The organism is Puniceicoccaceae bacterium (assembly GCA_040224245.1).
Taxonomy (GTDB): Bacteria; Verrucomicrobiota; Verrucomicrobiia; order Opitutales; family JAFGAQ01; genus JAKSBQ01.
This window is the reverse complement of the sequence record JBEGIR010000068.1, coordinates 1-57671: the sequence shown is the minus strand read 5'-3', so window position 1 is coordinate 57671 and position 57671 is coordinate 1. Positions and strand designations below refer to the sequence as shown.

Genomic DNA, 57671 nt, shown 5'->3' with positions numbered 1-57671 from the left:
TCCAGCGTAAGCTTGTCCGAATCGAGTTTTGAATAATCGAGCAGGTCATTCAGGATCGTGAGCAGGGAGCGCGCACTGCTCTGAACGATCTCGAGCTTTCGGCGCTGATCGGGACTCAGCTCGTCCTCGAGCAGCAACTCTGTGATTCCCAGAATTCCGTTCATGGGATTGCGAACTTCGTGACTCACAGATGCAAGGAAAAGGCTTTTGCTGTGGTTGGCCTGTTCAGCCTTGTCCATGGCACTGCGCAGTTCAGCAGTTCGCTGTTCGACCTGCTCACTCAACTGGCGTTGGCGCATTTGGGAGCGTGCCACACGAATGCGAATGATTCCGTAGATCAATGCGAATGCGGAGAGCACTGCCATGACCTGAAATAAAGGAAGCTGGTAGAATCGGGGTTTGAGTACAAATGAGATGGAATCGCTCTGCTCACTCCAGGCTCCTCCCTGAATGCCAGCGTTCACGACAAAGCGATAGGTTCCTGGGGGTAGGTTGGTGTAGGCGATTTCCCGACGCCCCTGAATCTCCTGAAATTCCGGATCGTAGCCTTCCAGCTTAACGCGATAGCGCACATTGTCGCTTGCGTCAAAGCGCATGCCCACGAATCTGAACGTAAAGCGCTGGGTACCGGGAGCCACTTGAACGGGTGAGGAATCATACAGGTCAAAAGTTGCGGACTCCGTTGAAAAAGATTCGATGATTGCGGTAGGTGCAGGAGTGGGGGCTTCGTCGGTGTTGGGATTTACTGAAACCACACCCTCTGTTGCGGGAAACCACAGCTCTCCCTTCGAATCGGTGTAGCCATGAGCAACCCCTGTGACTCCACCTGCGGTGATGCCGTCCATGCGATCAAAATGAAGTGAGGAGGGGATTGCGGCTTCTGCCTTGGCACGGGCACGCAGTGCTTCTTTCTCAAAGCGATAGATCCCGGAATTGCAGGCGATCCAGAAGTGACTGTGCTTGTCTTCAAGGATATAAAAGATGGCATCCTGGGGCATTCCATCCTGCAGGGTGAGCCGATAGAGTTGATCCTGCTCAATGTAGGAAATTCCCGCTTCTGAAGTGGTAATCCACAATGATCCCTGCTCATCCTCGTGCACATAGAACACCACATTGGAATTCAGTCCATCAGCCTTGCTGAGGTGTTGCACTGTATCCGAATGCAAAATGAACAGCCCATTTCCATCGGTTGCCACAGCGATGCGACCACCGCTGAGTTCATGCAGGGAAAGGATGGGGAACCCTTGGAGTTCCGGCACGCTATGGATTTTCCCCTTGTCCAACACCTGTAAGCCGCTGTTTCCGGCAATCCACACCCGCCCGTCACTGGCTTCGATCACGCAGCGGTTGGTACGTGACTGTAATCCCTGTTCAATGCCGTAAGCGATGGTTTCTCCGTCCGGGTTCAGCTTGAACACACCATTGGTGTGAGTACCGATCCACAGTCCTCCATCCGAAGCAGGTTTCATGGAACGAATCATGACATCGTCGAGCATCGGAAAGGACTTCGACGGGTGAAGGTATCCATTGTGCAGTTCATAGATCCCGAGATTTGTGCCGATGAGCAGCTTTCCCTGAAATTCGATGAGGGCGCGTCCGATGATGGAGACCTCAAGCGGATCCACGTGGGTGTAAGCGGAGAATCGCGTATTTCCGAGTCGATAGAGTCCATGCAGGTAGGTTCCGACCCAGATTCCCCCCTCCCGGTCATGGTGCAGGGAATACACCATCTTTCCGCGCATGGCGAAGTGGGAGAATGTTCCGTTTCGCAAGACCGAAACTCCACCACGCACCCCCATCCACAGGTTGCCGTCGGAGTCAAAGTTCAGATCTCCGACATGGTTGTGCAACAACCCGTCTTCGGTTTGGTAATGCCGAATCTTCCCCTCATGATAGTGATAGAGTCCTGCTTCAAAGGTTCCAAACCACAGGCCCCTGTCCTTTTGGTAGAGAAATCCCTGAACGCGCAGGTCGGATGGAAGGCGTGAATCCAACGGGGATGCCTGTGTTCCATCCCACCTGAAAATACCCTGTTGGGTGGCAAACAGGACATGATTGTTTTCATCGATTTCAATCGCATCAATACTGGTAGTTTGACGGGAAGGCAGTTGCACATCACAGCGCCTCCATGCCTCATCTTCATGCACATAGAGACCCTCCCGTGTGGCAGCATAAATCCGCCCATGAGCGTCCTGCTCAATATCGTTGACAGTGACATTGCCCATGAAGGAGCGTGGCCTGATGTGCTGAAGATCGGGATCGAGAAATCCCTGGATTCCCTTGCCGAGTGTGCCCAGCCAAAGTGTGCCATCTTTTCCCTCAAGCAGGCAGGTGATGTTATTGCCGTGCAGGGTCGGGGTATTGGCCCGGTTGAACACCCGGAATTCCACGCCATTGAAGCGGGTGAGTCCATCGTAGGTTCCCATCCACAGGTAGCCCTGCTGGGTCTGCAGAATCTCCAGAATCGAGGATGCCGCAATACCATCTTCTCGGTTGTAGTGCCGTACGCCGTATTGTGCGAGATCCTTTGCCCCTGCGCTGGCACAAGCTCCCGCCCACAGCAGCATGCACACCCAGGCCGTGCGACACGGAATACTGCCCATGTGGGACAGGTAGGGTAGGCTCGAAATATGGAGCGACATGGCGGGGGCGGTAAAAGTATGAGTGCGCGATAACGAGGGGTTCGAATCGGGAAATCCTTGCCTCTTCACGGGCAAACAAAAAAGATTGTGGCACACGTTATGATGGATTCAGTCTGATGACCAACTCAAAAATCCCCACCTTGGCTCCGAGATTTCACCACCATTCGGCATCGGGATTGTCCGTGCGACGATCCTTCGTTCAGGTTTGTCTGCGATTCGTTTTGCTTTTCACGCTGGGTGGATTGGCCAGTCCGATCCAGGGTGAAGAGATGGAATCGTGGGTTGCATCGGAGGACGAACCCATTGACCTGACGCTGTTTATTGACGGTATTGAACACTGGGCAATCTTCAGTCCGGTTCGGGATTACGAGCGCATCCCCCCTTCCGACATTCAGGGTATTGCCCAGCAGTTGCTCAAGTTTCAGAATCCAGATGGAGGCTGGCCCAAAAATATTGATTGGTTGGGAAAACTGGAACCGGAATTCCTGAAAGTGCAAATGCCAGATCATCGATGGGAGAGTTCCTTCGACAACCGCAATACCTATTCCCAGATTCGCTTTCTGGCGCGCGCGAACGAACTGAGTCCGGAGCCGCTCTACTGTGAAGCAGTGCTTCGGGGACTTCACTTTATCCTGGAGTCCCAGCATGAAAGTGGTGGGTGGCGCGGGTCGGATGTGGATGCCATTACCTTCAACGATGAGGTCATGACAGGCATCATGCATCTGTTGAACGACATCGTGCAGGGCGATTCGAGTTTTGCATTTCTTGAGACGGAACTGCGCGACCGCCTTGAGTCAGCACTGCAACGTGCCATCGAGGTGACTCTCAAGTGCCAGGTCAGGCAGGGCGAACGGTTGACTGCATGGGGACAGCAACACGATCATGAGACATTGCAGCCCGTGGCCGCCCGCAGTTATGAGCTTGCAGCGCTCGCAGCGTGGGAGAGTGCGAAGGTCGTGGAATTTCTGATGACACTACCTGAACCATCCCAGGAAGTCAGGCAGTCCGTCATCGCTGCTGTTCAGTGGTTCCGCAAGTCTGCGATTTTGGGTCATGCCTACCTTTCGATTCCGGCACCGCCCCGTCCCTATCACCAGACGACCGTGGATTTTGACCGCATCTTTTTCGAAAATGAAACCGCCCCTCCGGTGTGGGCGCGGTTTTATTCCCTTGCCGACGGCAAACCCTTTCTGACCCGCAGGGATGGAACCGTAGTGAATGCACTGCATGAACTCAGCTATGAGCGCAGAATCGGTTACGACTGGTATGGCTACTGGCCGAATGATGCGCTCAAGCGATATCCGAAATGGTTGCAAGAGTCATTGGGAGCACAAAGTTCTTCAACATTTCCGGGAGGATAAGGGATCAAGGACAAGGTTTACGACTTGGAATTGCGAAGCGTGACCATGGCACTGGACAGGTGCTTGCGAAGTTCTTCGAGCTGAACGGGTTTGGCGACAAAACCGGACATGCCAGCCTCAATGCATTGGGAGCGGCGCTCGTGAGAGACGCCTGCGCTCATCGCAAGAATCAATGGCGGGAAGCTGGATTTTGATTCGCTGAGGATTTCACGAGTGGCTTGGATGCCATCCATTTCCGGCATCTGCACGTCCATGAGAATGATGGGATAGTCACGACGACGAACTGAGCGAATGGCTTCGACACCATTGCCAGCGATATCGACTTCAAAACCGAGTCGTTTGAGCAGTAAGGTTGCGACCTTTTGGTTGATTTGATTGTCCTCGACCAAAAGCACTCGAACAGAGTCTGACCCTTCGATGCGATCTGATGAGTGATGCCTTTCAGGAGAGCTTTCTGCACCCTGGCGCTTTCCAAGGGTTTTCAGGGCGTCGAGCAACTGATAGCGTCGCAGGGGTTTGTGCAGGATGAGGGCATGTTCGGACTTATGCATGTCTTCGATTTGCGCATCAGAAGCACGCTGAGTGAGCAGGATGCGGGTCACTTGTTTGCGCGATGAAAGTTGAGAATTAAGCAGGCGCAGGAGTTCGGGTGATACGGGGGGGTGATCCAGGTCAAAAATGCAGACCCAGGGAGAGTCGGGGTTCTCGGGAATCTTTGCCAGAATGGCATCCGGATCGGCAATCAACTCACAGGAAATACCAGCTGCGTTGAGCATTTCAAGCAGCATACCATTGAGAGTCGCGTGACGACCATGGATCACCACATCTGTTCTGATTTGGGTTGCATGATAGGGGCTGGTTTCAGGAAGCGCAGCGTCAGCTTCGGGAAGTGGTAGTTCAAAGTGAAAGCAGCTGCCTTCGCCTACGGCACTTTCGACCCAGATGTTGCCGCCCATCTGTTCGGTGAGCATGCGGCAGATGCTCAGCCCCAAACCAGTTCCACCGAAGCGACGCGAGGTGGATTCATCACCCTGGCTGAAGGGGTTAAAGAGTTTGGCTGCGATATTCTGGGGAATGCCGATGCCCGTATCTCTTACCGAGAATTCGATGAAGGAAGAATGGGGTCGCTCGCTGACCAGGATTTCGATCCGTCCCTCTGAGGTGAATTTCACTGCGTTGCTTACCAGATTGAGCAGAATCTGACGGATTTTGGTGGGATCGCCCACACGCATCGAAGAAAAAGATGCAGGTATGGACTGTGTCACTTCCACAGTTTTTTCATCGAGCAGAGGGGCCACCAGGTCGAGCACATCATCCACAATTTGCCGCAGATCAAACACGACGGGATCGAAGGTCATTTTCCCTGCTTCAATTTTGGAGAAATCGAGGATGTCGTTGATGATGGTCAACAGGGTTTCGCTCGAAACCCGCAAGGTGCTCAAGTAGTTTTGCTGTTCCCTGTCGAGCGGTGTATCTGCCAGCATCGAGCACATGCCCATCACTCCATTCATCGGGGTTCGAATTTCATGGGACATGTTGGCGAGAAATTGTCCTTTGGCCTCCGATGCGGCTTCGGCCTGTTTGATGGCTTCCTGCAGGTTGTGGTTGGCCACTTCAATCTCACGGGTTCGTTCTTCAACCAGGCGTTCCAGCTCCCGATTGTGGCGTTTGAAGCGACCCGTGTATCGCGAAATACCTGCAGTAAGCAATGCGGTGCCGAACAGCGCATAGCAGAGATAGGCCCACCAGGTTCGGTAGAGAGGCGGCAGGATGGTGAAGGCAAATTGGGTGCGTTTGCCCACCACTTCGTTTCCATAAATCACTCGGATGTGCAGGCGGTAGTCACCCTCATGCAGGCTGGTCAGGCTGATGCTGGGGTTGTAGGACGGTTGCGACCAGGAGTCAGAATAACCTTCGAGCCGGTACTGATATTGTGGATTGCGAAGCAGCGAATACGTGCCGGGGAAAAATTTGAACTCCAGACTGTTGGCAGCATAGGGCACGACCATTTCCTCGGGCAATCCATCTTCGAGCGCGTTGTAGAGGTAGCGGTTGTTGCGGGAATCGAGAATGCCGGTGAGTATGGGTTTGGGCGTCTGGAGTGGAACTCCCGGATCACGTGTGTCGATGCGGTAGAGCACATTTTTCCCCCGAATCCAGATCTCATCCCCGTGCAGCTCGCAAATCGGGTAGTTCAGTCCCAGCATGCGAAGGGATGCCGTATCGTAGCTGGCACTGCCGTCAGGTTCGACGATGATCTTAAAAATGCCCTGACTGTGACTTGCCCATAGGATGCCGTTATCACTTTCGCGAACGCGCAGGACGGGATGAGGGCTTTGCGAAAAGATTGCGTCGAGATCGGGGCGTTCGACAAATGCCTGAAGCTGCTCATCGTAGTAGCGGAATTGCAGACCCTTTCCGGTCATGACCGTCGTATTGCCAAGGTGACCGACGTTGATCCATGCAGGAGATTCGGCATCCCAGTCGTCGAAGAAGATGGTTTGAATGGCGTCGTCGACGATGCGAACCTGTGCCACCCGGTTGAGTCCCAATTCGATCCAGACCGAGTTGGGAGCGTAGCTGTGCACGACCGAAGGAAAGCCGATTCCATCGACGCGTTCGACAAACTCCTCCCATGCCTGACCGTTCCATCGGATAGCAGCCATGCGTGTTTCACCGATGATCAGGCATTGGGTACCATCGGAGTTGAGCGGGCAGATTCGATTCACGTTAAATCCCGTTAGCACAGTTTGGATCTGCTTGTCTTCTGAGCGAAAAAACACGCCATCTCCGTTTCCCAGAAGCAAACCATGCTCCGTTGAATGTGCGACCCAGACTCCGCGTTCGATGTTGAGTTCCATGGGTTCAAACCGGGTCAACTGACCTTTACCCACATCCACAGGACGATACAGGTTTCCTGAGGATACGACCAGGGTCTGTCCGCGATGTTTGATCACGGATGGCCAGAGAAGGACGAGATCGGCACGGTGGTCAAAGAGACTGACTGGATAGTCGTAAACCAGTTTGGAAACGCCCGCACCGGATGAAATCCAGACGATGCCGGGTTCATTGCTCACCATATCCTCAATATTTCGGAAGGTCGCTTCGCTGAAGTGCGCGCGAATCTGGTAGGATGGGTCGAGTAAGAAAAGTCCTCTGCTGCTGAGCGCGATGGCGATGTGCTGCTCATCGAGTTTCAGCATGGCGGATACGCCAAGGTGGAGCATGGAGTCGATTCCACTTTCCTTTACTTTGATATTGATTCCGTCAAAGTGGACCAGCTGGTAGGCATTTGTGACTGCCAGGATGGTGTCGTCGTCCAGATAGGCAAATTCTTCGAAGATTGTTTCTTCGGTGGGTTCGGGGAAAAGCGGTATCAGCTTCATTTGATCCCGGTCGAGATGCGCAATGCCAATGCGGTAGGAGGACAGGTAAATTTCGTCGTTCAGACAGAAGATGAGCAAGGTTTCTGGAACCTGAAAATAGTGGTTTTGTCCGGACTTGAGGTCGTGGTAGATCATACCGCTTCCCCCTGCATACGCGATGCCATCCGAGGTCGTTTCGATGAAGGAAAAGTTGGTGTTGGAGGTCCAGGCCGGAGCACCCGTATCGCGCAGACTTTGCGTGGTGATCAGTCCGTCCGTTCCAAAGCGAAAGCTGCCCCAATTGCCCGCAGCACCGTAATAATAGCGTCCGTCAGGTGTACTGATCGCATTGGCGAAATTCTGTTCGATCGATTCCGAATCGATCAAGCTGGTCCAGTTCTGGTTGTCAAAGGAGAGAAACGTGCCTTCCTGCACGGTCCAGATGCGGCCCAGGGGATCGCTGTTGAGCAGCAATCCGTGGTAGGCATTGCCCATTTCTTCGAAGGTATAGTTGCGCATGAACGGAAGCCCCTGCTCACGGGCGTTGCAGGCAATCTCTGATAAGCAGACGAGCATTGGAAAAATGACTCGCAGTGGCAGACGGCAGTTCATGGGTGAAGTGTTGATTCTGGTATTTCGACAATGCTGGAGGTGGTGCAGTTGGCGAGAGTGTCGCACTGTGCATTACCTCCGAGAGTGGCGCCTTGTCGCATGAGTGGCATGGACTGGATCGTCGAAACCAGAACAGGGTAAATGATGGGGTGAGTGTTTTACTTTTTCGGGATGGAGTCTAATTGCAAAATGTTGGGTGCAGTTGCATCTTGTCAACGTGGATTTCGGGAAGCGGAGAGCATTTCGAGGGCATGCATCAATTCGGAGCGAAGGGTGGAGAATCGGATAGGCTTGGGAATGAACCCGTGCATTCCGGCTGCCATGCATTTCTGTTTTTCTTCTTCCATCACTCCCGCCGTGATGGCCAGAATGATAGGGGCTTCTTCGGGTTTGCAGTTCGAGAGGATCCGGCGACTGGCTTCGTATCCATCAATTTCGGGCATTTGAATGTCCATGAGGATCAGGTCGTGTTGGTCGCGCTCAAAGCGTTCGATGGCTTCGATTCCATTGGAGGCGATATCGCAGTTGAGCTGCAACCGCTTCAGTAGCAGGCAGGCGACTTTCTGGTTAACCACATTGTCCTCGACGAGCAGAATCTTGAGGGACTTAGCCAGCTCGGGATCGATGCCATCGGCTTCAGAATCCATCGATGATGTGGGAGCATTTTGTCGTGAATGATCGCTGGGATGGGGGGCGGGCAGTTCACTGATTGGAAGGGGGAGGTTTACCCGGAATTCACTCCCCTGTCCGACTTGGCTCTGCACCGTGAGTGTTCCTCCCATTTGGTCGGTCAACATTTTCGAAATGCTAAGTCCCAACCCGGTTCCTCCAAAACGCTTGGAAGTGGATTGGTCGCCTTGAGAAAACGGTTTGAACAATTTTTGAAGGGTATCAGCGGACATGCCAATCCCGGAATCCTGAACACTGAAGACAAGGCTTCCGGGAGTTTCTGCAGAATGGGTGACCTCCACCCGGACGTATCCGCTCGGGGTGAATTTGATCGCATTGCTGATCAGATTGAGCAGTACCTGTCGGATGCGTATGGCGTCACCAGTTCGATGGTCGCACACTTCGTTCTGAACCGATACCGTGAGTTCTATCGGGCGGTTCTGCAGGGACGGGATGACGAGATCTACGACGTCATTCATCAGGGACCGGAGGCTGAAGGGTTCAGATTCCAGCTGGATTTCACCCGCTTCGACCTTTGAGAAATCCAGAATATCATTAATGATCGCCAAAAGGGCCTCATTCGAGATTCGCATGACCCGCAGCAAATCCTCCTGCTCAGAGTCGAGTTTCGTAAACTCCAATAACTTGCACATGCCCAGCGATCCGTTCAGCGGGGTGCGAATCTCGTGGGACATGTTTGCAAGGAACTGGGATTTGGCTTGCGAAGCCTGTTCAGCGCGAAGCATGGCCTGGCGCAGATCATTGTTTGCGCGATGGAGTTCGCGGGTCTTTCGATTCACCAGTTTTTGGAAATACTGAGCCCGACGCTGTAGACTGCGATTGAACCAGTGCACTGTCAGCGCAATAAAGACGAAGAGCGTAGCAGCATAAAGGGCGTAGGCCAAACCCGTGCGGTAAAAGGGAGGGAGAACCGTGAACTCGGTGGTAAAGACATCGCTGATGATGAATTCATCCTGAAGCAGGCGAACTTCCAGCTTGTAGTGTCCGGGTTGCAGAAAGGGGAGAGTGAGGCTGGAATCGTGGCCCGGTTTGGACCAGGCGGATTCGTGGCTGCTGAGACGATATTGGAATTGGGGGCTGCGCAGGGTATGGTAAGTTCCTGGGAAAAAATGAAAGGTGAGGCTGTTGGAGCGATAGGGAATGTGACGGATTTTTGAGAAATCATCACCCATGGAGTGGGCGATTAACTGGTTGTTTCGTGCATCAAAGACTCGAATAAGGTGGGGAAATGGGGGTTGTCTCGGGAGTCTTGGAAGCTGCGTGTCGATGCGGTAAGCGACCTTCTCTCCAGCGATCCAGACCGTATCCCCAATGACATTAAAAATGGGATGATTGATGCGCAACAGGCGCAGGGACTCCGTGTCATACTCCACTTGGTCGCCTTCAAGTTTCAAACGGTAGACTCCGTTCGCATACCCGATCCAGACAGTGCCATCTGCTGTTTGCACAACCCGTTGTGCCGGTAGTGGTGAGGCTCGCAGTGTGGCTTCATATTCAGAGTGCTCGAGAAAGGATCTGCTCTGTTCATCGTAGAAATGAAGGGTGCCACCCCCGTTCGACAGTACGGTCTGGCTTCCGATATTGCCGATCCCGATCCATTGGGGGTTTGCATCATCCCACAAGTCTATGATGTCGCTGTGAATGCGCTCCCCTTCGATTCGAATGTGGGCAACTCGATTCAGCCCCAATTCCACCCAGATCGAATCTGGAAATGTGCGATGCACGACGGAGGGATAACCTACAGAAGGAACGCGTTCAGAGAGTTCCTCCCACTGTTCCCCCGTCCAGCGAATCAAGGTCATTTGCTTTTCACCGAGAATCAGGAAGGTCGTCGATTCTGCATCGGTCGGTACGATGCGACTCACCTGCATCGAAGAGAGCACGGGAGTAATGTTTTCATCCGTGCTGCAAAAATAGAGGCCACTCCAGTTGCCGAACAACAAGCCGTGTGGTGTGCTATTCAAGGTCCAGATTCCGTAGGGTTGATCCAGGTTCCACTGCTCGTATCGCGTGAGGGATCCGGGGCTGTCGTTGAGGGGACGGTAGAGTTTTCCGTTTGAAGCAAACAAGGTTTCATTCTGGTGACGAATGATTTGTGGCCAGGATAGGGTAAGTCCTGCGCGGTGATCAAAGACCGACACGGGGTAGTTGTAGATCAAACGCACGATGCCTTCGCCTGAGGATATCCAGAGCACTCCGGGTTCATTCACCTCCATGTCCGATATGTTTCGAAAGGGTTCACCCTCCAGGTGCTTGAGGATATGGCCCTTCTCATTGAGAATGTACAGACCTGCCGACGGATGAGCGAAGGAGAGTTGATGTTCATCCAGTCGCAGCAGGACCGCTTCTGTTGCATTCTCCGGCATCGGAATCTCACTGTGCCAGTTTTCGAACTGTTCACCATCGAAGCGAAGCAGAGTCCCCTGACGGGTAATCGCAATGACAGAACCCAATGCAAGCTTCGTGCTGCTGGTGATGACCGGTGAATGCGAGGTTGAGGAATTCAAGACCTGCAGCAGTTGCATGGACTCCAGTTCCAGGCGTTCAGTTCCCCGGGTATCTGACGACACGTAAAGGGTGTCGTTGAGGGTGAAAATATGCTGGGTTCGGGGGATCTCGAAGTAATGGTTTTGACCGCTTTCGTGATCGTAGAAGATCAATCCGCGCTGTCCTTGAAAAGCGATACCCTCGGGAATGATGGCGATATGATCGATGCGGTTGTTCAACGTCCAGGAAGGAGCGCGCTCACAACGCAGGCTATCCGTGGTTAATGTTCCGTCTTCCTGCATGCGAAGTCGTCCCCAATTTCCAGCAGCTCCATAATAGAAGGTAGCGTCGGGTGCAGCGTGAATGAGGCTGAGGTTGCGCTGGGTTTCGGACGGGGAGAGCATGTCGATCCAGCTCTGATTGTCAAAAGCGAGCAGGGTTCCCTGCTGACTGACCCAGAGCATGCCGTTCGCATCACTGCAAAGCTGAGCTCCGGGGGACAGGTTCCCAATTTCTTCAAACGAATAACTTCGGAAGAACGGTTGACCCGCTTCAGTGCAGGATGCGTCGTTCACCCACAGCATTCCGCTCAGCAAGCTGAGTACAATGCCTGGGGTGTAGCGAATAGACATGCAGAAGCGGGCGATTTGGAGTCCACATCAACGGGAAGCTTGATGATCGGTCAAAAACCCGATTTCTGAAGTCATCCACTGCGGTTTCTGAATTCCGACAGGTGCTGTTCGCCAAGTTTGGATTGATCGTCCATCGGGATCAGTGCTGGGTTTTCAGCGGTGGCAGTTCACTGGACTCAAAGTAATTCCGCTTTTCCGTTGCTTCATCCATGAAACTGTCCTGTGCACTGAAGGTGCGCTGTTCCTCGGGGATGGGAAAGGTGGTGTAGGCGCCATTGGAGCGAAGCAACTTGGAGTTTGCATTGTCCTTCAGATACACCTCAAGGATGTGCTTGATACGGTCCCGGATTTTGGGGTTTTCGATCTGAACGACGGTTTCAATGCGACGGTAGAAATTGCGTGGCATCCAGTCCGCACTGCCCATGAGCAAGATGGGGTCCTGGTCTCCATTTTCAAAGTAGAAGATACGGTGATGTTCGAGGAAACGCCCCAGAATGCTGCGCACTCGGATATTTTCACTCAACCCCTTCAGTCCGGGTACGATGCCGCAGATGCCACGAATGATCAGCTCGATCTTCACTCCTGCCTGAGAAGCGGCGTAGAGATTTCCGATCACCTCCCGGTCGATCAGGCTGTTGGCCTTGACGACAATGCGTGCAGGAAGACCTGCTTCGGCGTTGGCAGCTTCTTGCTGGATGTACTTGCAGAGCATGGGCTGCAGGTTGAACGGAGCGACCAGGAGCTTTCGGAACTCCGGTGCACGCGAAAAGCCCGTTAGCGTGTTGAACAGTGTAGCGACATCGGTCGTGATCGCGGGGTTGGCCGTCATGTAGGAAAGGTCAGTGTAGAGCCGTGCTGTTTTGGGATTGTAGTTGCCAGTGCCCAAATGCACATAGCGGCGCATGCCATCAAGGTCTCTCCGGACAACCAGGCAGCATTTGCAGTGGGTCTTCAGACCCACGAGTCCGTAGACCACATGCACACCCGCCTCTTCGAGGCGCTTTGCCCACTGGATGTTGTTTTCCTCGTCGAAACGAGCTTTGATTTCGATGAGGGCGGTTACCTGTTTGCCGTTCATCGATGCTTTCATCAGCGCGTCGATGATGGGAGAATCCCCACTGGTGCGGTAGAGTGTTTGCTTGATGGCAAACACCTTGGGGTCTTTGGAAGCCATGTGAAGGAAATCGACAAAAGGCTGAAAACTGTCGAAAGGGTGGTGCAGCAGGTAGTCTTCCTTGCGCAGGGTATCAAACGAGATAGCCGCACTCGTGAGGGATGGAGGTGTGTAGGGCGTGAAGCTTTTGAACTTCAGCTCCTTAGCGTCCACCATGTCACAGATCGCGGTGATGCGCATCAGGTTGATGGGACCTTCCACCAGGTAAACACTCTCCGCGCTGAGGTCGTGGGTGCGCAGCAGTTTTTTGAGTTGATGTTTGGGGACGGTTCGCTCGATTTCCAGGCGCACTGCATGGCCGCGTTTGAGTTTGTGCAACTCTTCTTCGATGGTGTTGAGCAGGTTGTCGACCTCTTCTTCGTCAATGTAGAGGTCCGAGTTGCGCGTGATCCGGAAGGCCTGGGTTGACAGTACCTTGAGTCCGGGAAAGAGCTTGCTCGCGTAGTTTTTCACAAACGAGCTGATCAGCAGGTAGGAAATGCCCGGTTCGGAGGTTTCGCCGATCTGCACAATGCGTGGAAGGATGCGCGGAACCGGGACAATCGCCATGTGTGGATTGCTCTCTTCTTCCGGATTTTCGAGTTCCACCAGGATATTGAGGGACTTGTTCAGCAGTTGGGGAAAAGGGTGGGCCGGATCGATTGCCAGTGGGGTGAGCACCGGGAAAATTTCAGTTTCAAAGTATTCGCGAGCCCAGGTTTCCTCACGGTCGCTGAGCTGGCTGAACAGTTTGATGTAGATGTGCTCACGCGCGAGTTCGGGGACGAGCACATCATGCCAGCATTTGTACTGGTCCTTGACGAGCTGCAGGGTTACCTCGCGGATGCGCTTGAGCTGCTCAGCGGGACTCAGTCCATCGGGACCGGGTTCGATGTTCGAGCCAGACTCCACCTGCTGCATGAGACCTGCAACCCGGATTTCAAAAAATTCATCGAGATTGGAACTGACAAATCCGAGGTAGCGAACCCGTTCCAGCAGAGGGTACTTGGGATTGAGTGCCTGCTCAAGAACGCGACGATTGAAGGATAGCCAACTCAGCTCGCGGTTGAAGAAGGGGATGCGGCTCGAGGGTTTGTGCACGCCTGTGTAGGAGACAGTGCGGATGCCTTGCTGGTGATCGGTCTTTACAGGTTTCATGAATCGGAAAAACCTCAAGCCTAGACCTGAATTTACTGTTTTGCCAGCCAATCCGGTCGCTTTGCCTGTTTCAATTTTGGGACAATGGACTCCTGTTTGTTTCCGAAGGTTGGATTGGAACATCCAAATTTCTTTCTAAACCGCTCCCGGGAATCGCCGATCTCTTGTAATGCAATTCTTGTTTTCCGGATGCTCCGGATTCTTAAACTCATCACAATCATGAATATCGCAAAACGCCTTGCGGCGATCACCTTTACACTGGTGTTGCTGCCCTCGTCGGCACTGCACGCTGTGGATGCCTGGTGGATTACATTGAATGCTCCCAACTATACCCTGAGTGAGCATGTGAAAACCCGAAGCCATGCGGAGTTTCGATTCCCGGAAGCCGAGTTTTTGGGGTATTATCGCTTCAGCCAGAAGTTCAACACACGTCTTGGTAAAAAATGGACGCTGGGCACCCATCCGACCATCGAGGGGAGCCGCTCCCGCTCACAATCTGATTACAATGAAACGTATCGAATTGACCTGGAGTTGAATCCGAACCCCATCCAGTTCGGGGAGGGCGGACCCACGCTGGCACTGCGCAACCGTTGGGAAGTGCAGTGGAAGGAAGGGCGCGGCAGCGAGGTGTTTAATCGTGTGCGCCAATATACCACCCTGACCTGGCCCGTGAATCATGACCTCATCAAATTCTATCGTATCGGAAACGAAGTGTTTTATGACGCCGACCGCTCTGTGATTTCCATGAACCGCCTCTATCCGGTCATGCTCGGATTACCGATCTCCGATGCATTTTCCTGCTCGGTGTATTACATGTATCAGCGCAGCCGTGTGGGCACAAGCCACAGCTGGCGCACCACCCACGTGATTGGAACCAGCCTGAGTTTCTGATCTTTCCCTGATCAACCCCCTTCTGACTATGAATGCTTTAAAGAATCTGAAAATCCGCGACAAACTCATTGTATGCTTTAGTATCAATGTGGGTTTCATGGTGATCCTCGGGATCATCAGCTATGTGAGCGTCAACCGTATTCAAAACAATCTCGACGACATTTTTGCGGTTCGACTGCCAGCAGTGACCTTTCTACTCGAAGCCGACCGCGATCTTCACCAGTCCCTTATCGCGGAACGAACACTGTTGTTTACAGATCCAGAATCTACCGAGGTGGGTGAGCTTGTGACTGCCTTCGAGGAGAACAAACAACAAAGCCGTGATCGGTATGAAAGTTATGCGAATTTGATTACCAACGATAATGAGCGCGTGCTCGTTCCCCAGTTTCGCAAGGCCTACTCAGAGTGGGAGCAATCCGCAGAACAGGTAGTGAAACTGGCCTCCAGTCCGAAGAGCGAAGCGCGGGACGAAGCCATCGTAGCTTCGGTTGGAGCGGTGAATGAAAAGTTTGATCACATGCGCGGATATATTGATCGCGCTACCCAATTGAACCTCAGTGATGCGGAAGGTGCCTTCGAGAGTGCCCTGTTAACGTTTAAGGTAACGATCGCCATGTTGATCATCGCGATTGCGATCAGCATCGCCGTGTCGGTCTTTCTCGCATGGTTTGTGGCCCGCCTGATCACAAAACCACTGTCTGCTGCCGTTAAGGGACTCAAAGATGTGGCGCAGGGAGAAGGGGATCTGACCAAGCGTCTGGAAAGTGGTGGCAAGGATGAAGTGGGAGAGCTGACCCATTGGTTCAATGCTTTCATTGCCAACCTGCAGGCGATCATTCAGAAGGTGGCGGAAAACACACAAGCGACTTCGCAGGCATCGGATCATTTGCTTGAGCTTGCGAAGTCAACGACAGGCAATGCTTCGGATCTCGCATTGCGCTCTACGTCAGTCTCAGCATCGTCGGAGGAGCTGAGTTCAAGCATTGCGACCATCGCCAGTGCGATTGAGCAGTATTCCACCAACATCAATGTGGTGGCCACCGCTGCAGAAGAAATGAATTCGAGTGTGCTCGAAATTTCGCGCAACACCTCAAAGGCCAATGAGATGACATCCGAATCCGTCACCGAAGCCAACATCACGACGGAAAAGATGAAACTCCTGGAGCAGGCGGCCAATGAGATCACCAAGGTCACCGAAGTCATCAATGCCATTTCGGCGCAAACCAACTTGCTCGCACTCAATGCGACCATCGAAGCGGCCAGTGCCGGTGAAGCGGGGAAGGGATTTGCTGTGGTTGCCAACGAGATCAAGGAATTGGCACGACAGACTTCGGACGCGACCAACGAGATTCAGAATCAGATCGACAGCATCCAGAGTTCGAGTCAGAGCACGCTGAGCCAGATCAACAAGATCACCGAGATCATTCGCGATGTGGATTCGGTGGTGACCACGATCGCTGCAGCTGTCGAGGAACAATCGGTCACTACGCAGGAGATCAGTGGCAACATCACCCAGGCGTCGGATGGCATCGGTGAAGTTGCTCGCAATGTCAGTGCGGGTGCGGAGTCCAGCAATGCGATTTCCGACGAGATTCAGGAAGTGGACAAACTGGTGGGCAGTGTGAACCAGATGAGTCGGGATCTCAACACCAGTGCGACTCAGTTGCAGTCCTCTTCGCGCGAACTTCTCACACTGGTCGGACGGTTCAAGATTGCCTGAGAGGGCACGGAAACAACGGTCTTTGAGGTCATTTGCAAAAAACCCGCTCAAGTCAATCGAGCGGGTTTTTCCTTTGGTGGGAATCGCTATCTCCACGGTGTGTGAGTGGAATCTCTGATACTTGGTGACTGCATGCATGGGGCGCGGAGCTATGCTCATACAGGCTCTGGTTTTGTTCACTGAACAGAAGGTCTTCGCTAGCCGGAGACCTCAGTTACCTCACAAGATGCGGCATCGCGGTGAACGCGAGCCCTACGGAAACGTGATTGATGATCAGTGCTTTTAACAAGAATGGGTATCAATTGCGATCCGTATCAAAATGTGCCCGATGCGATGCGAAGTGCCGGATCGACACTTCGCTGATAGAGGTAGAGCTGGCACCAGATCCTTTTGCCGTCCTGGGTGTGTACTTCCCTCACGACTCGCCGGTATTCGCTGTTTTCGGGGTGGTATAAGTCAAAGCCCTCAAACTCGTCGAGAGCGCATAACAGGCTGTGGGCATCGAGCATGTCATAGATTTCTCCTGTCACCCACGCCTTTGCATCATTTGCATCCACAAGCGCGGGATACCAGTCTATGCGGTAGAGGTGACCGCGCGTGATCCCGGTTCCGAGGAAACGGGCATGGCGTACGAGATGCTGATGTTGGGCATGACAATGGTTTCGCTTCAGGGTGCCATAGACAAAGAGTCGGGTGCAATCGGAGAGAGCCGGTGCGTTCATCACAGAAGATTTGTGCTAGACGAGTCCCTTAAGCACTCCGGGCAATTGACCGAGCGTGTAGCGCAGCGACCCTGCGGTGGAGAGGTGGTCCTGGGATTGGGCATCGATCAGCAAATGAAATTCTGGACAGACATCCCAGGAAGGTGCATCGGGCATGGGGATGCGGAATTTTGAGCGATTTGGGAAAGGAACAGATGCGTCTTCTTCCGGGCCAGATGCACTGGAGTCGCTGCGTTGTTGCTGCAATTCTCCGATCATGCGTTTGGCAAGGTAGAGGGCAGCTGCAGACTTGGCGTGCTCTTCAGCAAGCTCGGGTTCGTTCTGGAAGCGAACAGGCATGCGAATGGCTTCCGGAATGTTGTTGGACTCGAGATAAAATCCGCCAATCTGACTCTGTGTCCATCCGATGTGTTCGATGAGCAGGGCTTCCATCCCCGACTCGGAGTCGGGGTTTGCTGCGAAGACCTCATGCATTTGATTAGGAAAGGCAGCCACAGCCACCAGGTAGCCAACACCATAGATGAGGCCAGAGATGTAGTCGGAGTCGCCCTGGCTTCGCACATCGGAGTAGCTCAACAACTCCCGGGTCATGATCGCGCACCCGATGCTCTGTTGCCAGAATTGCGTCCAGTCGACATTGGAGGAGTGTTCCGCAAAGCGCTGCATGTCTTCGAGCACCGGAGTCGCCAGGGCCATTTCCCGAATTTGTTTGGTTCCCAGGTAGAAAACCGCATCTTCGACGCTACTGACTTTTTCCCTCAATCCGTAAAAAACGGAATTGACCATCTGCAGCAGTCGAGAGGTCAGGGAAGGGTCGCGCCGGATGATTTCAGCGATCTGGCCCGTATAGTCCTGATCCGCATTGGCAAGGTCCTGAAAGGTGGAATTGATGCGACGAAGTGACCCGAGCCGCGGGCAGGAGCGGATGCGGTCCTGAATGAGATTTTCGTCGAGTGGCATGAGTTGCGAGTATGGCAATTCATCTGCGGGAAAAGTGCAAGTCAACATGCAGTCACAAACAGGGCAAACTGTGAACGCGTGCAGCAGTCACATTACCCTGATCAGTCAGACGAACTGAGGTAAGTGTGGTTCGCGGACGCCTGAAGATTGAGAATATTGAGTTTGTCGCGTTCGATCCGGTGTTGGGCCTGTTCTTTCTGGTGCATGAGATTGACCAAATCCACCTCAAGATTGCGAATGACGGTGTCATAGTGCTCCGATTTGGCGACCTGCATGGAACCGTGGGGGGTTGCCATCACGCGTCCACTCGATTGACGCGCGCCCAGTGCTACACCAATCGCCAGGCAAATGCCCGAGAGCAGGAGGTAACTGATCGACATGGTATCAAGGATTAGAGTATTGACGTAAAGCAGTACAATACCAGTGAGTTGCAGCATCATCGCTCCAAACAGACTGCTGCGTTTGCTCTGGACAGAGATTTGCACAGGAGCAGGCATGTGCAGCTGTTGCTGGGACCTGCGCAAGCGCTGGAGTTCGGTTTCAATCTTACCTACGGATTGTGACAGGCTGCGGTTGCGTTCCTCGAACTCGTGCAAATCCTTTTCTGCCACGTCGAGCTGTTGGTGGAGCTGTCGCTGACGTTCCTCCCACAAGGTGCGTACCCGATGGCGAAACTTGTCTCGATCCGGGTTTTTCCTGAGTTGATTGTAGATTGAAATTGCAGTGCGAATGTTGGACGCCAGGCGGTAGGATTCGAGTTCCTGACGAAAAAAAACAGGTTTGTTTTCGATCAGTTTCAGCATGGAACGATAGGTTTCTTCGCTGAAGAGCTGTTTGAGGAGGTCGAAGTCAAAATAATGGAGTTCTCCCAGCTGTGAGAGCAGGTTGCGGTGTTCGCTGTTGGGAATAACGTGGCGCACTCCTGCTAAGCGCTGAACAATCTCATTGATTTCACTGTACAGTCGAGGGTCCGTTCGTTGCACGTAGGCAAGGATGGCTCGTCGGAAATCAGGTCTCAGGATGTAGTCATTGCCTTCGCGGTCGAAGTATCCGGGATAGTTGTTTCGAATCCAGTTGATGCATTCGGTCACCTCACGCCCTTCGGTGATCATGGAGATGGATTCTTCATTGCAATGACGCATGATGGCAGCCCATTGGATCCAGCGACGCTGGAAGTTGTTGAACTGGTACATCAGGTTTTTTCCACGATTGAAACTTTCCTCAAAATTCTGCGATTGCAGATTCTGGTCCTGCAGGGTTGCCATGATCTGGCCCGGGTTGCCGGCGCTCTGGTTGTAAATTTTGGAGATGAGATTGGCATCGAGATCGTGGGATTCGAGCAGACGGAAGGTTTCGTCCCGCGTGAGGTTGGCGAGTTCGATTTGTTCGGCTTCGGTGATGGATGTGCTCCAGAAATGGGAGAGATCGGGAATGTGCTGCAAGGTGACATCGCCAGTTGTCAGCACCGAAATGTGGATGTCGGATTGCAGGGAATTGCAAATTCTGTCGATAAAACTGCAGAAGCCCGTGCGAAGCTGCAGTGGGAGTGCAGCGATGTTGTCGACCGCAAAAAATAGGTAGAGATCCCTCGGGTTGATCACACTTTCCTGCAACATGCGATGCAGGGTATCGGTGAAGCGATTGGACCAGTGGGTGTCGAGGCTGTCAGCACCGGATGCAGATACGCTGTTTGAGTCGGCCTTCAACTGAACCAACCAGGGGACGAGGTCCCCCACATTGCTTTGGCCGGAAGCAAAGAGTTGTTCGTAGAATTCGGCATCGTCGACACTATTGAGTGCTTCGAAGCTCGAATGAAAACTGATGACCGCTTGCGATTCCTCAGGCAGCAAACTGATGAACTTTTTGAGCAGTGCCGTCTTTCCACAACCTTCTGGACCCCAGATGTGAGCGAGTCGTGGACGGCGTACGGCAAGCCCTGGCTTGAGGGTAACACGCTCAAGCCGTTCCAGCTCCTTGGCTCTGCCAATGAAAAACTGTTCGGGCATCAGGACTTGATTATCGCCTGAAATCGCATGTCCTTGACCCGTAATTCACGGATTTACGAGGATTTTCAAGCTTTGGGAAGGCAGGGTAACCGGAAATGCAGTAGTGTGCACAGCACGGTAAAGATGGCTCAAGGTCGGCAAAAAAACCGTGCAATTTCACTCAGCACAGGCTTTCGTCGCTGCTTCCAGGTGTCTGCGTGCAGTACGGCCTCCTCCAGTTCCCGAGAATTGGTCCCCATGACGGAAAAACCAAAATGGGCATGCAGCTCGCGTGCAGCAGTGTTGTCGGTTCGGGTTTCGGCAACGATGTGGTGATACTGCCAGTGTGTCAGCGCGTATTCAGCCACCCAGAACTCCAGCAGAATTCCCATGGCACTTCCGAGGCGGCAGGGATCCAGATAGTAGCCGTAGTAGCAGCTGTGCGGGTTGGAGCTTTTGCGATAGAAGTCGACGACTCCAAAGGCTTGTTGCTGAAAGAATAGCAGGTAGTAGTCGGGGTCGTCGCCCTGTCGCAGTCTTTCCAGAAAAGCAGAGTGTTCGTGTTCGGAAATCGGTTCCTGATTCACCATCCACTTGCGTACCTGCGGGTGGTTTCGCCAATGCAGCACCTTTTCGGATTCCTCCGCGTTCAGATCGACGAAGCGCTTCCAGTTGAGTCCGCTGGGCATGCGAGCGGGAGCACGCAATGGGGGGGGAGGTGTGTTCATGGACAGGGAATGTTTCAGATCCAGTTTTGCCGCTCCTGATCGATGCGGTTCTCCCGGATGGACTGACGCACAGATCGCATCAACTCCATCATGAAACAAACATTGTGCATGGTCAGCAACTGCATTCCAAGCATCTCACCTGTTCGGATAAGATAGTGGATGTAGGAGCGGGAAAAGCTGTTGGATGCCTTGCAGGGCAGGCGCTCATCAAGGGGTGCATCGTCGTTTTTGAAGCAGGCATTGCGAAGGTTGAGATTGCTCTTTCCCCCGTGTTCGCAAGGTCGCACGAGCGCGCCTCCGTGGCGTGCAATGCGGGTAGGATGCACACAGTCGAACGTGTCGATGCCGTGATGGATTCCGTTCCAAATGTCTTCCACCCCTCCGATGCCGAGCAGGTGGGTGGGGCGATCCTTGCGCAGGTATCGGGCCGCGTGGTGCACGACCTCATACATTTCCTCTCGGGTCCCACCAAGGCAACCTCCGATGGCCTGACCGAAAAACGGCTGACTGTTCACATACTCCGCACTGACGCGGCGAAGGTCTTCGTAAACGCCGCCCTGCACAATGCCATACAGTCCCTGCCGTCCGTCAGAACGGCGGAGGTATTCCTCGAGACTCCGGGTCTCCCAGCGGTGGCTCAACTCCATGGAGTTGGCGGTGTAGTCCCGGCTTACATTGTAGGGACTGCACTCATCGAGTACGACAATCAGGTCGGCTCCGATCTGGAGTTGTGTCTGGATCGATAGTTCCGGTGTGAGGTAGTGGGATGTGCCATCGACGTAGGAGATGAAGTGGGCACCTTCTTCAGTGATTTTGACCAGTTTTTTTTCGGACTGGTGTACACGCTTTCCTTTAATCTCATCGGCCACCCATCCGTTGCCCAGGCTGAAGATTTGAAATCCGCCAGAATCGGTCAACATCGGCCCTGTCCAGTCACTGATGCGATGGATGCCTCCCTGACGCTCCAGAAATGCTCCGCCCGGATTGAGAAACAGGTGATAGGTGTTGGCGAGAATGATTTGGGCACCGCATTCCCGCATCTGATCCATGGTGAGGCCCTTGATTGCTCCCTTGGTGGCGCAAAAAATGAAGTTGGGGGTTTCAATGGCACCGTGGGGTGTGGAGAGTATGCCCGTGCGGGCGTGTTTCCCTCCGCTTTGATGTGTGATGTTGAAATGAAGATCCGGGTGAAGGTCCATGGTTGTTGAAAAATCAGGTGACAGCGCCTGTGGGGCGTGCCGTAGTACGTGGCAGACAGTGGCCGGCGAGGTAGAGAATCGGTGTGTCGAGCAATGCCACCGCTACGCGAAGCACGTAAGTGCCAAGGATGTAGGTGTGCACGACCACGCCCCATTGCATCGGCTCGGGAGCGAAGACGAGCCACGCGAGTATGCTGAAAATGGTGTTATCGATGAGTGCAGAGATCCAGGTTGAAACGTTATTGCGCAGCCAGCGATAGCGACTCTGGGTGAGGGTCCGGATGCGTTGGTAGATCCAGATGTCGAGAATCTGACTGCAGAGGTAGGCGATAAATCCCGCCAACAGGATGGACGGAATGGGAAGGAAAACTGCACTGAGATGCTCATGATTCTCAAGCCCCCATGCCCATGGGGAATCCCGCATGGATGGGTCCAGTGGGCGAAATCCGATGGCAAGCAGCATGAAGGCAGTCAGCAGCACCATTCCGGCAAAGCCCAAATACACAGCGCGACGTGCATCCTTTGGACTGAAATATTCGGAGAGGATGTCGGTACAGAGAAAGGTCGTGGAAAAGAGAACTGTGCCCAGGGCCACCGGAGATTCCCAGATGGAAAACTGAACGGTCTTCAGAACCTGCAGGTTTGCAGCAATCAGGGTAATGGCCATGTAGATTGTCACGCCCCAGACTCCAAAACAGCGCAGCATCACAAGCAGGGAGGCATACGCAAAGAGCAGCAAAATCACCCAGACGGTTTCGGGCGCTTGGGATTGCAGTGTGTCGATTAGAAACTGCATGGATCCCGTAGTTGCGGTCATGAATTGCCGGTATTACGATGTGCGCCGCCTGGCAAGGCTGCCCTAGTGGCGTCACTTCAGATGTAATACCGGATGTAGGCCTTTTCCCGGAGACGATTGACCCACTTGCTTTGCGCCTCACGTGAGATCGAGGTCATGATGCGGTTTTCAATCAACTCGCGCACCTCTTCCAGGGGTTGGATGCCCTCGGGACGAATTTCTTCGACATAAAGAATGAAGACGTGATTGCCCATGACGATGGGTTCGCGTGAGTATTCGTTGGCCTTGAGGTTGAAGGCGACATCGCCAAGTTCCTTGCGGATGTCCGAGCGCTGAACCCAGCCCCAGTCTCCGCCCTTGTCGGCCATGGTATCTTCACTGTGTTCCGTTGCCATGTCGATGAAACGGGCACCCTGGTCGAGTTCGTAAATGATGTTTTTTGCCTTTTCCAGCGTCAGATTCATCAGATCCTGGCTCTTTGCCCGCAGTACGATCTGGCGCAGGTGCACCTGTTCCTCCTGAAAGAACTGGATTTTGTTTTCCACGTAATACTGTTCGATTTTTTCCGGACTGATCTTCGACATGGAACGACGCATCTGCGAGCGCATGACGCTCACAATGATGTTCTCCTGAAGGTCGCGGCGGAATTCGCGAATGGTCATGTTTTGCGAGCGCAGGTACTCCAGGAAGCGGGAACGGTCGTTGTCAAAATCTCGGATCAATGTGTCGTCAAATTCGTTCTCCACATAGGACTGCGGGATCTTGAACTTCTCCTGCTGCTCATACTCGCGAACAATCAGAATGCGGTCGATGAGGTTTTGCAGGATTTCCTTCGCCAGATTGTTCAGGTTTTCCGTCATTTCAGATCGTGTGCGCGACTCACGAATGACCTGGGGAATCAGGGGCGCCATTTCCCGACGAATCTCGGAAAAGGTGATGATGCGACCTTCCACATTGGCTGCGATGCCATTGGCCATTGGATCTTCCCAGGGCGTAATGTTTTCCTGAGCTGTCAGCAAGCTGCTGCCAGCGAGTGCTCCGAAGGTAATGATGAATGTGATCCAGTGACGTAGCATGTTGGTTATGAAAAATCGGTTACAACTTCGACAAAAAGCTGAGGCAGTCGTTCAATAGTAGGAGCGGCTTCTTTTTCGTCAAGCGGGGAAAGTGGGTTCCGGTTTTGTGATATTCGGGGGTTCGGGTGTGCGCGATGCGCAACATCAGTCTTCCCTTATTGCACTCGACTGAGGCAATGTTTTTCTGCTCGGCAAGGCAACGAATTGCCGAGATGCGGATGAGTGCTTCGGTTTCGTCCGGAATTTTGCCAAAACGGTCGATCATGGCGGCGCGAATCTGTTTCACTTCATCCAGAGAGGCAGCCGAAGCCAGTTTGCGATAGGTTTCGATGCGAAGCTTGGTTTCGTGAATATACGGAGCTGGAATATAGGCATAGATGGGTTCGACCCAGGATTCTGACTCGGAATCTTTCAGGATGGCGTAGTTGGAACGCACCTCCTTTGTCGCCACGGCCTGGGTCGGTGAGGGTTCGCCATAGCGGGCAAAGTCCAGGTTTACCGTTGCACGTACCAGCGCAGCTCCACTGCCATCGCGGAATCGGGCAATGCTCTGCTTGAGCAGGCGACAGTACAGTTCGAATCCGACCCCTGCGATGTGACCACTCTGCGCTGCGCCCAGAATGTTGCCTGCACCGCGCAGTTCGAGGTCGCGCATGGCGATGCGGTAGCCAGCGCCCAGTTCGTTGTACTGCTGGATCGCTGACAACCGTTTGCGCGCGACACTTGCGACAGGTTTGCGGCCGTGCAGCAGCAGGTAGGCATAGGCCTGTCGGTTGAAACGACCCACTCGTCCGCGGATCTGATAGATCTGCGCCAGACCAAACTTGTCGGCACCTTCGATGATGAGTGTGTTGCAGTTGGGAATGTCCAGTCCGGATTCGATGATCGTGGTGCACACCATGACATCGAAGGCTCCATCGACAAATTCGGTCATGATGTGTTCCAGCTCCTGCCGCTCCATTTGACCGTGGCCCACTACGACGCGCAGGGATGGATTGCGTGTCTGTATTGCGGTGGCTACACGGTCAATTGTCTGCACGCGGTTGTGCAGGTAAAAGACTTGTCCACCCCGGGCGATCTCGGTGCGGATTGCTGCATCAACGATCTCATCACTGTAGTTTCGCACAAGGGTTTCGATGGGAAGGCGGTTGCGCGGTGGTGTTTCGATGACGCTGAGATCGCGGGCACCTGCGAGCGCCATGTAGAGCGTGCGCGGGATCGGCGTAGCGCTCAGTGTCAGCACATCCACAGTGGTCGAGAGCTGTTTCAATCGTTCTTTCTGCTTCACCCCGAAGCGGTGTTCCTCATCGATCACAATGAGTCCAAGGTCGTGAAAGGCGACATCCTTGCTCAGCAGACGATGGGTGCCGATCACCAGATCAACCTGTCCGGTCTTGAGCCGTTTCAGTGTGTTTTTCTGTTCACTGGGTGAGCGAAAGCCGCTGACCATGTCCAAGGTCACAGGAAAGTGGGCCATGCGTTCCCGAAAGGAATGGTAATGTTGTTGGCAGAGCACGGTGGTGGGTACGAGAACCGCGACCTGTTTGCCTGCTTCCAGTGCCTTGAATGCGGCGCGCATGGCAACTTCCGTCTTGCCAAACCCAACATCCCCACAGATGAGCCGATCCATGGGGCGCACGCGTTCCATGTCGTGTTTGCACTGGTGGATGGCGGTGAGCTGGTCTGGAGTTTCTGTATAGGGAAACGCCTTTTCGAACTGTTTCATCCACTCATCATCAGGAGGGTAGGCAAAGCCTTCGACACTGTCCCGGTGTGCTTGCAGTGTCAGCAGTTCAGCCGCCAGTTCCACGGTGGAACGCTCAGCGGCCTTGCGTTCCTTCTCCCATTGATTGGATCCCAGTTTTCCCAGCTTGGGGTTGCGTTTGGTCAGTCCGATATAGCGCGTCAGTTGGTGGGTTTCCGTCAGGGGTACGTGCAGCATGGAACCCTCGGCAAACTCAAGTGAGAGCGACTCACGGTTGGAGGAAAAATCGAGCACGTGAATGCCGCGAAAGATGCAGATGCCGTGCTGCTGGTGAACAAGCAGGTCGCCGTCGGACAGTTCGGTGAAGTCGAGCATCTGGTCGACCTGGGAGATTTCTACGGCCCGGCGCTGGCTTCGACGACCGATGCGGATGCGCAAGTAGGGATGCAGGTCGGCTTCGGAGACCAGGATCACGCCCTTTGCCTGTGGATGGTCACAGGTCAACCACTCTGGAAAGAACGCGTTTTCCTGTCGCTGAAAGACGATGCCAGCAGGAATGGATCCGGTAACGATTTGAATGGGAATGCCCCCTTTGTTTCCATCGTGCACCATGCGCATGTAGCGCTCCTGTTCATCAGGTTTTGAGATCGCAACCACCACCTGGTAGGTGGATAGCGCTGCCTGATGCAGTTGCCGCAGGGACTGCTGCTCGTATTGCCGCAAACCCGCTTCTTTTTCCGAGGGATGGAAGTCTTCGAGCTGCTGGTGTGAGAGCCAGTTCTTGACGGTCGTGCAGGAGAGCTCCGCATCGGGTTGAACACAGTGCAGAAGTGCCGAATGTTCTGCGAGTTCATCGATGCCGAACCAGACATCCTCACGGGCATGGGATCGGTCGAGCCAGCACCGGGAGATCTTGCGGGAGTGAACATCCTGAATGCGTTCACTGGTTTGAAATCCGGAATCGTGGCAAGATTCAATTTCGGCGGTATTGCGAAAATACCAGGCACAGGGAACATCGAGGTATCGGGTGAGCAAGGTCGCTTCAGCTGTGTCAGCATGTGAGGTCGGATTGGTGAGAGGCAGCAGCAGGAGTTCACCCACGCTCTGATCGGTCAGTTGCGTTGTGGGATCGTAGGTTTTGATGTGCTCAATTTCATCGCCGAAAAAATCGATGCGATAGGGGGTGAGTTCATTGACCGGATAGACATCGATGAGACCGCCGCGCACGGCAAATTGACCGGGTTGCTCGCACACGGCTTCATACGCGTATCCGAGCGGGTCGGCGAGGGATTGTTTCAGGGATTCAAAGTCAATGCTTTGTCCCACTTTCAAATGGAGCTGATGTTGGGTGATTTCCCGCGTATCCGGTAACTCCTGCAGCAGTGCATCCGGGGTGGTGAAGATCAACAGCGGTCGCTGGCGCGAATGGCACTGCTGGATGAGTCCCAGTGTGCGAACAACATCACACTGCTTGTCGAGCAGAACGGAATCGAGGTGACGATAGTCCTCAAGATACGGCAGTTCGACGGTGTCGATGGCGGGAGTGCCTGGCAGGGGAAGGCTGAGCAATGCCTCAACCTCATTGAGGCTGTGGGAAAGCGTGCGACTGTCCTTGAAACAAACCACGTGTACGGGATGCTGTGTGTGGCGCAGGCACAGTTCGATGAGCACACTTGGAAATGCTTCATCGCTGACACCCGCGATCCATTTCCGTTCAAAGACATCGGGTAGGGTGATCGGTTTCACGGCGTTGCGAATCTGTGAGAGGCGACTGCGCTGGTCGGGGATTCAATTCTCGTCCGGATGCAATTCCGCATCTGGCGCACTGGGAGGTGTTCCGGTTTCTGCATCCGTGATCCTGCTCAGGTAGTGAGCTTCATTGCTGCGAATCCGGGCAAGTGCCAGTTCTGCTGCACCCGATTCGGCTTCCTTTTTGGAAAACCCCGTTGCGCTTGCCAGCACCTCGTTACCGAGCAGAACCTGAACTGTGAATTCCTTGGCGTGATCAGGTCCGGCGGTGCGAACGAGTTCGTATTCGAAACGATTGGTTCCGCAATGGGATTGGGACCACTCCTGCAGTGCGCCTTTGAAGTTGATGGTTTCCATCTCACTTTCCAGCGCGTCCAGTTGGGATCGGACCCATTTGAGTACCATGTTGCGTGCGGATTTGTAACCTCCATCCAGGTAAACCGCTCCGATAACGGCCTCGAGGCAGTCGCCAAGAATCTGACTGCGGTCTTTGCTTTGGGCTCGCTGTTCGCCTTTGCCGAGCTGCAGATGGGGTTCGAGGCCGAGTTCTCTGGCCATCTGTGTGAGGTTTTTCCCATGACAGAGCGTGGAGCGTGCTTTGGTGAGAAATCCCTCCCTTTTGTCCGGGTAAGCTTTGTACAACTCCACGGATACAATCATGCCCAGAATCGAATCCCCGAGAAACTCAAGGCGCTGATTGTGGCGGTCGCTTTGCGCGGTGCCTTGAACAAACGAGGGGTGAGTGAGAGCGAGTTCAAGCAACTCCGGTTTCTTAAATCGATAGGCCAGCGTCTTCTGCAGGGCTCTGATTTCGCGCTTTAGCATGAGAATTCCGGCACGGATCGCATCCACTCACGGTAAACACAGAACCCCACAGCACGAGTTTGTAACGGAAGTTTGAACTGCAATTTGACAGTGCATCGTCTCTCGCATCAGGTCAGCTTGAGTTTTTTTTCCTTATCGAGGTGAAACTTGGCGATCACCTCCTGTGCGAGGTTGTCGTAGGCATGTGCCCCCGGAGAACTCGGCTCATACTCGAAGATCGATTTTCCAAAACTGGGTGCCTCCGCAAGACGGATGCTGCGCGGGATGATGGAATTGAAAACATTGTTGGGAAAATGTTCTTTCACTTCATCCACGACCTGCTGGGAGAGGCGGGTGCGCAGGTCGTACATGGTCATGATGATGCCACCCAGTTCCAGTTTCGGATTCACTCCAGCCGATTTGATCTGGTCCATGACTTTGAGGATCTGACCAAGCCCCTCCAGGGCAAGGTATTCGCACTGCAGCGCAATCATCAGGTAGTCGGCAGCGGCGAGTCCGTTCATCGAAATGAGTCCGGTGGAGGGTGGGCAATCGAGAATGATGGCGTCAAAGCGAAAGGAGCGCATCACGGATTCGAGAGCCTTGCGCAGTTGAATGAGATAGTTGGGAGTGTTGGCCAGTTCCGTTTCGATGGCGGCAAGGTCTGGCTCCGAGGGAATGAGAAAGAGGTGATCGTTGTTGGTCGGGAGAATTTTCTCCTGGGCTGTGCCCTCCCCAAGCAGGGGACCGTAGATACTGGCTCCCTCACGCTTTTCAAAACCCAACCAACTGGTGCTGTTGGCCTGGGGGTCCATGTCGACAATCAGGGTATCGATGTAGCGGTTGGCCAGAGCGGAACCGAGATTGATGGCTGTGGTGGTTTTGCCGACGCCCCCTTTTTGATTTGCGATGGTAAATACTGTTGCAGCCATAGGTGTGTTGCTTACCTATTGCAGTTCATCGCGCAAATTTCCAGAATGAAATCCCGAGCTGTTCAAAATTCACCCCGCCGCCGTCTGCTTGCCGTGCACGGATTCACGGGCGAACCCTACGATTTTGCGCCGCTTTATGAATCGGGGAAACTGTCGCTGGACTGGCGTTTTGTGACCCTTCCCGGACATGTTCGGGAGTGGCGTCCTGCCAGACGACCGGACGATCTGACGGGCTGGAGGCATTTTTGCGAACAGGTGTCACAGGTGGTTGAAGAAGCGAGCGCGGACGGCGCAGTGTTAAGTGTGCTTGCCTACTCGATGGGGGCGCGACTGTTGCTGCGGGCGCAGCTCGAATGGCAGTGGCCATTTGCATCCCTGTTTCTGGTGGGGGTGAGCGCGGGGCTTGAAGATTCCGAGCAGCGGAGCCTACGCTGGCAGTGCGACCAGCAATGGGCAACCCTTCTGCGTGAACAGGGTTTGCATGCTTTTTTGAAAGCATGGTTGGACCAGCCAATTCTGCGGTCGCAGCTGTCACAGTCGTCGATCTGGAGCCAGCAACGTTTGCAGCGCAAGCATTTGCTCGATCCCGAAGCGCTTGCGCAGAGTCTGCTCGATTTCAGCAATGGCAGCCTCGAACCCGTTTGGGATCGTTTGCATCAGGTGCGGCTTCCGGTCCATCTCATCGCGGGTGAACACGACCTGAAGTTTCGATCACTGCACGAGCGAATGCAGTCGCTGTTCTGCAATGCCAGCTGTCAGACACTTCCCGGTGTTGGACATGCTCCGCATCTTGAGGATCCGGGTGCATTTGTGTCCCTGCTTCGGGAGGTGCTGTGAGGAGAGGGCAAGCGCTTCAATTGTAACTTGAAGCGATGCGATGCCGTCACCCTCAAGCGCCTATTTCCCGTCTTCAGCGATCTTGACCATTTCGGATTTTCCGGGTTTGAGCGTGGGAAAGAGGATGGTGTCGCGCAGGTTGTTGGTCCCCATGAGCATCATGACCAGTCGGTCAATGCCGACGCCCATGCCACCCGCGGGCGGCATGCCATGCTCCAGGGCAAGCAGAAAATCCTGGTCAATGTTCTGAATCTCTTCTCCTGCCTGGAATTCAAAGGCCTCACGCTGGGCGATGGGATCGTTTTGCTCGGAGTAGGCAGGCGCGATTTCCTGTCCATTGATGCACAGTTCGAAGACTTCAACAGTGTCTGGGTCATCCTGCGACTGCTTGGCCAGTGGGATGAGCTGTTTGGGCAGGTGCGTTACAAAGGTCGGCTGGATGAGCGTTGGTTCGATCAGTTTTTCAAAAACATTGTTGGTCACCTCAAAGTCTTCGATATCGGGATTGACTTCGATGCCGAGTTTGGCGGTCTTGGCGAGCTTTTCCTGCTTGCTGCGAGTGAACCAGTCGGGATCTCCAGTTGCGTCAATGATGAGATCCTTGTAGCGCGCTTCCCTCCAATCGCCCTTGAGATCGATGGTTTCTCCGTCGGGACGCTCGATGGTCCAGGTGCCAAGCACGCGTTCGCAGATGCGGTCGATCATGCCCTTGAACAACTGCATCATCCCCCGATAGTCAGAGTAGGCCTGGTACACCTCCAGCATGGTGAACTCAGGGCTGTGTCGGCGCGAAATACCTTCATTGCGGAAGACTTTTCCGATTTCAAACACCCGGTCAAAACCACCGACCAGCAGGCGTTTCAAGGGCAGTTCGAGGGCGATGCGCAACGAAAAATCGGCCCCGAGCGCATTGGATTTGGTGAAAAACGGACGCGCCGCCGCACCTCCCGAGATGCTTTGCAGAACGGGTGTCTCGACTTCGCTGAAGTCCTGTTCCCACAGGTACTGGCGGATCTCACGGATCACGCGGCTGCGCGTCTGCAAGGTGTGGCGGGATTTTTCGTTGACGATGAGGTCGAGGTAGCGCTGGCGGTAGATCTGGTCTTCGTCTGACAGTCCGTGAAACTTTTCGGGCAGCGGACGAAGGGACTTGGATACAAGCGTAATTTTTTTCGCGCGAACTGTCACTTCTCCGGTCTTGGTGACAAAGAGCGGACCCTCTACGCCGAGGAAATCCCCCAGGTCGTACTTCTTGAACTTCTGGTAAAGTTCGACCCCTATGTCATCCCGGGTGACGTAGCACTGGATGCGACCGTCGCGGTCGAGCAGCTTGATGAAACTGGCCTTGCCCATCACGCGAAAGGTGACAATGCGTCCGGCTACTTTGACTGTGGGCTGTGATTCCCCTTCGACGTAACCTGCGACCGCCTGGGCAGAGGTGTGGGTTTGTTCACAGTTTGCGAAAAAGGGGCTGACGCCTTCCGCTTCCATCGCTTTGAGTTTGTCCATGCGCACTGCAAACAAGTCGTGGGAATGGTCCTCGATGGGTTGATCGGAAGGAGATGGGTTTGAGTTCATGACTGTGAATCGGTTGACGTTGGTCTGGTGCGCATCGTCCGCGCAAAGGTTTCAGCACAACATGCAAGGCCGCCGTGTCAAGATTCAAGCGGATGTTTGCCAGCTGAGAGCATGCCACAGACGCTTCCGGGATTCGCAACTAGACAAGTGCAGCAAAGAAGCTCTATAGTCTGTGCATGGCGGAGAGGAACACCGAAGTGACACGCATTATGCACGGGTTGAAAGCTCAGGTAGCTGGCATCCGTGAGGTCATGCTGGCCAATGCGGTGATGATTGGAGAGATTCCCGCACCCTCTTTTCAGGAGGAGCGGCGAATCGCCTTCCTTCGGGATCGCTTCACCGAGGCGGGTCTGGAAAAGATCTCGATTGACGAGATGGACAATGCGGTTGCGGTGATTCCGGGGCGCAGTGGCAAGCGCAAGATCCTGGTCTCCGCCAATGCAGATTCCTACATCCAGTCTTCGGTTGACCACGCGATGACGCTATCGAGCGATGCGATCATCGGTCCGGGGATTTGCGACAATGCCATTGGATTGGCGGCGATTGCCACCCTGCCAGTGCTGATGGAGCGATTGGGGCTTCAGCTGGAGGATGATCTGGTCCTCATGGCCGAAACCCGAAGCCTCGGCAAAGGCAACCTTGCAGGGCTGCGTTTTTTTCTCGATCATACTCAGTTCCCGATTCGCACGGGCGTGGTGGTGCGTGGTGTGCATTTGGGGCGCCTGAGTTACAGCTCGCTGGGAATGTTTCGTGGAGAAATTTCGGTGGTGGCGCCAGAACGTCGGGACTGGAAGCATTTTGGAAGCGGTGGAGCGATCGCGATTCTCAACCGCATCGTGTCACGCATCATGGAAATCCCGCTGCCGAGTCAACCCAAGACTGCCGTCATCCTGGGTTCCATTCATGGTGGCAACGCCTACAACACGGAAGCCACTCGAGCGAATCTGCGCTTTGAGGTGCGCAGTGAGGAACCAGGCCGGATCTCCTGGATCACCCAAATGATACAGGACATCGTCGATGAGATCGACTTTGCCTCAGACTCCACAATCCGGCTGGAGATGGTGGCCCGGCGAAAGATGGGTGGAATCCACTACAGTCATCCCCTGGTGAAAACGGTGAAAACCATCGTTGAACATTTTGGTATCAAACCGCGCATTGCGCCCTCAACGGGACAGCTCAGTGCCTTCGTGGACAAGGGGATCCCGGCGGTGACTGTGGGTCTGACGCAAGGTTCGAATGTGCATGAGTTGGGCGAGAGTGCCGAGATTGCTCCGATCTTTGATGGTCTGACGCAGCTGGTCGCACTGCTGATTGCAATTGACAGGGGGATTTGTGATGAAGATTGAGAGCTGGCTCAAGCGCAATACCTTTCACCATGGTGAGTTCTGGGACATCAAGGAACTCATCAGGCAAAAGGAGAAAAAAGGACTGAAGGTTTCCGTGTGCATTCCTACCCTGAACGAGGAAAAGACGATCGGAAAGGAGATCGTGATCCTGCGATCGGAGCTGATGGACCGCTACCCTCTGATCGACGAACTCGCAGTCATCGATTCCGGTTCCACGGACGACACTCTCAAAGTGGCCTCGTCGTTTGGAGCGGATACCTACCTATCCGCAGAGATTCTGCCCAAAACCGGGTTCAAGCGGGGCAAGGGAGAGAATCTCTGGAAGGCAGTGCATCAACTCGAAGGGGACATCCTTTGTTATGTGGATGCTGACATCAAAAACATCCATCCCCGTTTTGTCTACGGACTGGTGGCCCCTCTGATCTATCGGGATGAAGTGCATTATGTGAAGGCGTTCTACGACCGTCCGCTTGCCTTTTCTTCGGGCATTCGTCCGAGTGGCGGAGGACGGGTGACCGAGATTCTGGTACGCCCCCTTTTCAGTCTGTTTTTTCCGGAGTTGACTGCGCTGATTCAGCCCCTCTCAGGTGAGTACGCGGTGCGGCGCATGGTGCTGGAAAAAATTCCTTTTCCCATCGGATACGGAGTGGAGACTTCGCACATCCTCGATGTGTACCGCGAATGGGGGCTGGACGCTTTTGCCCAGACGGATCTCGATCAGCGTGTTCATCGCAACCAGACAACGCTCTCTCTGGGCAAAATGTCTTTTGGCATTTTGCAGAGTTTTCTGAATCGTGTGGAATCCTATGGCATGATGGGTCAAATGCCTGAACTCGCGACGATCTACCGTCAGTTTCAAGCCCAGGAGAATCGCTACGAGCAGGTAACGTTTGAGATCCTTGAAGAGGAACGTCCTCCGATGATTGAGATTCCGGAATATCGGGAAAAATTTGGAATCTCATGATGCGCATTGCGATTGTCCACTATCATTTGAAACGAGGCGGTGTCACACGTGTGATTGAAAACGGACTGCAGGCACTCTCTCAGGTAGGGTTGCCGATGGATGTGGTGGCACTCTGTGGCGAAAAACCGCCCGAGGATTGCCGGGTGCCCTGCAAAGTCGTTCCGGGACTGGGGTATGGCAATGCGGATGAGGCGATAAATCCAAGCCTACTGGCGGATCGTCTTCAGTCGGCGGCGCGTGAGTTTTTGGGACACGATCCGGAACTCTGGCACATTCACAATCACAGCCTTGGGAAAAACCCGCAGATGGCCGATGCGATCATCGAACTCGCGCGCAGAGGATGTCGCCTGGTGCTGCAGGTCCATGATTTTGCGGAGGATGGGCGTCCGGTAAACTACCGGATGAGAGAGGACCACCTGGAGTCCGAAAGTGCCTATCCGGTTGCCTCGCACATCCACTATGCAGTGCTCAATCGACGAGACTACGAAGTGCTGCGAGCTGCTGGCGTGCCCGAGTCACAACTGCACTGGCTGCCCAATCCGATCCTGATCCGGGAGTTGGAATACGATGCGGACTCTGTTGGAAATCCCAGCCTGGACCAGATCATTCTCTACCCGGTGCGCGCGGTGCGCCGTAAAAACTTCGGGGAGCTGCTTCTGCATGCTGCCATTCCCTCGAAACGGTTGTTGTTCATGACAACATTGGGAACGACCAGCAAAGATTTTGAAGAGTCCTATCGACAGTGGAAGGATTTTGCATCCGAGCTGGATTTGCACGTCAACTTTGAGGTGTGCGAATCCTATGGTCTTCCTTTTGATTCCGTGCTCGATCATTCCCATGCCGTGATCAGCACAAGTGTGGCGGAAGGATTTGGTCTGGGATTTCTCGAGCCATGGGTATATGGCAAAACGTTGGTTGGGAGGGATTTACCCGAAATCACCCGGGATTTTCGTGAATTGGGAATCGAGTTTAATCGCCTCTATGATTCGATACCAGTGCCGCTCACCATTTTTCGCTTCGATGAGTTTCGGTCGCGACTGAAGACAGCCATGAAATCCTTCCATGATCGCTATGATCGCAGCCCTGCGGACGATTGCATGGACCAGTGGATTGCGCATTCAGTGCAGGGCATGAAAATTGATTTTGCCCGCTTGGATGAAATTGCGCAACGGGAAGTGATAGAAAGCGTTCAGTCAGACTATGCGCTTCAGGTGAATTTTCGGGATCACTTCAACTATGAACCGGAGTCCGGGCAGGTAATTGACAGCAATGCTGCGCTGATTGAGCGTGAATTGGGTCTGTCAGCTTATGGTATGCGCCTCAGGGAGTTGTACGAACAGCTCCTGTCGTCTGATCCGGGAGGAGACTTTGGGTATGCGGATACCGAGAGGGTGCTGGATGCGTTTTTCTCTGTGGAACGCTTCTTGCCACTGAGAACTTGAGCGAGACTACCAGCTGCTCCGGAGAATCGAAAAGACTCCGTCTGTGAGTGGTGATTACTCCCTCCCGGGGTGGATTTGCCCGACCCCAATATGGTAGGGTGGTCGTTTTCTTGCTTTCATGGCGTCAATTTCCAAACCAAAACGCAACAAGTGGCGAAGTACATGGACCAAGCAGCTCTACCTTTGGCATTGGGTGAGCAGTGCGATCTGTCTGGTGGCCATGGTCCTCTTCGCATTTACCGGGATCACGCTGAATCACGCGGGATCGATTCCGGCACAATTGACAAAGGTGGAACTCCGGGAAACCTTGCCCGCTGCCTTGATGTCGAGCATTGAGTGGGACGGCGAATCCGCTTCGATGGATGCTCCACTACCCAAGGAGCTGCGACGCTACCTGGAGCGCAACATCGATATGCGCCTGCATCACAGGGTAGCGGAATGGTCGGAGTATGAAATCTACCTGGCCCTTCCGCAGCCAGGTTCTGACGCCTGGCTGACCATCGACCGTGAAACGGGTGAGTGGGAGTTTGCGAAGACCAAGCGGGGTTGGATTGCCTACCTGAATGATTTGCACAAGGGGCGCAATACCGGGCCAGCGTGGTCGGTCTTCATCGATGTGTTTTCGGTTGCGTGTGTGGTGTTTTGCCTTACGGGGCTGCTACTGTTGGCCATGCACGCAAAACGCCGACCGAGCACGTGGCCAGTGGTGGCGGCTGGCGTGGTGATCCCTGCTGTCCTGCTGCTCTTTTTTGTGCACTGAACCATTCCCATCTTTGATTTTTCCCATGAATGCATTGATCAAATCCATTTGCAGACCGCTCTCGCTCCTGGCACTGCCCGGCGCATTGGGAGCAGCAACCCAGCGAGAACTGCGCATCGAGATTGAGCTTCCCGAGCTTGAGGTTGCGGAGTACCACCGACCCTATGTGGCGGTGTGGATCGAAAATGAACGGAGAGAGTGGGTTGATAATGTTGCCGTCTGGTATGACACGGAGTTACGAAACCGGGAAGGGGAGACATGGCTCAAGGACCTGCGCCAGTGGTGGCGCAAATCGGGTCGTGATCTGAGCTTGCCGGTCGATGGTGTGACTGGCCCGACACGCCCTCCGGGGCGACACGAACTTCGATTTGATTCAGAATCGGCATCCTTTCTCAATCTCAGCCCCGGAACCTATCAACTCGTCGTGGAGGTCGCCCGTGAGGTTGGAGGAAGGGAGCTACTGCGTCTTCCTCTGCCTTTGAACGCGACTGAAGCTGTGAATATCTCGGAATCGGGAAGTCACGAAATCGCAACTGTAACCCTGAGCTTGAATTAATCTCATGAAACATTATCCATCTCTCAAACTTGCACTCGCATTACTGCTGACAGCTCCCTTTTTTGCACTTTCGGTGCAGGCGCATCGACAGTGGATTCTTCCATCGACCTCCGTAATCTCGGGTTCGGATCTGTGGATTGGTGTTGATGCGGCGATCTCCAATGATCTGTTTTTTGCAAATCATGTGGCCATGCCACCGGAGTCGATTGAGGTGCTTGCACCGGATGGTACTCTGTTGGAAAAACAGTTTGTCCAGCGCGGTAAGATTCGCACCACCTTTGAGTTGAACCTGCAGCAGCAGGGGACTTACCATATCCGGCGCAAGGGCAGCACACTGTTTGCCCGTTGGCAGGAGGGGGAAGAGAATAAACGTTGGCGGGGAACTCTGGAGGAGTTGAAGACGGAAGGTATTGCGGACAAACCCGGGGTTGAGATTTTCCGCAGTTTGAGCCGAATCGAAACTTCAGTTGTGGTGGGACCTGCGGATATCGATGCGTTTGAACTTGAGGGTGAGGGTCTGGAGCTTCTGCCGGAGACGCACCCCAATGATCTGTTTGTGGGGGAACCCGTGCGCTGGCGTTTTTTCCAGGATGGTGCACCCGTTTCGGAGCTGGAGCTGACCTTTGTGCGTGGCAATGATCGCTTTCGAAACCAGGTCGAGGCGATCACCGCTGTGACGGACGCTGACGGATGGATCGAGGTACATTTCCCGAAAGCGGGTCGCTATTGGATGGAGGGGGCATTGCGCCTCGACGCCACACAGATCGATGGTATCGCGATGAAGCGAAGCTACACCTACGTGCGCACCTTTGAAGTATTTCCCGAGTGATCGTTCATGACGCGTGATGTGATCGAATCGACACCTTCAGCAGCGGAGCATAGCAACTCTGGATTCTGGGTTCCGCGAATGCTCAACTACGGTGAACTGCGGGCCGTGCAAGCGGGGTCGCGTCGTGAGTTGCAGTTTTCGGGCGATACCATGGGCACGTCGTGGAGTGCGCGCGTCGCGGGCATTGCGGACATGGAAGCGCAGGCCCTGCGGGATCACATTGAAAGCGTGTTTGAGCGGGTGATTGCGGAATTCAGTCCGTGGGATCCGAATTCCGCAATTTGCCAGTGGAATCACGCACCTGCGGGAACCTGGGTGCCCATGAGTCCGGAGATGATGGAGGTGGTTTCACGGTCACTCGATATCCATCGCCGAAGTGACGGTGCCTTTCATCCTGGATTGGGGCACACGCTTGCAGAGCTTGGTTTTGGTGCGCGCCCAGTTGGTGCAGAGCCGCCGGATTTGAATCAACTCATCGTCGATGCACATCGGCTGGCAGAGCTTCAGTGCGAATCGGGACGACTCTATCAACCCGGTGGGTTGCAGCTGGATCTATGCGGCATCGCCAAGGGATGGGCAGTGGATCGCACCCTGCAACATCTCCGGCAGCTCGGTGCAACGGGTGCATTTGTCGAGATTGGAGGAGATGCCAGCGCGTTTGGGTGTCACACCAATGGACTACCATGGGTGTGCGAGCTGGAGACTCCCGGACGGAAACGCTCCACATTGCAAGTGGCCTTGAGCGGCATGTCAGTCGCAACTTCGGGTGATACCCACCGTTACCGTGAAATCAGTGGAGTGCGATTTGCCCATGTCATCGATCCCCGTTCCCTGCAGCTGCGGGATTCAACCCTACGCAGTGTGAGCGTGTTTGCGGAGCGCTGCATGGATGCAGACGCCTGGGCGACTGCGCTTTTGGTGATGGGGGTCGACACCGGACTTGCATTTGCCCGCGAGCATGAACTGGCTGCGGTGTTCATGTGTGAGCGAACGGATGGCAGTTTGAGACTGTTCCGGAGTCCCACCATTGAAAAACTGTTCGAACTCGAGTAGGAGCGAGACTGGATCAGTGGGTGGATGCTTCGATGCTGGCTTTGATGAAAGCACGGATCGACTGCACTTTGTTCTCCAGTTCATAGCGTCGAACGGGAAGATCCTTGAGTGCATCAAGGGTGGGGTGGGTGACCTCAATTCCGATTGCCTTGTGAATCGCGTCCGGAAATTTTGCGGGATGGGCCGTCGCCATGATGAGCTGTACCCGATCGGGATTTGGCTGCTCAAAGGCACAGGCAGTGTGAGGGTCAATCACATAGCCGAAACGTTCATAAACTGTGGCGATATTGCGCAGAATTGAGGCATCATCCGAACGTGTGGCGGAAAAGCGGTCCGTTGCAAATTCCGGAAATTCGAAGCGACCGGATTGCAGGAATGTGCTCATGATTTCGCGGAGCCGGACGGCATCTCCATTCAGTCGATAGTGAAGGAAGCGTTCGAAATTGGAGGCCACCTGGATGTCCATTGATGGTGCCAGACTCGGTTGCACGGCATCCACTGCGTAGACTCCGCTCTCAAAGAGACGGAACAGGATGTCGTTCTGGTTAGTGGCAATGCGAAAGTGCGGAATGTCCACACCCATGTGACTGAGCAACCACCCGGCAAGCACATTGCCAAAGTTTCCGGTGGGCACGACCACTTCCAGTCGGGAGCGATCTGCCTCCGGAATGCGAAACCAGGCGTAAAGGTAGTACACACACTGTGCCAGGACGCGCGCAAGATTGATCGAGTTGATCGCGGATAGATGATATTGCTCCTTGAAGGCCGTATCACCAAAGAGGGATTTTACCCATTTCTGGGCGTCGTCAAACGAGCCGTCAATCGCGATGGGAAATACGTTTTCCGAACCCGTGCAGGCCATCTGACGCTCTTGCAACGGTGCAACGCCTGTCTTGGGATAGAGGATGAACAGCCGCATCCCCGGCAAGTTCATCAATCCATGAATGGCGGCTGAACCAGTGTCCCCCGAAGTCGCCCCCAGCACAGTGATGGGATGTCCGGAGTTGCGAATTTGGTAAGCGTAGAGCTGGCCCAGCAGTTGCAATGCAAAATCCTTGAAAGCCAGTGTCGGGCCGTGGAAGAGTTCGCAGACGTAGCACTGATCATCGAGCTTGCGAACCGGGGCAATGTCCTCGTGAGAAAATCCGGCATAGGCTGCATCAACTGCCTCCCGCAGAACTTGCGCCGGAAGATCCGTTGCAAACTGCCGCATGAAGGCATAACACAACTCCGGATAACTCAGGGTCTTCCACTCTGGCAAAAAGCTCGAAAGATCGGGCAGTTTCTCAGGCAGGTAGAGTCCTCCGTCCGGGGCAAGACCCCGGGCAACGGCTTCGCAGAAGCCAACGGGTTCGCATTGACCACGGGTGCTGATGAAGTTCATGAAACGGATTTGACAGAGTCAGTGCTGGCAGATGGACGATGAGGCGGTGCGTATCTCTCAATCCCGCTTGCCGAGGTCAAAGGCCGCGTGCACCGCACGGACGGCTTCGTCGGCGGTGTCCGGTTCGATGGCGACGGAAATTTTGATTTCGGAGGTGCTGATCATGATGACGTTGACTCCAACACCGGCAAGGGCAGCAAACATGCGGGCCGCCGCTCCGGGCTGGGAGCGCATGCCCACCCCGACCACGGACAATTTTGCAATCTCCGTTTGGGTGACAAATTCGTCCGAAGTGTTCTTCTTGTAGAACTTGCGGATGGCGAGTTCGGCCCGGTCCGCGTCATCCCGGGATACCGTGAAGGAGATGTTGGCGACACCGGCACGACCGATGTTTTGTACGATCATGTCCACCACTACATCCGTGTCAGCGAGGATCTTGAACACCTCGGCTGCAGTGCCCGGACGGTCGGGCAGTTCAGAGATAGTGATGCGGGTCTGGTTGCGGTCGAGGGCGACGCCTGTGACCAGGATGCCTTCCAAAAGGGTGACTTCTTCTTTCACGATGGTTCCGGGTTGCTGGTTGAAACTGGATCTGACTTCGAACGGAATATTGTATTTCTGGGCAAATTCAACGGAGCGGGATTGCATGACCTTGGAGCCACTGCTCGCGAGTTCGAGCATTTCCTCGTAGTTGATGGCCTCGATTTTTCGCGCATCGGGAACAATACGAGGATCGGCGGTGTAGACCCCATCGACGTCGGTGAGAATCTGACAGGCATCGGCCTTCAGTGCCCCTGCGATCGCGATTGCAGAGAGATCGGACCCCCCGCGACCGAGCGTGGTAATCTGTCCGTTGATGGAAATACCCTGAAATCCGGCGACAATCACGACCTTTCCCTGATCGAGTTGTTCGGTGATGTCACCACCGCTGATGGATTGTATGCGAGCGCGTGTATGGGAATCATCCGTCACAAAACCTGCCTGGTAGCCAGTGCGGGAGACGGCGGGCACTCCGAGAGCGTGCAGTGCCATCGCGAGCAGTGCGATGGTTTCCTGCTCGCCCACGGTGAGCAGCAAATCCATTTCGCGCGGATCGGGACGGGGGTTCAATGCCTTCGCGCGCGCAATCAGCTCATTGGTGACTCCCGAACGAGCTGATACCACAACGATGACTTGGTTGCCCATGTCGCGGGTTTGTTTGACACGCTGTGCGACGTTGCGGATGCATTGCACATCGGCGACTGAGGTTCCTCCATATTTCTGGACAATGAGTGCCATGGTGATCGGTGATCCGTAAGTGTGGTTGCAGTAGTCAGGAGAGCACGTAAGAGGGAACTGCCTTGTAGACGGGGATGATGCGGCTCTTGAGTCCTGTCGTGCTCAACTCTGCCAGAACATCCAAATCCACTGCGTTTTCAATCGAAAAATCGCTGATGCGTGTGCGACGCAATGCGGTCAGGCAAGCTCCGGTCCCCAGTTTTTTTCCGAGATCGTGGGCAACAGAGCGAACATAGGTTCCCTTGCTCACTGCAATCTCAAAATCGAGGTGGGGGAAGCGATTGGCCAGCATGCGAAAATCGGAGATGCGGATGAGGCGTTCCTCCCGTTCGACTTCCTTGCCCTTGCGTGCGTGTTTGTAGAGCGGCACACCCTTGACCTTTTTAGCGGAGAACATGGGAGGTTTCTGATACTGGTCTCCAATGAATGAGCGCATGTGCTCGAGCAGAATCGCCTCGTCAATGGCAGCGGGAGTGCTTTCCTGAAGCACTTCACCGTCGATGTCGTAGGAGTCGGTTTCGAGGCCGAGCTGGATGGTTCCGGTGTAAGTCTTGTCCATGCTCATCAGATACTGGGACGCCTTGGTGCCCTTGCCGACCAGGATCATCATCAATCCAGTTGCATTGGGATCAAGGGTGCCAGCATGGCCCACTTTTTTCATCTTCAAGGTGCGGCGCACCCGGTCGACTACATCGTGGGATGTGATGCCCGAGGGTTTGTCGATCAGCAGGATGCCGTTGAATTCGTGTTCGGTTTGCATGAAATTCGGAAGGATGGATTCAAGCGTCTGGGGCTTCGGAAAGGTCAAGCGTCGCCAGGTGTTCCCTCACCATCTGAACAAAGGTACTGTCAAAGGTATCAAAGGCATCGGGCATGTGAAACCCTGCAGCGCAGGCGTGACCGCCTCCGTTGAGGCGTGCCGCGAGTTGGTCGACCTTGTAGGCAGCGGACTTTGAGCGCAGACTGCCTTTGACGGAACCATCCTTTTGCTGTTCGAGCAGAGCGGCGATTTTGACCGAATCGATGTTGCGCGCGTAGTCGATAAAGCCTTCGGTATCTTCCCGTTGGGTACCCGTCTGTGCAAACATGGCCTGGGAGATTTTACCAAACATGAGACGCCCGCCTTCGTGCGACTGAAGGGTTTGCAGAAAGTGCTGCAGCAGGCGAAGCCGGCCCTCGCGTTCGCGTTCGTAGAGGGCGTGGGCGGCTGCGTTGGCGTTGGCACCTGCCTGGACCAGTGCTGCTGCAAAGCGAAAAACGCGTTCGGTCGTGCCCGCATAGCGGAATTGACCCGTATCCGTGGCAATGCCCACATAGAGTGCCTGCGCGGTGATCGCGTCGATGGGCAGCTGCAGGTCAAGCGCAATGCCCGTGAGGATCTCTGCGGTGGCAGAGGCGTGTGGGTCGATGCAGTTTTCGGTGGCAAATCCGGTATTGGAGACGTGATGGTCCACGCAGAAGTCCACGGTTGGGAAGCGATCCATGAATGCGGGACCGATGCGGTTGTGAGCGGAGCAGTCGACGGCGATTCGGAAACTCTCTCGAAGATCCTGGGTGTCATCTGCCCCCAGAAAGGGAGTATCGGCGACGAAGGTTTGCAGATTGGCAGGCACTGCATGCTGGTTCACGGCAACGGCATTCACACCTTGACTGCGCAACAGTCGACACAGTGCCACTTGCGAGCCAATGCAGTCACCATCCGGGCGAATGTGACCCAGAACTGCCACCGATTGACCCTTGAGCTGGGGAATCAGTCGGGCAACCGCATTCGAATACTGTGCGTAGTGGAGGTCATTCATGGTCGCTGGGATCCGCAGGATCTTCATCGACTTCCACTTCGTCCATGTACTGCAGCAGCGCAGTGCCTCGTGCGAGCGAATCGTCGTAGTGGTAGGTGAGATCCGGAGTGTATTTCAGGATAACCGCGTTGCCCATGAGGAACTTGATGCGACCAGCAAAGCGTTTGAAAAACTTGCGGGCTTCCTTGATTTGCTCGGGTCCACCCAGCACGGAATAATAGACACGCCCGGCCCGCAGGTCGGGGGCGATATCGACCTCAGTGATGGTGATGCCGACGGACTCCACCTGGAACTCGGTGTGGATGATGTGACTGATCTCGCGGTGAACCAGCGAGTTGACCCTAACCATTCGATTGGACATGACGAAAGCCTTCCGTTGCGCTTTGACTCAGCGGTGTAGTGCCGGGTGAAGCTCCTGTTTTCGGTAGGACCAAACCTGCGCTGCTCAGAGCGAAGGTTTGATCTTTTCAATATCGTAGCACTCGATCTTGTCTCCCTCCTGGTAGCCATCAAAGTCGAGCAGGCGAATACCACATTCAAATCCGGTGCGAACCTCGGCAACATCGTCCTTGAAACGGCGCAAGGTATCGATCTTGCGTTCGTAGACGACTTCACCATCCCGCATCAGGCGTGCATGCTTGTCGCGCATGATTTTGCCATCAAGCACCATGCAGCCCGCGACAACACCCCGTCCGACAGAGAAGGTTGCGCGAACTTCTGCCGTGCCGACGTGGATCTGTTTGATCTCAGGATCGAGCAGATCCGCCATGAGGTCGGTGGTCGTGTCGATGAGTTCGTAGATGATGCTGCTCTGGTAGATCTCGACCTCTTCGTGCTTGGCCTGGCTGCGCACACCATTCTCGAGGCCCACGTTGAATGCGAGCAGAGTCGCCCCTGCGGTGCTTGCACGTGTCACATCATTTTTCGTGATGGGTCCGATTTCGGCGGAGATGATCTTCAGGGAAACCTTGTCGCTCTTGATCTGTCCGAGGCTGGAGCGAATGGCTTCCACCGAACCGCCCACGTCTGCTTTGACGATGACGGAGAGCACCTTCTTCTGGGTTTCGTTGATAGCGGCAAAAAGTGCGTCAAGCCCCGTCTCACCAGAGTTTTTCGCTGATGCGGCAGCTTCTGCCGCAAGTTCAGACTCTGTTTTTTTCTGGGCAATGAGATTCTCTTCAGCAATGCGCTTGGCCTCGCGATCATTTTTGACCTTTTCGAAGCGTTCACCACAGCGTGGGGTTTCCGACCAGCCGATGATTTTCACCGGTGTGGAGGGTGGGGCGACCTTCACGTTCTTGCCATATTCATCAAGCAGGGCACGGGCCTTGCAATAGGCAGTGCCACACACCAAAGAGTCTCCGGGTTTGAGTGTTCCGCGATCCACAATGACAGTTGCCGTGGGTCCACGGCCCTGTTCCATCTGAGATTCAACGATCACGCCCTCTGCATTGGCCTTGGGGTTGGCCTTGAGTTCCTCGACTTCGGATTGAAGCAGGATCATCTCCAACAGCTGGTCGATGTTTTCTCCTTTCAACGCGGAGACGCCGACACAGATGGTCTCGCCTCCCCAGTCTTCAGGGGCGATGCCGCGTTCCTGCATCTGCTGCTTCACTCGGTCAATGTTGGCACCCTTTGCGTCGATTTTGTTGATCGCGACCATGATGGATGCCTGCGAGCGTTTTGCAAATTTGAGTGCTTCGTCGGTTTGCGGCATGAAACCGTCATCCGCTGCCACCACGATGATGACAATGTCGGTGACGTTGGCACCGCGTTCGCGGATGCCGGAAAATGCGGCGTGGCCCGGAGTATCGAGAAAAGTGATCTTCTTGCCGGAGTGTTCGATCTGGTAGGCCGCAACATGCTGAGTGATTCCTCCGTGTTCGCCACTGACGACATCTGCCTTGCGAATCGCATCGAGCAGTGTGGTTTTGCCATGGTCGACGTGTCCCATGATGCACACGACGGGCGGGCGTTCCTCAAGAGAGGCCGGATCATCCTTAACCTTCTGCGGCTTCTTTTGCAGGTTGCGGGATTCCTTGGTGACGGTTCCCTCGCCGCGATGGCGCACATCGAGTTCAAATCCATGTAAGTCCGCAAGTTTCGCGGCAACTTCTTCCTCGATGGTTTGATTCATCGAGGAGAAAATCCCCATCTCCATCAGTTCTGAGATCAGACGGAAAGGTTTCATGCCCAGACGGGCGGCAAAGTCCTTGACCACAATGGGAGGCTTGATCTGCAGCTTACGCTTTTCTCCCTTGCCTTCGCTGGCTTCCCGATTTGCGGGAGCCTTGGTTTCTGCGGGACGTGCAGCGGGTGCTGAAGTCGGGCGAGGTGCCGCGCCGGCAACGCTGGGTGCTGCCTTGGGTGCTGCTGCGGATGGTGCAGGAGCAGGTGTCGGTGCAGGAGTGGGCGCTGGTGTTTTCGTAGCAATGGGTGCAGCGGGTGCCGGTGCTTTTGCGGCAGGTGCCGGTGCACTACTACTGCCTGTGGGCGCTGGCGCCGGGCGAACGCCCGGGTTGGGAGCCGACACAGGTGCTTTGGCAGCAGGTGCGGGCGTGGGTGCCGCCTTAGGAGCGGGTGCCGATTTGGGTGTTGGCGGGACAGGTGCTGCCCGTCCAGGTTGAGGCGGAGTAACCGGCGCAGCGGTACGGGCGGGTGCAGAAGCTTTGGGAGCGGGGGTGACAGGCGCGCGCTTGGCTGCTTCACGTTCCTTGTGCTCCTTTTCCACCTGTGCGGCGGACTTCACAAATACCCCTGGCGGCAGAGTGGGTTTGGCCGGTGCGGCTTCTTCGGTGTTTGCCTCATTTTCCTGGGCCGATGCCTCTTCGGCGCTTGCGGCATATTCTTCCACAATGGCACCAGCAGTGATGTTATCAACCGAAGCGGAAACGCTCTTGGCCTCGATGTTGTACTTCTTGAGGATTTCCAAGGTTTCCTTGTTGTCTCTGCCGATTTTTTTTGCCAGCTCGTGGACGCGAATACTCATATATGAAAGGTGCTTTGGGTGCTTTTTGCTCTAGGTGTTTGGGCTAATCTGTTGGTTCTTTATTGAAGTTTCAACAGGAAAGTCGAGGCTCAGGCCGCGGATCCGTTGTTGAAGGCTTTGACTTTTTCGAGAATGCGTGCGGCTTCGTCTTCGGTGAATCCGGAATCCACCAAGTCCCCGGCATTGACCCCCTCGAAGGCGGCAGGAGAGTTGATTCCGATTTCGACCAGACGCATGGCAAGTTCTTCTTCGATTCCCGGGATCTGGTTGATTCCGGAAATTGCCTTTTGCTTCAATTCTTCAAATCCGAGGTCGCGCTTTTCTTCCTTGCCGATATCCAGTTTCCATCCAATCAGGCGTGAAGTCAGCTTGGCGTTGAGTCCACGGCGTCCGATGGTCACGGACAGGTCTCCTTCGGTGACTTCAAAGTAGATTCGCCGTTTGTCCTCATCGACTTCCATGTTTCGCGGGATGGCCGGCTTGAGGGCTTCTTCCAGCATGCGTCGCGGATCGGCATAGTAGCGGATGATATCGATTTTTTCTCCGTTGAGTTCGCGCACAACGCTTTTGACACGTGCTCCGCGTGCGCCGACACAGGCACCGACCGGATCCACTTTGGGATCCTTGCTATCCACCGAAATCTTGGTGCGGTAGCCGGGTTCGCGAGCGATGCCTTCGATCGTGACGGTACCGTCGGCGATTTCCGTGACCTCGAGGTCGAGCAGGCAGCGAATGAAACGAACGGAAGAACGACTGAGGATGAGTTCCGGGCCGCGATTGGTGTTTTCAATGCGCAGCAACAGGCAGCGAATGCGCTCGCCGGGTGCATAGTCTTCACCGGGAATGCGCTCGCGGTAGGGCAGCAATGCCTCCGCCTTGCCGAGATCAATGATCAGATTGTCCCGGTCCTTGCGACGCACGATTCCGGAAACAATGTTGCCAACCTGGTCTTTGTAGTCGTCAAAAATCTTTTCCTTTTCGAACTGGCGGATGCGCTGAACGATCGCCTGACGCGCCGTTTGTGCGGCAATGCGTCCCAGGTATGCGGGGTCGAGCGGTTTTTCAATGGTGTCCCCAATCTCGGCTGAAGCGTTGATTTCACGTGCCTTGCTGATGTGGATTTCACGTTCGGAGTCACTGACGGAGTCTACCACGTCGAGCAGGGACCATGCGCTGAGTGCCCCGGTGCGGGCGTTGATCTCCACACGAAGTTCCTGACCAGCGTGCAGACCCTTTTGAGCAGCGTTTTTGATGGCTGCGGTAATCGCGGAAATCATGTCATTCCGATCGATCCCTTTCTCCTTTTCCATGTATTCAAGGACTGATAAAATTTCGCTACTCATATTGCTTCAGAAATAAAAAAAAGCGGGCGCGAACCCACTTTCCGTGTTTAGAAAGATTTGTGAAAAACAAGAAAGTAATTGCGCCTCGAGGTGTTGTCAAGATCGCATTCCAAAGCGGAATGCAGCGCAGTGCAGTTGAGCTGCCAATGGGGCTTGCGACGTTTTCCTCACCCGATCTCCCGTCTTCCCGGCTCGGTGTCGAGCATCGAATGTGAGGCGTTCTGCCGATCGCTTCAATTGCATACTGCCATGGTTCCACTATTCTGTTGAAAGCACAGCTGGTTGCTTGCGTTTGTGGGTCGCTTCGTCGTAGCGTGCGCATCCCGGACTCTTTCCACCTGCAGCTGCCGGGCGCAGGCGGGTTCGATCACAATACTATCCTCAAATCCAAACTACTTTATGAGCAAAAAGATTCGATGGGGCATCATGAGTACTGCCCAAATTGGAGAAAATCGCCTGATTCCTGCGATTCGCAAATCAGCAACTGGCGAAGTGGTGGCGGTCGCGAGCCGTGATTTGGCAAAGGCGACTGAGTTCGCCCGAAAGCTGGACATTCCCCAGGCGTTTGGCAGTTATGAAGCGTTGCTTGCGTGTCCGGATGTGGATGCCATCTATTGTCCACTGCCCACAGGCATGCACAAGGAGTGGTGCCTGAAAAGTGCGGCGGCTGGAAAACCGATGCTGTGTGAAAAGCCGCTTTGCGTGAACCGGGAGGATGCTGAGACTGTGTTTCGGGCGTTTGACGCAGCAGGACTTCTGATTTCCGAGGCCTATATGTATCTGTTTCATCCTCGCAATCAGCGGGTGCGGGAACTGGTGCAGAGCGGAGCGATTGGGCAGCTGCGCAGCATCGAAGCAACCTTTCATGTGGCGTTGCCGCGCTCTGATATTCGCTATCGTCCCGAACTGGGAGGCGGTGCTGTGCTCGACCTGGGGTGTTATTGTGTGGGAATCGCACGACTCATTGCCGGATGCGAGCCAACGCAGGTCAAGGCATTGGCTCACATCGGGTCGGAATCCGGGGTGGATGAAACCTTTGTGGGATGCCTCGAGTTTCCGGAGCAGGTGTTTGCGACGTTTGCCTGCAGCATGACAACGGCGTTTGATTGTCGGTACACGGTCTATGGGACCGACGGCATGCTGCGCATTGGGCGAGGGGGCATGATTGCCTGGCCGGGTGAGTCATTCGAGATTGAAATCATCAAAGGTGATGAGCGTGAGGTGGTCGTTATTGAGGATTGTGACCACTACGCATTGCTGGTTGAGGCCTTCAATCAAGCAATGCTCAAGGGCGAAAAACAAGTGGTTCCCCATGCGGAAAGCCTGGCCAATCTGGATGTGCTCGACCGGTTGCGCGCCTCTCTTTGACTTTGCGGGATTTCAGCATTGTTTCCCTGCAATTATGAAATCCTTTTCAACAACATCGATTCTTTCGGTGCGTCATTGCACCCGGTGGGCCGCCGTCGCGCTCGGTTCGTGTATGCTGCTCTTGTCGTCGCATGCCCAGCAGGGTCGACCCGGCGCGGAGTCCGCTTCAACGGTGGACTGGTCCGGGCAGTATGGGGGTGGGGTCATGGTGAAGCCGAAATACGAAGGCAGCGCAAGCTACGACGTTTGGCCCATTCCCTACTTTGATCTCAAGTACAAGGAGTCATTCTACCTCAGTCCCTATCGGGGGATTGGTTATGAGTCTGAAACCGAGGGTGGCTTGCGGTATGGCGTGGGCATCGGCTTTGATTTTGGTAGGGATGAGGAAGACGGTGACCGGCTCACGGGCATGGGTGACGTCGATTTCAGTGGTCTGCTGCGATTGGGAGTTGAGTTTGATGTCGGAGCTGCAACGGTGGGGTTGGATCTGCGGCAGGCCGTAACAGGTGAGCACAGTGGCTATGAATTACAGGCCTCCCTGGGGAAATCCCATTTCATTCGGCAGTGGAAGACCCTGGTCCGGGTATCGCTCAATGCGACCTACGGAAGTGAAGACTACCTGCAGACTTATTTCGGAGTCACACCCGAACAGTCGCTTCGCTCCGGAAATCCAGTGTATGAGCTGGATTCGGGAATGCGGGAAGTGGGTGTGTCGACCTTGATCGTGCACTCCTTGTCGAAGGATTGGTCGATCTTGTTTCTTGCCAATTATGGGAAATTCATTGCAGATGTTGCGGACAGTCCCCTCATGGAAGCGGATGATCGTTTTTTCGGAGGTGCCTTTGTTGTGAGACGTTTTTAGGGGGCATTCCGGACGAGTCGCCTCTTTCAGTTGGGTATTTCAAAATCGCCATGGTGTTTTTGACATGGTGGATTCATTGCACTCTCCATGAAAAGTCTGCGCAGATTACTCACCGCGATGTTGGCACCGCAGTTGGCGTCGCTCATCGGAGCATCGGTAACGCTCTCCGGTGATGGGAGTTGGTACGCAACACTCGAGAAACCGATCTTCAATCCACCTTCATGGGTGTTTGGTCCGGTTTGGACCGTGCTCTATGTGTTCATGGGGGTGGCATCGTATCTGGTCTGGCGAAATTCCACTTCACCCTGGTACAGCCGAACGATGACTTGGTACTGGATGCAGCTCACGCTCAACGCAATGTGGTCACCCGCGTTTTTTGGACTCCAGTCTCCGTTGCTGGGTCTGATCGTGATTGTGCCGCTCTGTGTGCTGGTCGGAATCTGTGTCTATGCGTTCTGGCTGCGTTCGACGATCGCTTCACTGCTGATGTTACCGTATGGGTTGTGGCTTTGTTATGCCACCGTGCTCAATGCTTCCATCTTCTGGCTCAATCGCTAGTCTCTATCGCCTTTGCCATGAAAAGCGCATGACCTGCTGCTGGATCGAGGGCGTAGGGCTGAAAGCCAAAACGTGCATAGGTGTGTCGTGCAACCGGATTTCCCTCGAGCACTTCAAGTGTGAGTTTGCAACACTGACGTCGCTTTGCCTCTGATTCGATGGCTGCCAGGAGATGATGGGCGAGGCCTCGACCCCGAAAATCGGGCAGGATCACAAAGTCGTGAATGTTGACCAGCTTCTGGCAGGCAAAGGTTGAGAACCCTTCGAAACAGTTGGCAAGTCCGGCCAGAACGCCGTCGACATGGAGCAGCAGGCTGAAGGCGTGGGGAAGGGCCGCGAGGGAGGGTGCAAGGTGTTGCCTCACTTGTTCGCTCAGGGGACTTCCGCCTCCCATGGGGTCGAGTGCATACTGTTCCAAGGCCTGCAGCAGCTGATCAGCGTGCTGTGGGTTGTGGTAGTCTACCGGGGTGATGGTGATGGGATCTGGCATGGTGAAAAAACGGGGTGCTGATTGCATGTTCGGGTTCGCCGGAATTCTGAACCTGCGTGCAAATCAGGAAAACATGCGAAAATTCGTGAGTCGGTTGAACTGGGTAAAGGTGGCATAGTTCTGATGCGGAAGCATTGCCAGAAATGCCTTGCCGTAGGACTTTCTGAGGACGCGCGAGTCGAGAAGGGTGAGCACGCCCTGATCGCTTTGATTGCGAATCAATCGCCCGATGCCTTGGCGGAACTTGATTTGGGCAGCAGGCAGTGTGATCGCTGCAAAGGGATGTTCCCCACGTTCGATGCAGGCTTCGCTTCGTGCGGCAATCACCGGGTCGGACGGATTTTCAAATGGCAGTCTCACGATGATGACCTGAGAGAGCGCAGGACCCGGGATGTCGACTCCGGTCCAGAAGCTGTCCGTCCCAAAGAGTACGGCGTTGCCCTCCTTCTTCATGGCATTGACGAGTTGGCTGCGCGAAAGCCCTTCTCCCTGGACATAGAGGCGACGTCCCTGCTTTTGGATGTCGGGTGCAATGGTGTTGGCCACCAGATTCATCTCCTTGTAGCTGGTGAACAGTGCCAGCGTGCCCCCCTTCACGCGGGAGGTGCAGAATGCAATCGTATCGACCAGAAATTTTTGTTCCATCGTCCGGTGCTCTGGATTGAGCGGCGGGCAGTCCGAGGCGATGTTGATGCGCATCTGGCGGGCATAATCGAAGGGTGAGGTGACGGCGTGATGGTCAGTTCCACTTGCGCCGCAGCGGGAGGCAAAGCGCTCCATGCCCTCTGCATCCTGAAGGGTGGCACTGGTGAAGGTGCAGCTCACTCCCCGGCGCAGCAGATTATCGCGAAGGTAGGGCGCTACATCAATGGGTGCGGACCGAAGGCTCGTATTGTTTCGTTTCTTACCAGTGGTTTCGATCCAGTAAACCTGATCGGGTTCGGACAGAGCGATGGCAGAGCCGATGGATTCTTTGTAGCTCAACACCCTGCGCCGATAGTCCATGATCTCCTTTTCCGCCTGCTCGTCAGTTTCTTTCTGGGCAATGCCGCCGAGCATCTCTGCGATGTGTTGCAGCGGCCCGCTCAACAGATCTTCCGTCCAGAGTGGTTTTTGAAGCCTTACCACCGGGCGCTTATGAAGGAGTTGGTATCGAATGTGGTTGAAGAATTCGACACAGGCGTTTTCCGCCTCAAATACCGCAGCAAAATGGGCTTCGTTTGGATATTTTTTGAGCAACCCCTTGCCGCTTTTGGAATTGAACAGCTGGTGGAGCAGGCGCATCAGCCCCACGTTGCTGAGTGAGAGTCCGAAGTGGTCGGTTGCGATATCGGGCACGGTGTGGGCTTCGTCGAGCACGAGAAAATCATCGGCCCGCAGGACACCCCTGGTATCGCCACTGGGAGACATGCCCGCAGCGAGCAGGGCAAAGAGCAGCGCATGGTTTACGATGAGCACATCCGCCTCTTCCATTTGTTTACGCGCCTTTTGGTAGTGGCATGTCTCATGGTTGCAGTTGCGGCGATTGCACTGGCTCGAGTCTGCATTGACCCAGTCCCATACCTCGGGTTTTGGCTGAGGTTGCAGTTCCTGAACCAATCCGGTACGGGTGTGCTCCGCCCAGGCTGCGATGCGTGCAAGTTCAGCCGAATCCTGGGGCTGCAGCAGGCTCTCCTGGTCGCGGATGGCGCGCGAGAGGCGTCCCGGGCAGAGGTAATGGCTCTTTCCGATGAGCAGACTCGCCTTAAAATTCGCAAGGTGGCTGAGTTCGGGTGTCTTGCGAAAGAGTGTGCGACAGGTTTCGAGGTCCTTCTCAAGGATTTGTTCCTGCAGGGAAATGGTGTGGGAGGATACGACCAGTTGACGCTGGTTGTGCACGGCGTAAGCAATACCGGGAATGAGATACGCCAGGCTCTTGCCAACTCCGGTTCCCGCCTCAAAGAGCAGGGAACTGTCGGAACCCATGGCTTGGGCGACACGAACCGCCATCTCTGTTTGCTGGGGGCGAAACTCCATCTGCAACTGCTGCTGTAGCCACCCGCCCTGTTCAAAGGTGGATTCCACAAGCTTCAGGAGTCGAAGGGCCGGATGATTTCCGGAGCTGTCGGCAAATCCAATCAAGATGGAAAATCACGGAGGTTCAACAGGAGTGCATCGCCGGCCCTAGGGCTGCGCAGGCGGAGGCGGTGTTGCCTTTGATTGGGGTTGGGGCGACTTCGGCTCAGGCAGGGTGGTTTTGTCGGACGCTTTGGCACGATACTTTCCGAGATTTGTTTCGATGGACTCCGTGACTTCTTTCAGGTTGAGGATTTGCTGAAACAGTTCCGGACGACGTACTACACCGAGGTAACGTTCGCATTTTTCGGCGACGCTCCGGTTATTGCTGAGCAACATTTCAATTGCCGGACGGATGTGATCTTCCTTGAAATAGCGGGTTTCGGTAAACACATCAACCAGGGTTGCATGCTGTTGCAGCAACATGCTGGTGGAAGTGTAGAGCAGCTCCGCAGAGGCACGAATGTCAGCCGCAGCGAAGATCTCAACCTCAAGGTGCAGGGTCGGGGTGATGCCATCGACCTTGCGTGGAATTTCAAAGAGTTGCTGCCCCCGGTCCAGTAGAAAGCGGAAGTCCTGATGATAGGTGAAAATGGCGTCCTCCTGTGCGGCGCAGATGGATGCCAGCAGAGCCAGACACGGTGTCAGGGGTCTGAAGATCCAGGCATATTTGCGATTGAGTGACATGGGAATTGAGAGGCATCATCATTCCCAAACGGGAAAGTGAAGTTCGAGCAAAATCGGATTTTTCCACAATGACAACCCCTGAACGCAGTGGTTAAGCCGAATTGCGAAATTTACACATTTTCCTGAAATATGGGCTTGATTTTGAATCTGCTTCGAACACTATCCAGTTTTTCGTTTACGAACGGATGGGCGCCTAGCTCAGTTGGTTAGAGCACCTCGTTTACACCGAGGGGGTCACAGGTTCGAATCCTGTGGCGCCCACCATCCTTTCGACGATGTTCAAACCTTCGCGCCGCAGCGGAGGTTTTTTTGTGCCCGGATCGCCCACAAGCCCAGGGTTTGAACCGTGGTTCGTTCACCTTCTGTTTTCAATCCTTGGAGATACTCCGTGACCTCTGGAATCAGAGGGAAATCAATCTGAAAAGCCCTTCAGTTAGCGAAGTTGACTGTCGTGATCATGGTTTTATTCGGTTAGTTTGAACCATTGTGACTTGCTGACGGCATTTCGGATGCGTGCCCGAACAGAGGCATTTTCACGGGTTAACGCAAGATTCAATCGTTCAGTGATTAAAGGGCGTAGTTGGGGGTTCTCCGCAGCGGCGATGTATAGGGCGTTGTAGGCCCAGGCGCGCACAAATGGCCGCTTATGTTCCGTTAGTTTCGTAAGTACGGGTAAAATCTCCGATGCTTCATCTGACTCGATTTTCAAGAAAGGAAACAACTGAAGAAAATGCAGTGCGATTTGCCAGTTTGTGTCCCATGAAAGGATCTCAAAAATCCTCTTTTTTGCTTCTTTTCCGATCAGTGCATGGATCTCTGTGGCATATAAAATAATCCATGAAGCACCAATCTGAAAATGGACGTCCTCGTTCTCGATAAAGGACAACAAGGTGTCAAGACTCTCCAAGCTGAATTCCGAATGTTCTGCCACTGCCTGAAGAGGCATGACCGTTTTTCCGTCGAAGCTCTCAAGCACAGATCGTAGATAATCAGGTTCAGCGATCATTTTCTACCAATATTGTGGCTATGGCGTGGCGCGAAGCAATGTTGCCAGTACCTTGGGTTGAACTAAGCCGCAGGGTGGCGGTTGTGGTGACTGTTCAGAGAGTTTTGGGGTTCGAGGTTTTCGGTGAGTGTTGCAGGCTGGCCTGTATGAAAGGAGCATTTGAAAAACTTTCGTTATCACCTCCGCTGCCGCTCAGGGGGTGATTCTCATTTCTTTGGCAAGTCTGGCTAATTGTTTATCAGTGTCCAAAGCGGGATGTTTGAAATCAGCGATGAGCAAAGAATGTGGGTATCGAAATACCCGACACCTTTCCCCTAAATTTTGTTCGTTTCGATGAAGTGGATGACTTCCTGGTGCGTGGCTTCACCGATCAAAGGTAGATTCTGCAAGAGTGATAAAAACAGTTTTCGGTTGGAGATATTTCCCACCTGTAACTCTCCCACAACCAGTGGGTGGGTTGCAACTTCTCCTTCTTCCAGTAGTTCTTGAAGAAATCCATTGCCTGATCTGAGAAAATCAATCCAGACGGAGGTATCCACCAAGATCATGCTTACCTCCTGGGAATCGGCTTAATTTTGGGTGGTGTTCCCCCGGAATTTTCTGAAGGCAGTCATCTCCTCTTATCATGCCATTTATGGCTTAAACCACTGAATTCTAACGTCGGCTGGTGAATGCCAACCTACAAGTCCTATGGCACACATATCGCTGTTACACTGGTTCTGGTTCAAAAACGTAGGGTCTTCGCTAGCCGGAGACCTCAGTTACCTCACAAGATGTGGCATCGCGGTGAACGCGAGTCCTACGGAAACGTGATTGATGATCAGTGCTTTTAACAAGAATTCGTATCAGACCCAACCCAACACTTTACTCGTCGAACCTTCTCTCATGGCGATTTCCCTATCTTGCGTAGGGCTCCCGCTCGCCGGGAGCCGCCGCTCGAACCCGCACGCCCTCCAAAAGCATCTGGTCCCCGTAGCGGAATTTGGAAAAATTTCGACTCCTGGACACTCGAATACCTCAACGGTTCCACCTTTCCCAGCAACAGTTTCAAAAATCACCCACAAAAACCTGCTGCGCGCAGCGCATCCTGTTGGGCTGGCACCGCCAGTCCATCCAGTGAAGCTCAGCTGAACGATGTTCCATCCTCAGCAGCGCGTCAGCCTTGCCAGGCAAGACCGATATTGAAAGCACCATACCCAGACATTTACTAACCACAAGGTGTCAACTTTTGATCAGGACGAGAGACCCATAACCTATCGCCTATAACCTATAACCACCCAAGCTAACACCGTTCGTCCTACGGACTCTCTTGATCCGGCTTCGCCGGAGCAGGATACACGTCGTCTCTCCGTGTAGCAGGTTCAAAAAGAATCTCTTTTCTTCCGTAGCGGAATTTGGAAAAATTTCGACCCCTGGACACTCGAAAACCTCATCGGTTCCACCTTTTTCAGCAACCGGTTCAAGAACACCCCAGAATATTCCGCAGTGAAAACTGTAAAAAGATCGATCCCTGAACACTCGAAACTCCGCTCGTTCGACATTTTCCTGATCCATCCCCATCCCAACGCGACTGTAAAACGGATTTCTCAGGTGAAGACATAGGAAGGAGGGAGGACGCATAACACCGAAAGGACTCCAGGTCTCGGGGTCAACCTTTTATTGCTCGCTTGTTCACCGTTTCTGCAAATCGCCGCATGGGGAGCAGGACTCAGCTTCCAAGAATCACCCAACTCGGGCGTTCGGGATCGCTCCGACCCACCCGGAAATCCGTCCTGAATCTGGGTAAATTCACTCCGATTCCAGGGTTTCCTCATCGGTGTTATGCGTCATTCCGCTTGGTTGCACGGTTCAAAAGACGGATTTCCAGGAACATGCAAAGCGCTGTTTTGAGGTTTACTCTTTCGAAATCGCAACCGCCACCACCGAATCCAACGCGGCAGCCCATTTCCTAAGTAACGTTCCATCAAACACTTCGTTTTTAGTTTTACACGCTTTGAAAAACCCATCAAACTGCATCCATTGTGAGCCTCTACACCTTGACCTCTAATTTTACCTCCCTGCTATTGCGTCGTAAAAGACGCATATAAATACTGTTAGCCAAAAAAATTCATGCAGCACATTAAGCTCAAAACCATAAGCCTGAAAGGCCACCCAACCCTGAATGAAAAGTGGCTGCAGGACGTAATAGCTGACGATCCGTCTATCTTAGGACTTGGCGATGTTGTCGTGAAAGATAAGGAACGAATCCACCGTGGATTGGGGCGCTTAGATCTTCTTTTGCAAGACGAGGAAGGCCACGGGCGTTACGAAGTTGAAATTCAACTCGGAGCAACAGATGAGTCTCATATCATTCGGACAGTAGAATACTGGGATATAGAAAAGAGAAAATATCCACAGTATGACCATGTGGGAGTCATCATTGCGGAGGATATTACAAGCCGATTTCTGAATGTAATCAGCCTATTCAACGGGTTCATACCATTGATGGCGATTCAGGTAACAGCGATTGAGACAGCCGACGGCATTGGTCTTCAGTTCACCAAGGTTCTCGACACTGTTCGATTAGGATACTTGGACGAAGATGAAGAAACTGCCGAACCGACTGACAGAAATTACTGGGAGACGAAGCGTGGGACGAAGCAGACAGTTGCGATGGCCGATAAGGTTTGTGAAGTAGCCAAAACTTTTGCGCCTTCGGCGCAACTGAACTACAACAAGCACTACATCGGCTTTACTATAGATGGAAGGTCGATGAATTTTTCAGTTCTTCGCCCCCGGAAAAGTGCCCTGAACATAGACATCCGGCACCCACAAACCGAAGAACTAGATAAGGCACTCACAGACTCAAATTTGGACATCCTTGAATACGATAAACGATGGGGTGCCTATCGAATAAAACTTAGCAAAAAAGATGTGGATGACCACAAGGATTTGATTGCTGACCTACTTAAGAAGGCGTTCGAGCAAAGGAACACCGGCTAACAAGTAGGAATGAGAAGGCGCAAAGACAAATCGCAATGAAGCGATGAGTCCGTTAGAACGCCTTTATGAAAACATCAACCTATACAATTGGATTGGATCTCAGTGACCGCAAAGTAGCGGTATGTGTGCTCGATGGGA

Annotated in this window: 42 protein-coding genes and 1 tRNA gene (1 of these 43 running past the window's edge); 16 read left to right on the top strand and 27 right to left on the bottom strand. The window is 54.1% G+C overall.

Going from position 1 to position 57671, the window contains the following annotated elements; genetic code table 11:
* Positions 1-2642 carry the 5' portion of a two-component regulator propeller domain-containing protein gene (locus tag ABQ298_11110; protein MEQ9824923.1) on the bottom strand. 949 nt of this gene lie to the left of the window's left edge, so 2642 of the gene's 3591 nt are visible here — the first part of the coding sequence; the start codon lies at positions 2640-2642; its stop codon lies off the left edge, out of view.
* A gap of 116 nt (positions 2643-2758) precedes the next feature.
* On the opposite strand from ABQ298_11110, the gene pelA reads away from it, so the two are divergent.
* Positions 2759-4003 (top strand): pectate lyase, encoded by a 1245-nt coding sequence (gene pelA / locus ABQ298_11105; protein ID MEQ9824922.1) that lies wholly within the window; start codon positions 2759-2761, stop codon positions 4001-4003.
* A gap of 17 nt (positions 4004-4020) precedes the next feature.
* Here pelA and ABQ298_11100 read toward each other — a convergent pair whose 3' ends face one another.
* The 3 genes from ABQ298_11100 to ppk1 all read right to left on the bottom strand — a co-directional run bounded on the left by ABQ298_11100 (position 4021) and on the right by ppk1 (position 14100).
* A complete protein-coding gene (locus ABQ298_11100) occupies positions 4021-7980 on the bottom strand; it encodes an ATP-binding protein (protein ID MEQ9824921.1) in 3960 nt (1319 codons plus the stop codon).
* Positions 7981-8192: 212 nt separating this feature from the next.
* Positions 8193-11789 carry an ATP-binding protein gene (locus ABQ298_11095; GenBank protein ID MEQ9824920.1) on the bottom strand — a complete coding sequence of 1199 codons (3597 nt, stop codon included), beginning with the start codon at positions 11787-11789 and terminating at the stop codon, positions 8193-8195.
* Between the two features lie 139 nt (positions 11790-11928).
* Positions 11929-14100, bottom strand: a complete 2172-nt coding sequence (ppk1, locus tag ABQ298_11090; GenBank protein ID MEQ9824919.1) for a polyphosphate kinase 1 — start codon at positions 14098-14100, stop codon at positions 11929-11931.
* 219 nt (positions 14101-14319) lie between these two features.
* Here ppk1 and ABQ298_11085 point away from each other — a divergent pair, with 219 nt between their 5' ends.
* Together ABQ298_11085 and ABQ298_11080 are read left to right on the top strand one after the other, a co-directional pair.
* A complete protein-coding gene (locus ABQ298_11085; GenBank protein MEQ9824918.1) occupies positions 14320-14991 on the top strand; it encodes a DUF2490 domain-containing protein in 672 nt (223 codons plus the stop codon).
* A 28-nt stretch (positions 14992-15019) separates the two neighbouring features.
* Complete coding sequence (locus ABQ298_11080) at positions 15020-16711, top strand: methyl-accepting chemotaxis protein (GenBank protein ID MEQ9824917.1); 1692 nt, start codon at positions 15020-15022, stop codon at positions 16709-16711.
* A gap of 314 nt (positions 16712-17025) precedes the next feature.
* Here the strand turns inward: ABQ298_11080 and ABQ298_11075 are convergent, their stop codons facing one another.
* The 10 genes from ABQ298_11075 to ABQ298_11030 all read right to left on the bottom strand — a co-directional run bounded on the left by ABQ298_11075 (position 17026) and on the right by ABQ298_11030 (position 29367).
* Positions 17026-17433, bottom strand: a complete 408-nt coding sequence (locus ABQ298_11075; GenBank protein MEQ9824916.1) for a gamma-glutamylcyclotransferase family protein — start codon at positions 17431-17433, stop codon at positions 17026-17028.
* Positions 17434-17448: 15 nt separating this feature from the next.
* Positions 17449-18393, bottom strand: coding sequence for an HDOD domain-containing protein (locus ABQ298_11070; GenBank protein MEQ9824915.1), 945 nt, complete (start codon positions 18391-18393; stop codon positions 17449-17451).
* Between the two features lie 101 nt (positions 18394-18494).
* Positions 18495-20399, bottom strand: a complete 1905-nt coding sequence (locus tag ABQ298_11065; GenBank protein ID MEQ9824914.1) for an ATP-binding protein — start codon at positions 20397-20399, stop codon at positions 18495-18497.
* 128 nt (positions 20400-20527) lie between these two features.
* On the bottom strand, positions 20528-21106 hold the full coding sequence (pseH, locus tag ABQ298_11060) for a UDP-4-amino-4,6-dideoxy-N-acetyl-beta-L-altrosamine N-acetyltransferase (GenBank protein ID MEQ9824913.1): 579 nt from the start codon (positions 21104-21106) through the stop codon (positions 20528-20530).
* A 14-nt stretch (positions 21107-21120) separates the two neighbouring features.
* Positions 21121-22305, bottom strand: coding sequence for a tRNA guanosine(34) transglycosylase Tgt (tgt, locus tag ABQ298_11055; GenBank protein MEQ9824912.1), 1185 nt, complete (start codon positions 22303-22305; stop codon positions 21121-21123).
* A 13-nt stretch (positions 22306-22318) separates the two neighbouring features.
* Complete coding sequence (locus ABQ298_11050) at positions 22319-23122, bottom strand: queuosine precursor transporter (GenBank protein ID MEQ9824911.1); 804 nt, start codon at positions 23120-23122, stop codon at positions 22319-22321.
* A 56-nt stretch (positions 23123-23178) separates the two neighbouring features.
* The gene (locus ABQ298_11045; protein ID MEQ9824910.1) at positions 23179-24177 is read right to left on the bottom strand and encodes a peptidyl-prolyl cis-trans isomerase; all 999 of its coding nucleotides are present in this window, start codon (positions 24175-24177) and stop codon (positions 23179-23181) included.
* A gap of 19 nt (positions 24178-24196) precedes the next feature.
* On the bottom strand, positions 24197-27628 hold the full coding sequence (gene mfd / locus ABQ298_11040) for a transcription-repair coupling factor (GenBank protein ID MEQ9824909.1): 3432 nt from the start codon (positions 27626-27628) through the stop codon (positions 24197-24199).
* A gap of 42 nt (positions 27629-27670) precedes the next feature.
* Entirely contained in the window at positions 27671-28456 is a 786-nt protein-coding gene (gene rnc / locus ABQ298_11035) for a ribonuclease III (protein MEQ9824908.1), read from the bottom strand.
* Positions 28457-28563: 107 nt separating this feature from the next.
* Positions 28564-29367, bottom strand: a complete 804-nt coding sequence (locus tag ABQ298_11030; GenBank protein MEQ9824907.1) for a ParA family protein — start codon at positions 29365-29367, stop codon at positions 28564-28566.
* A gap of 45 nt (positions 29368-29412) precedes the next feature.
* Here ABQ298_11030 and ABQ298_11025 point away from each other — a divergent pair, with 45 nt between their 5' ends.
* A complete protein-coding gene (locus tag ABQ298_11025) occupies positions 29413-30204 on the top strand; it encodes an alpha/beta fold hydrolase (GenBank protein ID MEQ9824906.1) in 792 nt (263 codons plus the stop codon).
* Between the two features lie 60 nt (positions 30205-30264).
* On the opposite strand, the gene lysS is transcribed toward ABQ298_11025, so the two are convergent.
* Positions 30265-31782 (bottom strand): lysine--tRNA ligase, encoded by a 1518-nt coding sequence (gene lysS / locus ABQ298_11020; GenBank protein MEQ9824905.1) that lies wholly within the window; start codon positions 31780-31782, stop codon positions 30265-30267.
* Positions 31783-31958: 176 nt separating this feature from the next.
* Between lysS and ABQ298_11015 the strand changes: the two genes are divergently transcribed.
* From ABQ298_11015 to ABQ298_10985, 7 genes are all read left to right on the top strand, one after another.
* Positions 31959-33128 carry a peptidase gene (locus tag ABQ298_11015; GenBank protein MEQ9824904.1) on the top strand — a complete coding sequence of 390 codons (1170 nt, stop codon included), beginning with the start codon at positions 31959-31961 and terminating at the stop codon, positions 33126-33128.
* Positions 33118-34092 (top strand): glucosyl-3-phosphoglycerate synthase, encoded by a 975-nt coding sequence (locus ABQ298_11010; GenBank protein ID MEQ9824903.1) that lies wholly within the window; start codon positions 33118-33120, stop codon positions 34090-34092. Before ABQ298_11015 ends, ABQ298_11010 begins: the two co-directional genes overlap by 11 nt.
* Positions 34089-35534 (top strand): hypothetical protein, encoded by a 1446-nt coding sequence (locus ABQ298_11005; protein ID MEQ9824902.1) that lies wholly within the window; start codon positions 34089-34091, stop codon positions 35532-35534. The genes ABQ298_11010 and ABQ298_11005 overlap by 4 nt, the downstream gene beginning before the upstream one ends.
* Before the next feature lie 118 nt (positions 35535-35652).
* A complete protein-coding gene (locus ABQ298_11000) occupies positions 35653-36294 on the top strand; it encodes a PepSY-associated TM helix domain-containing protein (protein ID MEQ9824901.1) in 642 nt (213 codons plus the stop codon).
* A gap of 25 nt (positions 36295-36319) precedes the next feature.
* Positions 36320-36850: a DUF2271 domain-containing protein gene (locus ABQ298_10995; GenBank protein ID MEQ9824900.1), complete on the top strand. Its 531-nt coding sequence runs from the start codon at positions 36320-36322 to the stop codon at positions 36848-36850.
* A gap of 4 nt (positions 36851-36854) precedes the next feature.
* The gene (locus tag ABQ298_10990) at positions 36855-37679 is read left to right on the top strand and encodes a DUF4198 domain-containing protein (GenBank protein ID MEQ9824899.1); all 825 of its coding nucleotides are present in this window, start codon (positions 36855-36857) and stop codon (positions 37677-37679) included.
* 78 nt (positions 37680-37757) lie between these two features.
* Complete coding sequence (locus ABQ298_10985; protein MEQ9824898.1) at positions 37758-38732, top strand: FAD:protein FMN transferase; 975 nt, start codon at positions 37758-37760, stop codon at positions 38730-38732.
* 13 nt (positions 38733-38745) lie between these two features.
* Here the strand turns inward: ABQ298_10985 and thrC are convergent, their stop codons facing one another.
* The 7 genes from thrC to nusA form a co-directional block, all read right to left on the bottom strand.
* Positions 38746-40116, bottom strand: a complete 1371-nt coding sequence (gene thrC, locus ABQ298_10980) for a threonine synthase (GenBank protein MEQ9824897.1) — start codon at positions 40114-40116, stop codon at positions 38746-38748.
* A 57-nt stretch (positions 40117-40173) separates the two neighbouring features.
* On the bottom strand, positions 40174-41394 hold the full coding sequence (locus ABQ298_10975) for an aspartate kinase (protein MEQ9824896.1): 1221 nt from the start codon (positions 41392-41394) through the stop codon (positions 40174-40176).
* A gap of 34 nt (positions 41395-41428) precedes the next feature.
* Positions 41429-42154: a tRNA pseudouridine(55) synthase TruB gene (gene truB, locus ABQ298_10970; GenBank protein ID MEQ9824895.1), complete on the bottom strand. Its 726-nt coding sequence runs from the start codon at positions 42152-42154 to the stop codon at positions 41429-41431.
* A gap of 19 nt (positions 42155-42173) precedes the next feature.
* Positions 42174-43193, bottom strand: a complete 1020-nt coding sequence (locus ABQ298_10965) for a bifunctional oligoribonuclease/PAP phosphatase NrnA (protein ID MEQ9824894.1) — start codon at positions 43191-43193, stop codon at positions 42174-42176.
* Complete coding sequence (locus ABQ298_10960) at positions 43186-43542, bottom strand: ribosome-binding factor A (GenBank protein ID MEQ9824893.1); 357 nt, start codon at positions 43540-43542, stop codon at positions 43186-43188. Before ABQ298_10960 ends, ABQ298_10965 begins: the two co-directional genes overlap by 8 nt.
* Before the next feature lie 96 nt (positions 43543-43638).
* Positions 43639-46182 (bottom strand): translation initiation factor IF-2, encoded by a 2544-nt coding sequence (infB, locus tag ABQ298_10955; protein ID MEQ9824892.1) that lies wholly within the window; start codon positions 46180-46182, stop codon positions 43639-43641.
* A gap of 89 nt (positions 46183-46271) precedes the next feature.
* Entirely contained in the window at positions 46272-47525 is a 1254-nt protein-coding gene (gene nusA / locus ABQ298_10950) for a transcription termination factor NusA (protein MEQ9824891.1), read from the bottom strand.
* A 399-nt stretch (positions 47526-47924) separates the two neighbouring features.
* On the opposite strand from nusA, the gene ABQ298_10945 reads away from it, so the two are divergent.
* From ABQ298_10945 to ABQ298_10935, 3 genes are all read left to right on the top strand, one after another.
* A complete protein-coding gene (locus ABQ298_10945) occupies positions 47925-48893 on the top strand; it encodes a Gfo/Idh/MocA family oxidoreductase (GenBank protein ID MEQ9824890.1) in 969 nt (322 codons plus the stop codon).
* A gap of 34 nt (positions 48894-48927) precedes the next feature.
* On the top strand, positions 48928-49755 hold the full coding sequence (locus ABQ298_10940) for a MipA/OmpV family protein (GenBank protein ID MEQ9824889.1): 828 nt from the start codon (positions 48928-48930) through the stop codon (positions 49753-49755).
* Positions 49756-49842: 87 nt separating this feature from the next.
* Positions 49843-50313, top strand: a complete 471-nt coding sequence (locus ABQ298_10935; GenBank protein MEQ9824888.1) for a TspO/MBR family protein — start codon at positions 49843-49845, stop codon at positions 50311-50313.
* Here the strand turns inward: ABQ298_10935 and ABQ298_10930 are convergent.
* Genes ABQ298_10930 through ABQ298_10920 form a run of 3 tightly spaced genes read right to left on the bottom strand, consistent with a single transcriptional unit; the run spans position 50303 to position 53545 of the window.
* Positions 50303-50830 (bottom strand): GNAT family N-acetyltransferase, encoded by a 528-nt coding sequence (locus ABQ298_10930; GenBank protein ID MEQ9824887.1) that lies wholly within the window; start codon positions 50828-50830, stop codon positions 50303-50305. The two genes, ABQ298_10935 and ABQ298_10930, sit on opposite strands and share 11 nt — an antisense overlap.
* A gap of 36 nt (positions 50831-50866) precedes the next feature.
* The gene (locus ABQ298_10925) at positions 50867-52924 is read right to left on the bottom strand and encodes an ATP-dependent DNA helicase (GenBank protein ID MEQ9824886.1); all 2058 of its coding nucleotides are present in this window, start codon (positions 52922-52924) and stop codon (positions 50867-50869) included.
* A gap of 42 nt (positions 52925-52966) precedes the next feature.
* On the bottom strand, positions 52967-53545 hold the full coding sequence (locus tag ABQ298_10920; GenBank protein ID MEQ9824885.1) for a hypothetical protein: 579 nt from the start codon (positions 53543-53545) through the stop codon (positions 52967-52969).
* Positions 53546-53732: 187 nt separating this feature from the next.
* Here ABQ298_10920 and ABQ298_10915 point away from each other — a divergent pair.
* Positions 53733-53809: transfer RNA gene (locus ABQ298_10915), tRNA-Val, on the top strand.
* Between the two features lie 199 nt (positions 53810-54008).
* Here ABQ298_10915 and ABQ298_10910 read toward each other — a convergent pair.
* Together ABQ298_10910 and ABQ298_10905 are read right to left on the bottom strand one after the other, a co-directional pair.
* On the bottom strand, positions 54009-54551 hold the full coding sequence (locus ABQ298_10910; protein MEQ9824884.1) for a hypothetical protein: 543 nt from the start codon (positions 54549-54551) through the stop codon (positions 54009-54011).
* 314 nt (positions 54552-54865) lie between these two features.
* Positions 54866-55099 carry a hypothetical protein gene (locus ABQ298_10905; protein ID MEQ9824883.1) on the bottom strand — a complete coding sequence of 78 codons (234 nt, stop codon included), beginning with the start codon at positions 55097-55099 and terminating at the stop codon, positions 54866-54868.
* Positions 55100-56660: 1561 nt separating this feature from the next.
* On the opposite strand from ABQ298_10905, the gene ABQ298_10900 reads away from it, so the two are divergent.
* The gene (locus ABQ298_10900) at positions 56661-57533 is read left to right on the top strand and encodes a DUF5655 domain-containing protein (protein ID MEQ9824882.1); all 873 of its coding nucleotides are present in this window, start codon (positions 56661-56663) and stop codon (positions 57531-57533) included.
* Positions 57534-57671 lie beyond the last annotated feature (138 nt).

Bases quoted from the DNA above. Each gene is read 5' to 3' on its own strand.
- pelA (MEQ9824922.1), top strand. From the start codon at position 2,759: ATGACCAACTCAAAAATCCCCACCTTGGCTCCGAGATTTCACCACCAT.
- ABQ298_11100 (MEQ9824921.1), bottom strand. From the start codon at position 7,980: ATGAACTGCCGTCTGCCACTGCGAGTCATTTTTCCAATGCTCGTCTGC.
- ABQ298_11095 (MEQ9824920.1), bottom strand. From the start codon at position 11,789: ATGTCTATTCGCTACACCCCAGGCATTGTACTCAGCTTGCTGAGCGGA.
- ppk1 (MEQ9824919.1), bottom strand. From the start codon at position 14,100: ATGAAACCTGTAAAGACCGATCACCAGCAAGGCATCCGCACTGTCTCC.
- ABQ298_11085 (MEQ9824918.1), top strand. From the start codon at position 14,320: ATGAATATCGCAAAACGCCTTGCGGCGATCACCTTTACACTGGTGTTG.
- ABQ298_11080 (MEQ9824917.1), top strand. From the start codon at position 15,020: ATGAATGCTTTAAAGAATCTGAAAATCCGCGACAAACTCATTGTATGC.
- ABQ298_11075 (MEQ9824916.1), bottom strand. From the start codon at position 17,433: ATGAACGCACCGGCTCTCTCCGATTGCACCCGACTCTTTGTCTATGGC.
- ABQ298_11070 (MEQ9824915.1), bottom strand. From the start codon at position 18,393: ATGCCACTCGACGAAAATCTCATTCAGGACCGCATCCGCTCCTGCCCG.
- ABQ298_11065 (MEQ9824914.1), bottom strand. From the start codon at position 20,399: ATGCCCGAACAGTTTTTCATTGGCAGAGCCAAGGAGCTGGAACGGCTT.
- pseH (MEQ9824913.1), bottom strand. From the start codon at position 21,106: ATGAACACACCTCCCCCCCCATTGCGTGCTCCCGCTCGCATGCCCAGC.
- tgt (MEQ9824912.1), bottom strand. From the start codon at position 22,305: ATGGACCTTCACCCGGATCTTCATTTCAACATCACACATCAAAGCGGA.
- ABQ298_11050 (MEQ9824911.1), bottom strand. From the start codon at position 23,122: ATGACCGCAACTACGGGATCCATGCAGTTTCTAATCGACACACTGCAA.
- ABQ298_11045 (MEQ9824910.1), bottom strand. From the start codon at position 24,177: ATGCTACGTCACTGGATCACATTCATCATTACCTTCGGAGCACTCGCT.
- rnc (MEQ9824908.1), bottom strand. From the start codon at position 28,456: ATGCTAAAGCGCGAAATCAGAGCCCTGCAGAAGACGCTGGCCTATCGA.
- ABQ298_11030 (MEQ9824907.1), bottom strand. From the start codon at position 29,367: ATGGCTGCAACAGTATTTACCATCGCAAATCAAAAAGGGGGCGTCGGC.
- ABQ298_11025 (MEQ9824906.1), top strand. From the start codon at position 29,413: ATGAAATCCCGAGCTGTTCAAAATTCACCCCGCCGCCGTCTGCTTGCC.
- lysS (MEQ9824905.1), bottom strand. From the start codon at position 31,782: ATGAACTCAAACCCATCTCCTTCCGATCAACCCATCGAGGACCATTCC.
- ABQ298_11015 (MEQ9824904.1), top strand. From the start codon at position 31,959: ATGGCGGAGAGGAACACCGAAGTGACACGCATTATGCACGGGTTGAAA.
- ABQ298_11010 (MEQ9824903.1), top strand. From the start codon at position 33,118: ATGAAGATTGAGAGCTGGCTCAAGCGCAATACCTTTCACCATGGTGAG.
- ABQ298_11005 (MEQ9824902.1), top strand. From the start codon at position 34,089: ATGATGCGCATTGCGATTGTCCACTATCATTTGAAACGAGGCGGTGTC.
- ABQ298_11000 (MEQ9824901.1), top strand. From the start codon at position 35,653: ATGGCGTCAATTTCCAAACCAAAACGCAACAAGTGGCGAAGTACATGG.
- ABQ298_10995 (MEQ9824900.1), top strand. From the start codon at position 36,320: ATGAATGCATTGATCAAATCCATTTGCAGACCGCTCTCGCTCCTGGCA.
- ABQ298_10990 (MEQ9824899.1), top strand. From the start codon at position 36,855: ATGAAACATTATCCATCTCTCAAACTTGCACTCGCATTACTGCTGACA.
- ABQ298_10985 (MEQ9824898.1), top strand. From the start codon at position 37,758: ATGCTCAACTACGGTGAACTGCGGGCCGTGCAAGCGGGGTCGCGTCGT.
- thrC (MEQ9824897.1), bottom strand. From the start codon at position 40,116: ATGAACTTCATCAGCACCCGTGGTCAATGCGAACCCGTTGGCTTCTGC.
- ABQ298_10975 (MEQ9824896.1), bottom strand. From the start codon at position 41,394: ATGGCACTCATTGTCCAGAAATATGGAGGAACCTCAGTCGCCGATGTG.
- truB (MEQ9824895.1), bottom strand. From the start codon at position 42,154: ATGCAAACCGAACACGAATTCAACGGCATCCTGCTGATCGACAAACCC.
- ABQ298_10965 (MEQ9824894.1), bottom strand. From the start codon at position 43,193: ATGAATGACCTCCACTACGCACAGTATTCGAATGCGGTTGCCCGACTG.
- ABQ298_10960 (MEQ9824893.1), bottom strand. From the start codon at position 43,542: ATGGTTAGGGTCAACTCGCTGGTTCACCGCGAGATCAGTCACATCATC.
- infB (MEQ9824892.1), bottom strand. From the start codon at position 46,182: ATGAGTATTCGCGTCCACGAGCTGGCAAAAAAAATCGGCAGAGACAAC.
- nusA (MEQ9824891.1), bottom strand. From the start codon at position 47,525: ATGAGTAGCGAAATTTTATCAGTCCTTGAATACATGGAAAAGGAGAAA.
- ABQ298_10945 (MEQ9824890.1), top strand. From the start codon at position 47,925: ATGAGCAAAAAGATTCGATGGGGCATCATGAGTACTGCCCAAATTGGA.
- ABQ298_10940 (MEQ9824889.1), top strand. From the start codon at position 48,928: ATGAAATCCTTTTCAACAACATCGATTCTTTCGGTGCGTCATTGCACC.
- ABQ298_10935 (MEQ9824888.1), top strand. From the start codon at position 49,843: ATGAAAAGTCTGCGCAGATTACTCACCGCGATGTTGGCACCGCAGTTG.
- ABQ298_10930 (MEQ9824887.1), bottom strand. From the start codon at position 50,830: ATGCAATCAGCACCCCGTTTTTTCACCATGCCAGATCCCATCACCATC.
- ABQ298_10920 (MEQ9824885.1), bottom strand. From the start codon at position 53,545: ATGTCACTCAATCGCAAATATGCCTGGATCTTCAGACCCCTGACACCG.
- ABQ298_10910 (MEQ9824884.1), bottom strand. From the start codon at position 54,551: ATGATCGCTGAACCTGATTATCTACGATCTGTGCTTGAGAGCTTCGAC.
- ABQ298_10905 (MEQ9824883.1), bottom strand. From the start codon at position 55,099: ATGATCTTGGTGGATACCTCCGTCTGGATTGATTTTCTCAGATCAGGC.
- ABQ298_10900 (MEQ9824882.1), top strand. From the start codon at position 56,661: ATGCAGCACATTAAGCTCAAAACCATAAGCCTGAAAGGCCACCCAACC.